We start from the raw sequence: 55,662 nt of genomic DNA, 5'->3' as shown, positions 1-55,662 counted from the left end.
GCCATAGTCTCAAATCTAGTGGGTCGGCGGGCAGATCTCACATTTGCCGGGGTCCTCCGGCTCGATCAGGACCCGACGAAGCACTTCCCGCTGGCGAGGACGGGCAGGACCGTGACGGTCACCGCTCCTTCACGGACCTGGCCGATGACGCAGTCCTTGCCTTGCAGCACTGCCGCCTCGATGGCGTCCGCTTCCAGCCCGGTGGGCGTGCGGCTTTGCGAGACCTGGAGCACTCCGGGGGCGATGCCTGCCCCCGTCAAAGCGTCGCTTACCTGGCCGGTGGCAGGTTTTGGTGCCGCTGCGGCCAACTTGGTCAGGGAGTCTGTGACCGTCCGTTTCACCTTCTCAGTGGCTGCGGCATCCGCGGCAGGCGACGAACTTCCGGAGGTGTCCGCCAGGGCACCGATGTTGCCCTCACCGGGGGTTGCAGAAGCCGAGGGCCGGGCAGACGGTGTCTGGGTGGCCGGGCCGGCAGTTGAGGGCGCGGGGCCGGCGGCCTGGTCCATGGTTGGTTCGTTGGATGCCGGACCGGCAACGCACCCTGTCAAGAGTGTTGCCAGGACGGCGCACGCCAAGGCTGCACCGGCCCGGGTGTTCTGCCGGTGGAAAGGAGTGTGCCGCATGGTGCCATTCTGCCATGGCCCTGTTGGCGGACGGGCGGTGGGCGGCCGGGGGTGCCGCCGTTCCGCCCGTCCGGGACTGGAAGGGAAGCGCTGAACAGTGATTCGTGGTTCCTAGACTTCTGCGAGTTCCCCTGTTTCGAGGTCGAGTGAGGCCAGGGCACCGTCGCTGTCCTGGATCAGGAGCGCGGCACGGTCCTCATCGTCCGGATGGTCGTCCTCCCGGTCCTCCGGTTCATCCTGGACTTGATCCATGCCGGATGGGAGCCCCTGATCGGATGCCGGCGGTTGCTCCACAAGCGAGAGCGCCGGCCGTGAGGATGTCCGGATGAAATTGGCCGAGCCCAGGGACAGGTCATGTCCCACAGTGTCCGCGTCGATGACGGTGGAGTGGTAGACGCGCCCGTCTTTCTCCCAGGTGCGGATCTTCAGCTTGCCAACCACGATGACCGGCTGGCCTTTCCTGATGCTGCATCCAAGGGTTCCTGCGAGTTGGCGGTACCCCTGGACGGTGAACCAGTTGGTGTGCCCGTCCTGCCAGGTTTTGGATTCCCGGTCAAAACGGCGGCTGGTGGAACCGACGCGGAAAGAGGCCGTGGCCACTCCCCCGGGCGTGGTGGAACTCGTTATCTCGGTGGCCACGAAGCCCCGGATGGTGATCGTTTCGCTCATCTCTTCGTCCTGTCTCAATGGTGGCGCCCTTTGCAGGCATGACCAGCATTGCGCCGGATAGCGGCCGGAAGGAGGGACGGGCCGGCGTATGTGGACAAAACGGGTCCAGGCGCCGCTGTGGAGGGGCAGTGGGTGCTCGATGACAGCGCCGGCACCTCCGGCAAGGTAAACTTTTTCAGGCGCCGGCGTACAGGCCGGAACCCGATGCCTCAGTAGCTCAGGGGATAGAGCAGCGGCCTTCTAATCCGCCGGTCGGGGGTTCGATTCCCTCCTGGGGCACCCTGTCAACGCCCCGGTCTTCGGACCGGGGCGTTTCTGCTTAACCCGGGCTAGGCCTGCAGCCGGTGCGGCGCTTCGACGAGCGACCGGATGACACTGCCGGCGGCGCCCAGCAGGGCCCCCGACTCCCCCACGGCCGAGACCGACACCTGGCCGGACCCGTACTTGCCCGGCGCGTACTTCTCCAGGCTGTCCAGCAGCGGACCGCGCAGCCACGGTTCCAGGACAGCGAAGTGGCCTCCGAGTACGACAGAGTAAATATTGACCACCCGTGCCGTCGAGGCGAGCGCTATGCCCAGGCAGCGCGCCGCGCGCTCGACGGCGGCCAGCGCCCCCGGCCGCCCGGCGTCAAGCGCCTGCAGGAGAGCGGACATGGAGGCCGAGCGTGAACTGCCGGATCCGATCCCGGCAGCATCGAAGATGGCATCCTGGCCTGCCACGGTTTCCAGGCACCCGGTCCCGCCGCACGAGCATCGGCCGCCGTCGGGCTCCACCACGATATGCCCCACTTCGCCGGCATGGCCACCAGGGCCCGTGAAGAGTTCGGACCCGATCACCAGGCCGCCACCTACCCCCACCTCGCCGGAGACAAAGAGGAAATCCGAGGCTCCTTCCGGCCGGTGCCGCAGCTCGGCCAGGGCGGCGGCGTTGGCTTCGTTGAAGAGTGCAACTCCGAGCGGCGCTTCGGGAAGCACGGCACCAAGGTCCAGCTCTACGTTGGCCCATCCCAGGTTGGGCGCCGTGACCACCCGCGCCGCGGCAGGATCCACCAGCCCGGGCACGGCCAGTCCGCCACCGAGGACTTCAACTCCCTGCTCCCCCGCCGCGCTCCGGACCCTGGCGGCCAGGACGGCGAGCGCAGCCATGACGGGCCCGTCCATGCTGTTGCGGTTGTCCCGCTCCTGCACCTCCCGGACCAGCACGGCGCCGGACAGGTCAACAACTGCCGCGGAAATGTAGTCCACATTGATCTCCATCCCCATGACCGCCCGGCCCGGGTTGAGTTCCAGCCCGACACCCGGCCGGCCCCGCCCCTGCGGGTTCAAGCCGATTTCGCGGACGATGCCGGCGTCCAGGAGATCCAGCACCAGGCTGGAGACAGATGCTTTCGTCAGGCCGGTCACGGCGGCCAGTTGGGCACGGCTGGGATGGACCCCAAAAGGGAACTCGGCGATGGCCCCAAGGACCAGGGCAAGGTTGCTGCGCCGGACATCCCCCACGCTTCCAGGAGTCGTCCCCCCAGGTCCCGCCACCACAGGCGCAGGCATCACCATTACAACGCTCCTCAGTCAGCCCACAGGTCCGGGCCCACCGCCATGAGGCTCGCCGGACCCTTGACCCCACCCTACGTCCCCTCATATAGTTCAAGCAATGAACTAAAGCTTCGCAAACCCGCGGAGCACACGATCGCAAGGACGCATCATGACTCTTTCCCCCACCCCCGCTGACAAATTCACTTTCGGCCTGTGGACCGTGGGCTGGACCGGCGCCGACCCGTTCGGCGTGGCCACCCGTGCCGCCCTCGATCCGGTGGAAGCAGTCCACCGGCTCAGCGAACTGGGCGCCTACGGCATCACCTTCCACGACAACGACCTCATTCCCTTCGATGCTACGGCTTCTGAGCGGGAGCTGATCCTGAAGAACTTCCGCGCAGCCCTGGCGGAAACCGGGCTGAAGGTTCCGATGGTCACCACCAACCTGTTCAGCCACCCGGTCTTCAAGGACGGCGGCTTCACCTCCAACGACCGTTCCATCCGCCGCTTCGCCCTGTCAAAGGTCCTGCGCAACATCGACCTCGCCGCCGAGTTCGGCGCCGAGACCTTCGTCATGTGGGGCGGCCGGGAAGGCAGCGAATACGACGGGTCCAAGGACCTCGCCGCCGCCCTGGACCGGATGAAGGAAGGCGTGGACACGGCAGCGGGCTACATCAAGGACAAGGGCTACAACCTGCGCATCGCCCTGGAGCCAAAGCCCAACGAACCCCGCGGCGACATCTTCCTGCCCACCGTAGGCCACGGCCTGGCCTTCATCGCCCAGCTGGAACACGGAGACATCGTGGGCCTGAACCCGGAGACCGGCCACGAGCAGATGGCCGGGCTGAACTTCACCCACGGCATCGCCCAGGCGCTCTGGGCCGGCAAGCTCTTCCACATCGACCTCAACGGACAGCGCGGCATCAAGTACGACCAGGACCTCGTCTTCGGCCACGGCGACCTCACCAGCGCCTTCTTCACCGTGGACCTGCTCGAAAACGGCTTCCCGGGCGGCGGCCCGAAGTACGACGGCCCGCGCCACTTCGACTACAAGCCCTCCCGCACCGACGGCTACGACGGCGTCTGGGAATCCGCGAAGGCCAACATGTCCATGTACCTCCTGCTCAAGGAACGCGCCCTGGCCTTCCGCGCCAACCCGGACGTCCAGGAAGCCCTCAAGGCCTCCGGCGTCTTCGAACTCGGCGAACCCACGCTCAAGGCCGGCGAAAGCACCGCGGACCTGCTCGCTGACGCCGCCTCCTTCGAGGACTTCGACGCCGACAAGGTCGCCGAGCGCTCCTTCGCGTTCGTCCGCCTCAACCAGCTCGCCATCGAACACCTCCTGGGCGCCCGGTAGGCCATGGCACTCGTCGCAGGGATCGACAGTTCCACCCAGTCCTGCAAAGTAGTGGTCCGCGACGCGGACACCGGCGCGCTGGTCCGCCAAGGCCGCGCCGGCCATCCCGACGGCACCGAGGTCCATCCGGACCACTGGTGGACGGCGCTGCAGAAGGCGATTGCCGAAGCGGGCGGCCTGGATGACGTGGCCGCCATCTCCGTCGGCGGCCAGCAGCACGGCATGGTGTGCCTCGACGCAGACGGCGCGGTTGTCCGCCCTGCATTGCTGTGGAACGACACCCGCAGCGCCGGGGCGGCTGCTGAGCTCATCAACGGCGCCGGCGGCGGGGACCCCGTGGCCGGCGCCCGGTACTGGGCCGGCGCCACGGGCACCGTCCCGGTGGCCTCGCTGACCATAACCAAGCTGCGCTGGCTGGCGGAGAACGAACCGGACAACGCCGCAAAGGTGGCTGCCGTGTGCCTCCCGCACGACTGGCTGACCTGGCGGCTCGCCGGCTTTGGCCCGGGCAGCGGCGGGGAAGGCCTGGCGGCGCTGGCAACGGACCGCTCGGATGCCTCCGGCACCGGGTACTACTCGACGGCGGAGGGCAGGTACCTGCCGGACGTCCTGGCAGCCGCGCTGGGACATGTCCCGGCCCTCCCCAAGGTCCTCGGCCCGCTGGAGCCGGCGGGCCGGACCCCCGCAGGCAGCATGCTCGCCGCAGGTGCCGGGGACAACGCGGCGGCTGCGCTCGGCGCCGGAGCGGAACTGGGCGACGTCGTCATGTCCTTGGGCACCTCCGGCACCGTCTTTGCCATTTCGGACACGCCTGCGGCAGATGCATCGGGGCTGGTGGCGGGCTTCGCCGACGCTGCCGGGCACTACCTTCCGCTGGTGTGCACATTGAACGCCGCGCGGGTTTTCGATGCCACGGCCGCCCTGCTGGGAGTGGACCTGGCAGAGTTCAACAGGCTGGCACTGTCCGCTGAACCGGGCGCCGGAGGGCTGACCCTGGTCCCGTACTTCGACGGGGAGCGGACGCCCAACCTGCCGGACGCCACCGGCTCCCTGCATGGCATCACGCGGGCCAACTACACCCCCGCCAACCTGGCACGTGCCGCCGTCGAAGGCGTGGTCTGTTCCCTGGCCGACGGCCTGGCAGCGCTCCAGGACCAGGGCGTGGCCGCCCGGCGGATCCTCCTGGTGGGCGGCGGCGCCCAGTCCGACGCCGTGCAGGACGTCGCAGCGCGCCTGCTGGGAACCCGCGTCACGGTTCCCCGGCCGGGCGAGTATGTCGCGGATGGAGCGGCCCGCCAGGCCGCCGCGGCACTCACCGGACATTTCCCCGCGTGGGCGTCGGACGCCGTCGACCTCCCCGGGGCAACGGACGACGCCGGTGTGCTGGCCCGGTACCGCCGGCTCGCCTCGGCTTACGCCTAGGACGGTCCGCAAAACCAGGAAGGACCCGGACCGCTGGCAGCGGTCCGGGTCCTTCCATGTGGGGCGCAGGCTCCTGCCTGCGGAAAACGTCGGCAGGAGCCCGCGGTCTGTATCAGGTCAGGCGAACGGGAGGACGAGCTCCGCGTACCGCTCCTTGACCGTGGCCAGGACGGTGTTGCCGTCCGTGTCCCAAATCTCCTGGTTGAAGATCTCCACCTCGATGTCTCCGGTATAGCCGGCGTCCCGGACCCAGGTGCCGATCGTTGCGAAGTCCACCACGCCGTCGCCCATGTACCCGCGGGACAGCAGCGGGTCCGCGGCGATGGGCATGTTGAAGTCGCACACCTGGTAGGAGGCGATCCGGTTTTCCCGGCCCGCTCGCCCGATCTGCGCCTTCAGTTCCGGGTCCCACCAGACATGGAAGGTGTCCACGGCGACGCCCACCGTTGAGGCGTCGAAAGGCGCTGCGAGGTCCAGCGCCTGCCCCAGGGTGGAGATCAGGGCACGATCGGCCGCATACATCGGGTGCAGCGGCTCCAGGACCAGGCGGACGCCGTGTTCCGCGGCGAACGGGACCAGGTCCGCGAGCCTGTCGGCAACACGCTGCCGCGCTCCCACGACGTCCTTCTCCCCCGGGGCAAGGCCTCCGACCACCAGGAACAGTTCCCGGGTATCCAGGGCCACGGCTTCAAGGATTGCTGCCCGGTTGTCCGCGAGCGCGGCCGCCTGGCCCTCGGCGTCAGCCGCGGTGAGGAACCCGCCGCGGCACAGTGAGGAGACGCGCAGGCCGGCGTCCTTGATCAGGCGGGCCGCCTTATCCAGGCCGGCTTCCGCCACGCGGTCCCGCCACGGGCCGATCGAGGGAATGCCGGCGTTGACGCACCCTTCCACGACCTGGGCGAGCGTCCACTTCTTGGTGGTGGCGCTGTTGATGGAAAGGCGCGCGAAGTTGCTCATACCCCCACCCCGTTGATGCGCAGGTAGTCGGACATCCGGAAGGCGGCCAGTGCGGGGTCCTTCAGCAGTCCGGCCTGGTCCGCCAGTTCGAAGGTCCTGGCCAGGTGGCAGACCGAGCGGCCGGAGTGCAGGCCGCCCACCATCTGGAAGCCCGGCTGCTTGCCGTTGAGCCAGGACATGAAGGCGATGCCCGTCTTGTAGTAGAAAGTGGGTGCGCTGAAGATGTGCTTGCCCAGTTCGCGGGTGGAGTCGAGGATTTCGCGGGCTTTGGCGGCGTTGCCGGCGTCGTAGTTCTGCAGGGCCACCGAGGCGGCCGGGTAGATTGCCGCGAAGATTCCCAGCAGGGCGTCGGAGTGGTGGCTGCCGTCGCCGTCGATGAGTTCCGGGTAGTTGAAGTCGTCGCCGGTGTAGAGCCGGACGCCTTCGGGCAGGGCTGCCCGCAAGGCCACCTCGTGGCTCGCATCGAGCAGCGAGACCTTGACGCCGTCAACCTTGGCCGCATTGTCCTTGATGAGGCCGAGGAACGTTTCGGTGGCCGTGGCAACGTCATCCGATCCCCAGTAGCCGGCGAGGGCGGGATCGAACATGGTGCCCAGCCAGTGCAGGATGACCGGCTGGTCCACTTCCTGCAGGAGGGTGGAGTACACCTTCAGGTAGTCTTCGGGGCCGCCGGCCACCTTCGCCAGGGCGCGGGATGCCATGAGGATGACCTTGGGTCCGGCCTCGGTGACGACGGCGATTTGCTCGCGGTAGGCCTCCAGGACGGCCTTGATGCCGGCCTCGCCGGAGGGCAGGGCGTCGATGTCGAGCTGGTCGGTGCCTGCGCCGCAGGAGACCAGGTCGCGAACGGACTTGCCCGCGGTTGCCGCATTGCCGGCCGAAACCACCGAGGCGGCTTCTACGCCTGTGCGCTTGATGAGCTGCTGGGTGGCGGCCCAGTCCAGGCCCATGCCGCGCTGGGCGGTGTCCATGGCGTCGGCCACGCCGAGGCCATAGGACCACAGCTCGTGGCGGTACGCCATGGTGGCGTCCCAGTCCAGCCGTGCCGGGGCACCCGGGGTATTGTCGGCGAGCACTTCAGGGATGACGTGGGCAGCCGCGTACGCCCGGCGCGCGGTCAGGGGTGCCGTGGGGCGGCCCCAGGCGGCGCCGCCCTGCAGCCGGTATTCCCTGGTGCCGCCGTCTTCGGAGGGAAGGATGAGGGAAGTCATTAGAGGGTGATCTCCGGGATGTCGATGGTGCGCCGTTCGTCGTTGGACTGCAGCCCCAGCTCGGCGAGCTGGACGCCGCGGGCGGCGGAGAGCAGGCCGAAGCGGTGTTCGCGGCCGGCGACGACGTCGCGGAGGAATTCCTCCCACTGCAGCTTGAAGCCGTTGTCCAACTCGGCGTTGGCGGGTACTTCCTGCCACTGGTCGCGGAATGACTCGGTGACCGGAAGGTCCGGGTTCCAGACCGGCTTGGGAGTGTGGGCGCGCTGCTGGGCGACGCACTTGTTCAGGCCGGCAACAGCCGAACCATGGGTGCCGTCCACCTGGAACTCCACCAGTTCGTCGCGGTATACCCGGACGGCCCAGGAGGAGTTGATCTGGCCGATGACGTCGTCCCCGGCCGGTGTCTCGAGCTCGAAGATGCCGTAGGAGGCGTCATCGGCAGTGGCCTTGTACTCCTTGCCGGCCTCGTCCCAGCGTGCCGGGATGTGGGTGGCGGTCTTGGCGTTGACGCTCTTGACCTTGCCGATGATGCCTTCCAGCACGTAGTTCCAGTGGCAGAACATGTCGGTGGTCATGCCGCCGCCGTCTTCCTTGCGGTAGTTCCAGGACGGGCGCTGGGCCGCCTGGATGTCGCCCTCGAAGACCCAGTAGCCAAATTCGCCGCGAATGGACAGGATGCGGCCGAAGAAGCCTTCGTCCACCAGCCGGCGGAGCTTGACCAGGCCGGGGAGGTACAACTTGTCGTGGACAACGCCGGCGGTGACGCCGGCTTCCTTGCCGATGCGGGCCAGTTCGATGGCCTCTTCCAGGGTTTCTGCCGTCGGCTTCTCCGTGAAGATGTGCTTGCCGGCCAGCATGGCCTTCTTGAGCGTGGCGGCGCGCAGGCTGGTCATGGAAGCGTCGAAGACGACGTCCACAGTGGGGTCGTTGATCACGGCGTCCAGGTCCGTGGTCCACTCGGACACCTTGTGCTTTTCCGCCAGCTCGCGGATTTTGGCCTCGTTGCGGCCCACCAGGATGGGCTCAACCTGGACGCGCGTGCCGTCTTCCAGGGTGAAGCCGCCGGCGTCGCGGATGGGCAGGATGGACCGCAGCAGGTGCTGGCGGTAGCCCATGCGGCCGGTGATGCCGTTCATGGCAATACGGATCGTTTTAGTTTCGAAGCCCATGTGTCCTCCACGGTGAGTGAGCAAAGTGTACTCAAGACGAATCGGGAAAGCGCATTCCCTCTGTTTCCATGATGCACCGCACCGTTCCGCTTGGCAAGCGCTTTCCGGAAGTAGTTTGAACTGTCATAATGTCCTTACCCTTTGAGCCCGCCCCGACCACCAGGAGATGCTGTGGCTGCTAGTACCCTTACCGAGGTTGCCCGCCTCGCCGGCGTCTCGCCTGCCACGGCCTCACGCGTGTTGAACGGCTCAGCCCGGACCCCCGGCAAGGACATTGCCGAGCGCGTCCGCCAAGCGGCCGACTCACTGGGCTACATCCCCAATGCGCAGGCCCAGGGCCTCGCGAAATCCAGCTCCGGACTCATCGGCCTGATTGTCCACGACATCGCCGACCCGTATTTCGCCGCCATTGCCCGCGGCGTGCAGGATGCCGCACGGGAACAGCGGAAAATGGTGCTCCTCGCCACCACCGGGGGCGGACCTGCGGAAGAAAAGGAAGCCGTGGCGGCTTTCGCTGCCCGCCGTGCAGATTCGATCGTGATCGCCGGCTCCCGGTCCTGCCGGACCGAGGACCAGGAAGGCAACGCGCAGCTGGCCGCAGAACTCGACCGGTACTGCCGCAACGGCGGCAGGGTGGCAGTGGTGGGGCATGCAGTGGTGGGTGCCACCGCATTGGAGGGCTACCACGTCGTCGAAGTCCCCAACCAGGAGCTTGCCGGCCGGTTGGCCACGGAACTGGCCGCCGGCTGGGACGGCGATTTTGTGATTATCGGCGGTCCCGAAGGCCTGTACACCTCCGATGACCGGATCCGCGGCTTCCAGGACGGCCTGGCCCGGGCCGGGCGCCGGCCGGCGGAGGTGCTCAGGAGCGCCTTCAACCGGGCCGGCGGCTACGAGGCCGGCCTGCAACTGGCTGCACGCATCAAGGCAGCCTCGGCCGCGGACTCCGCCGCTCCGAAGATGTGCATTTTCGCGGTCAACGACGTGATGGCGATCGGCGCCGCGGCAGCCCTTCGGTCCGAGGGGCTGCGGATCCCCCGCGACGCCTCAATCGCCGGCTTTGATGACATCGAAACGCTCCGGGACTTCAGGCCTGCCCTCTCTACCGTCCGCTTGCCGCTTGAAGACATTGGCCGGCTTGCCACCCGGGCCACCCGCCCCCGGCCTGCCGGTGAGGACCAGGAAGCCGGCCCCGACGAAGCCGTTACCGGGGAGGTCACGCTTCGGCGCAGCACCGAGGCCGCCGCCGTATGATTTCGCGCAGGATCACCGCGGTTCCGGCGCGCGCTGAAGCCGCCGGCCCCCGGCCCGCCATCCTGGTCCTGCCGGGCGGCGGTTACGCGCGCCAGGCGGACCACGAAGCCGAGCCGGTCGCGGAATGGCTCGCATCGCTGGGTATCCACGCTTTCGTCCTGCGCTACCGCGTGGCCCCGGACCGCCACCCCGCACCCCTTGAAGACGCCAAGGCGGCCATGCTCTTCATCCGGAGCGGACCGCACGGCCTCGCCGTGGACCAGAAGCGCGTGGGAGTCCTGGGATTCTCGGCCGGCGGCCACCTGGCGGCCACACTGTCCACGGCAGCAGGCACCGGCAACCGGGGCCTCGACGTCGAGGCCGCCGTCCCGGACCTCTCAGTGCTTTGCTACCCGGTGGTGTCCCTGGTCCACGACATGCATCAGGGGTCTGTGGACAACCTCCTCGGCGAGCTGCCGCCGTCGGACCTCCTTGCGGCCCTGTCCGCCGAGCTGAACGTGACGGCCAGGACCCCGCCGGCTTTCCTCTGGCACACCGCGGACGACGACGCGGTCCCGGTTGGCAACAGCCTGGACTACGCCAAGGCGCTGATCGCCGCCGGCGTACCCGCCGAACTGCATGTCTTCCCGGAGGGGCGGCACGGCCTGGGCCTCGCAGCAGGCGAGCCGGGACCCGGACAGTGGACGTCCCTGTGCGCGTCATGGCTGGAACGTGCCGGCTGGACCGATTCAACGGCCGAAGCAGCCCGCACCGCAGCCGGTGGCCGCGGCAGCTAGCGTTACCTAGTCCCGCCGGCCCACAGCGCGGATGGTCCAGCTCGCCGAGTGGGAGCCGCCCGGCTCGAGGTGTATCAGGTCTGTTCCGGAATTGAAGGCGTCCGGCGGGCAAGTCATGGGCTCAACCGCCAGGCCCAGCCGGTCCGGACCAACAGGCTTGTCCCCCGTATGCACCTGGACCCAGGGCCACTCCGGCCCCCATTCCAGCTCCACGCCCGTTCCCGACGGATCCAGTACCCGGACGCAAGCCAACCCGGCCCCGTCGCGGGAGATACCGGTAAAAGCGTGGTCGATCTTGACCGGCCCCAGCCTGCGCGGTAGGCGGAAGTCGAACGCGTCCTGCTCCACCTGCCGCATGGCCACCGGGAGCAAACGGTCCGGGGTGACCTCGAGGTAGGCGCCGGCCGGAAGTTCCAGCGTCCAGTCATCCAGCGGAGCAGTGCCGGCCACAAGGTAGGGATGGGGGCAAACGCCGTACGGCGCGGCCCGGGTACCGGCGTTGACAGCGGTGACCGTACCTCGGAGGCCCTCCCCGGACAGGGAATAGGCGACCGTGAGTTCCAGGTCGCCCGGGTATTCCGGTCCGGCCGGAACGCGGCAGCCGAGCACCGCCCGGTCCGCCGACGCCTCCAGGACGTTCCAGGCCTGATGGATGGCCAGCCCGTGCAGGGCCGACCCGCGCTCCGGCTCGTTGATGGTGGCTGCATAGGACTGGCCGGCGTAGGCGTAGGTGCCGTCAGCCAGCCGGTTGGGCCACGGCGCGCAGATCACGCCCCGGTAATCCGGAACCCCTCCCTCCGGCCCAAAGCCCACCACCAGATCCCGATCTCCGCAGCGCAGCTCCCGGAGGGAACCGCCGCGGGTGGTCACGACGGCGGTGTAGGGTCCGTGGGCGATGCGGACTTCTGTTCCGGGCATGGCGTCCTTCAACGAGAATTTGTTAGCGCTAAACAGCATACTTCATCCTGCCGGGGCCCGGCTCGTTAGAGTTGCTCCATGGAAGCGGCACCCGACCAGTACCTTATCGCCGCCGTCCGGAGCGCGCTGTGGGAGCTCTCCGATCCCGCGCGTGCCGCCGGCGCGCAGGCGTACATGAAGTCTTCCTTGCCCTCACTGGGCGTCAGGGTCCCGGATGTCCGGCGGATCGCGGCACAGGCCACGGCAGAGTTTCCGCCGGCATCGGCCGGCGGCGTGCGCGCCACGGTGCTGGAACTGTGGCGCACGTCCGCATTCCGGGAAGAACGCTATGCAGCCATTGACCTGACCGGCAACCCCCTGGTTGCCAAGGACCTGGAGATGCTGCCGGTATACGAGGAAATCATCCGCACCGGGGCGTGGTGGGATTTTGTGGACGGCGTGTCCGGCCGGATCTGTGCCCTGCTGCTGGCGCACCCGGTTGAGATGTCCGCGGTTTTGAGGACGTGGAGCCGCGATCCGGACTTCTGGATTCGACGCGCCAGCATCACGTCGCAGCTTCGGGCGAAGCGCGCCACCGACACGGTGCTGCTTGCCGATGTCATTGAGCCGAATCTGGCGGACCGGGAATTCTTTATCCGCAAAGCGATTGGCTGGGCGCTCCGTGAATTCGCCAAAACGGCACCTGAATGGGTGGAGGAGTTCGTCGCCCGGCATCGGCAGGAGCTGAGTCCGTTGTCACGCAGGGAGGCCTTGCGCAGGATCGGCGCCGGCGCCGGCCGGCCTTAGCTCACCGCCGCTAGATCACGGGACGTTCGACGACGGGCTCGTGCGTCTTGCGGAACAGCCGGCGGGTGCCGGGGTCCCAAAAGATCAGGTACAGCCCAAAGAGCAGGGCGGTCAGCGCCGCCGCAATCCGGGCCAGCAGCAGCGCGAAGCCCAGGTCCTGGGTTTGCAGGTAGGGAAAGACGTCCAGCTGGTCCGAAATTGCGTAAATCATGAAGAACGACACCACAAAGTACAGGGCCTTGACCTGCCAGTCGTTCCGGATGCCCGTCACGGCAAAAAGCGGGATCAGCCACACCACGTACCAGGACTGGATGATGGGGGCCAGCAGGACCACTGCGGCCAGGCCGAGCGTGAGGCGGCGCATCAGGCGGTCATGGTCGCCCTTGAAAATCTGCCAGGCGAGGATGCCCACAGCAAGCAGCTTGCCGGCGTCGAACACCCAGCCGGCCGGGACTGAGCCGTCCAGCCCGAACGCGTTGGCAAGGGACCCCACCACCATGCCAAGCAGGCCCACCGGGGCGTACCAGATGGAGAGGCTGCCGGGGGCGGAAAGCCCGTTGATCCAGCCGAAGCCGAAGCCGTTGACCAGGCTCATAAGGGCCAACACTGCCAGGCTCAGGCCGGCCGTGAGCGCCCAGAACGAAACCTTCCGCAGCCACCCCGCATTCCTGCCCGCCCAGAGGAGGCCGATGAACGGCAGGAAGACGATGGTGATGGGCTTGACGGCGATGGACAGCGCCACCAGCACAATGCCCCGGACTTGCCGCCGGGTCGCAGAGTAATAGAGACCGGCCAGCGCCAGCCCGATCATGAGGGAGTCGTTGTGCACGCTGGCGATGAAATTGGTCAGGAAAAGCGGGTTGGCCACGGTCAGCCACAGGGCCCTGTGTGGATTGACGCCGTGCAACTCTGCGAGGCGGGGCACGTAGACCACGCAGAGGCCCACTCCGGCCACGGCAACCAGCCGGAACAGCATGATGCAGGCTTCCGGCTGGACGCTGGTAACCCACACGACGAACTGCTCGATCCAGAGGAACAGCTGGCCATAAGGAACCGGAGCTTCGGTCCACTGTTTGTCTGCGCCCAGCTGAAAATAGTTGGACAGGGCGGAGATACCGTTTTCGTAGGGGTTGAACCCTTCCACCATCAACCGTCCCTGGCCGATGTAGGCATAGACGTCGCGGCTGAACAACGGAACGCTGAACATCATGGGCAACCCCCACGCCACCACAGCCGCCAGGGTGGCGCGCCGGGCTTGATCGCCCCACACCCTGACTTTTTGGCCGAGCCGCAGCCAGGCGCGCACCAGCAGCATTCCCCCTGCCGCGACCAGCACGATGGACAGGGCCACCCCCGGCGCTTCGGTGCGCATCCAGATGAACAGGGGCATGCGGCGGAGTTCGGAGACCGGCGCGAGCCAGCCCACGCCGGCGGAACCGAACATCATGAACACCGACCCCAGGAACCCGGCAAGCAGGGGTGAGCGGGGATTGTCCACCTCGACACCGCCCGCCGGGGCAGTACCGGCCGCCGCCATCTCCCCCGCTGCGGGCACAGGCGCCGTCATCTCAGGAATGTCCAATCTTCTTGCGTTTCCGCTGTTGCCCGGCGGACCACCAAGGCCGGCCGGGACGTGCTCGAAGGCGGCGGGGCGACCCGCCGCGTACCCGAAATCCTAGCATCGGCCGGGCGTCCGGGAGTGTAACGGTAGGCTGGTCCGGTGCCTATATCTAACGAACGAATCGTCTGGATCGACTGCGAAATGACCGGCCTGGACATCAAGAACGACGCCCTCATCGAGGTGGCAGCCCTGGTCACCGATTCGGAACTGAACATCCTTGGGGACGGTGTCGACGTGGTGATCAAGCCCGAGGACGCCGCCGTCGCGCAGATGTCCGACTTCGTCCGGGACATGCACACCAAGTCCGGTCTCCTGGCGGAACTCCCCCACGGCAAGACCATGGCCGAGGCTGAGGCCGCAGTCATGGAGTACATCTCAGCCTGGGTTCCGGATCCGCGGAAGGCACCGCTCGGCGGCAACTCTGTAGGCACGGACCGGGTATTCCTTTCCCGCGACATGCCCGCCGTCGTGGAGCACCTGCATTACCGGGTGATCGACGTCAGCACCATCAAGGAGCTGTCCCGGCGCTGGTTCGCCCGGGCGTACTTCCAGTCGCCGGCAAAAAAAGGCGGCCACCGCGCACTGGGTGACATCAAGGACTCCATTGACGAACTCCGCTACTACCGCGAGGCGGTGTTCGTGCCTGCCCCCGGCCCCGACAGCGCCACGGCCCAGAAGATCGCCCGGCGCATCACCAGCGACGATGCCGCCGGCGAGTAATCTGCGCCACGTTTGGATGAAATTTTGCCGAAATCGCAGAAAGTGGACAAAGCACCCCTTCCGAGCAGGTAAGCTATTTGAGTTGCGTTTCCAGGGAGCCGGTAACACGGAAAGCCCTTGAAGCTCATGGTGGGCGTAGCTCAGTTGGCAGAGCGCCTGGTTGTGGTCCAGGAGGTCGCGGGTTCAACCCCCGTCGCTCACCCTCACGGGGCGGCACTTGCAGCCGTCAACAAAGGAGGCCGCACCGGATATCCGGTGCGGCCTCCTTTGTTGTGTCCCACCAAGATACGTGCAGGGATGCCGGCGGCGCCGGCCCCGAAGCCGAAGGACTAACGAAATGACCGTTCTGCCGATCACCATCTGGGGCGAGCCAGTACTGCACCGCCGGGCGGCGGAAGTCGAAGTTTTCGACGACGAACTGCGCACCCTCATCGCCGACATGTTCGAAACCAACGCCGCCGCCAACGGCGTGGGCCTTGCTGCACCGCAAGTCGGCGTCGGCAAGCGGATCTTCGTCTACAAGTACGCCAACGACGACGGCGCTCCCCCCACCGGGGTACTGGTGAATCCTGTCCTGACCCTGTCCAAGGTCTCCGGCGCCGCCCCGGACCCGGACGAGGAAGAAGAGGGCTGCCTGTCCTTCCCGGGTGAGCAGTATCCGCTCAAGCGGGCCGAGTGGGCCCGCGTGGAAGGCTTCGACGGTTATGGCGAACCGGTGAAGTTCGAGGCTACGGGCTGGTTTGCCAGGGTCATCCAGCATGAGTTCGACCACCTGGACGGCAAGCTGTACGTCAACCGGTTGATGGACCGCTACTCCCGCAAGGCCCTCAAGCAGGCCAAGAAGAACGGGTGGGGTGTTCCGGGGCTGACCTGGATGCCCGGCGTCGATCCCGATCCGTTCGGACACTAACCGGTTCCCGTAGCGCCGTTTAGCTGGCGGTCATCGTCTGCTGCCCGGGGCAGGATGCCAGTACCTGTTTCATGGCATCCTTCTCAGCCGCAGTCACCCACAGACCGTAGGCCGCCTTGACAGAGATCTGCCGGGCCACGTAGTGGCAGCGGATGGCGGTATTTTTCGGCAGCCACGTTGCGGCGTCCCCCGCGCTCTTTTGCTGGTTCGCCTGCCCGTCAGCGGCTATGAGGTTCAGCGGATCGTTGGCCAGGCTCTGGCGTTCCTTGGGCGTCAGCCCCTGCGCACCCTTCTGCCAGGCGTCGCCCAATGCCACCACATGGTCAATTTGCACCGCACTGCTGGTCTCGGCGCCACGGCGGAATTCCACAACCTGTCCGGTGTACGGTTCCTGGAAATGGCCGCCCGTCACCTTGCACGTTGAGCCTTCGGTGAACACCACATCGGCAAGGTCGCGACGCAGGATGTCGTTCCTGGTATCGCAGCCGTTGCGGTCCACATCCAGCCATGCCTGGCCGAAAGCCTCGCGGCTGTAGCCGGTATTCGGTGCCCTGCCCTTCACGGCCAAACCGTCCAGGGCGGAGAGGGCAGCACCCGGGGGCACGGGGTTGGGCTCCGCCACCGGTTTCATCCAGGCGGCAACAAAGACCGGCGCCTCCGTTGGGCCGCTGGCCGCAGGTCCGGCTGCCGCGAACTGTCCGGCCGTGAAGAACCAGAACAGCGCCGCAATAACGGAGATGGCAACAGCAACCAGCAGCCCCCATGCCTGGCGGGAACGTCGGCGCGCACGGCGGTAGGCGGACCAGCTGACAGTCACGGCTCTGATGCCGGGTGGCTAAAGTGGGGCACCCCAAGAGCCTAGGACAGGGAGCGCGGCCGGCCGCCGATATCCACACTGTTGAGGACGAGTGATGGATCACACGGCCATGGCGCTACTGTTCGCGCGTGACCCGTCGGAGATCTTCCTCCGCGGTCGCCAGGAGTTCCTCGAGCTGGCGCACGCGCTTCTCGCTGGCGTCCCCTGCCTGGTGCGCGGCGCGGGCGCCTTCAAGGAGCCTGACAGCTTCCTTGTGGTTGGCCTTGGCCACGTCGAGTGCGTGTTCGAGGGTGGTTTCGTGCTGAAGCGTCGATTCGTTGTCCATGCCACCAGTCTGGTCCGGTTTCCCGGCTGATTCCAGTGAACCAGCCGGGAATTGGCAGGACGTGTCGGTTTTGGTCAGACGGCGATCGCGGCCAGGGCGGCCGCGCTTTCCTTGGCAGGGAACGACGGCGGGTTCACGCCGGCCATTTCCTCCATGACCCGGACCACCTGGCAGCTGTAGCCGAATTCGTTGTCGTACCAGACGTAGAGGACCAGGTTCTTGTCGGTGGACACCGTGGCCAGGCCATCAACAATCCCGGCGCGGCGGGAGCCCACGAAGTCGGTGGAGACAACTTCAGGCGAGTCGATGTAGTCGATCTGCTTGCGCAGGTCCGAGTGCAGCGACATCTCGCGCAGGTAATTGTTCACCTCATCCTTGGTGGTGCCGTTCTCCAGGCTGAGATTCAGGATGGCCAGCGAGACGTCCGGGGTGGGGACCCGGATGGAGCTGCCGGTCAGTTTGCCCAGGAGCTCGGGCAGGGCCTTGGCCACCGCCTTGGCGGCACCGGTTTCGGTGATGACCATGTTCAGCGCGGCGGAACGGCCACGGCGGTCGCCCTTGTGGAAGTTGTCGATCAGGTTCTGGTCGTTGGTGAAGGAGTGCACGGTTTCCACGTGCCCGTGGACCACGCCGAATTTGTCGTTGATGGCCTTCAGGACCGGGGTGATGGCGTTGGTGGTGCAGGAAGCCGCGGACACGATCCGGTCCGAATCGTTGATGTCCCGGTGGTTGATGCCGTGGACGATGTTCTTCAGTTCGCCCTTGCCCGGAGCCGTCAGCAGGACGCGTGCAACGCCCTTGCTCTGGAGGTGCTGGGACAGCCCCTCGGCATCGCGCCAGCGGCCCGTGTTGTCCACCACCAGCGCGTTGTTGATGCCGTAGGCCGTGTAGTCGATGGTGGCGGGGTCGTTCGAGTAGATCACCTGGATACGGACACCGTTTGCCGTGATGGTGTTGGCTTCTTCGTCGACCCGGATGGTGCCCTCGAAGGAACCGTGGACGGAGTCCCGGCGGAGCAGGCTGGCCCGCTTGGAAAGGTCATTGTCAGAACCGCGGCGAACCACGATGGCACGCAGGCGCAGGCCGTGGCCGCCGCCGGCCTTTTCGATCAGGAGGCGTGCCAGGAGCCGTCCGATGCGGCCGAATCCGTAGAGCACCACATCCGTGCTGGTGCGCTCGTCACCGCCACGCTTGCCAACGATCTCGGCGAGTTCGGCGCGGAGGAACTCTTCAAGGGTGGCTCCGTTGCCCTCTTCCTTGAACTTTTGATTAAGGCGGGCGATGTCAATCGCTGCAGCGCCCAGTTCCAGCCCGGCCAGGGTGTTCAGCAGCGGCGCCGTGTCCTCCAGGAGCAGTTCGTCCTTGCTCATCCGGCGCGCGAAGCGGTGTGCCTTGAGGATGTTCATCGTGGACTTATTGATCAGGCTCCGGCCGTGGATGCTGGTCACCACGTTGTTTTCGCGGTACAGCCTGCCGATCACCGGGATCATGGCCTCGGCGAGGGCCTCCCGGCCCATCCACGTATCAAGACAAGAATCAGACGTCTGGCTCACAGAAATACCTTCCTCGGTTCAGCCGTGTACGTCCTCGTACACAGATGTAGGCCACCTGATGATGTCCAGGGGCACCGGCACCTGCAGGGGTCGGCCCCCAGGCACCTGGATCGCGTGCAAAGAAAAACCGCCGATTGCGAACGCAACTTTCGGCGGTAGAACTCCTGCGTCCGGTATCCATTCTAATTTGGCGCAGCTCCCCGATCACGCCTGCGCTGCGTGAAATCACTCACACGGGGCGGCACAGCTCTCAGTTATGGACGGCGGAGTACAGGTTCAGGCTGGCGGAAAAGACCACCCAGGCGAAGTACGGCAACATCAGGAGCCCGGCGGTGGCGTCGATCGGACCGAACCGGACGATCAGGAAGGCCAGGGTCGCGGCCAGGGAACAGATGACCAGAAGCGCCGCCCACAGGGCAGCGGTACCGGCCATGGGGTACATCGCGAAGAACGTCACCGGCCACGCGGCGTTAAGCAGAAGCTGGACGGCGTAACCGGCCAGGGCCGGCCCTTTCAATCGGCCCTTGCACCAAACCAGCCAGGCCGCGGCCGCAACTCCGATGTACAGCACCATCCAGGTGATCCGGAACATCAGCGGCGGCGGCATCCACGGCGCTTTCAGTGAGCCGGCATACCAGCCGCTGGAATTGAGGATGATGGGGATCGACGCCAGCACCCAGGCCGCAGCCGACAGTCCAAGGAACCCGGCAAGGGCGAGAATCCGGGAACGCAGGCCGGGCCGGCGTCCGGCCGTTCCGGCGGCCGGCCGGACATCAGTAATAACGGGCACGGTCCAGCATCCCCAACACAGCGCCCGAGGTCAAACCCGGTTTTGCGGATGGGACAGCCGGTACGCCGGGTTCTGTTCTCCCCTGCCGTTGCCGGCAAGGGAGCGACGGCCATCCATCTACGAGTACCGTTGCCGGCACCCTCCAGCGGCTTACCCGGACACTCGGGCGGGCAGCCCTCGAACGCTGTCCTGTCTAGCCTTGCTCCGGGTGGGGTTTACCTAGCCTTCCCGGTCACCCGGGAAGCTGGTGGTCTCTTACACCACCGTTTCACCCTTACCTGCGCTTTCCGGCGAAGGCCGGAAATGCGGGCGGTCTGTTTTCTGTGGCACTGGCCTGCGGGTTACCCCGAGTGGGCGTTACCCACCACCCTGCCCTGCGGAGCCCGGACGTTCCTCGAGCCACTTGCGTGGCGCGCGGCCGTCTGGCTGTCCCATCCGGGTCCAGTCTACCGGCGCCCCCGACCGCTTTTGTCGCCGGTAGGATCGGACGGTGCTGATTCTGCTCCCCCCTTCCGAAGGAAAGACACCCGCGCGCCGCGGGTCCGCCGTCGACTGGCCCTCGCTGAGTTTCCCGGAGCTCAATCCGTCCCGCGCCAAGGTCCTGGAGGCGCTGGGAACGGTCAGCGCGCATCAGGACGCCCTCGCGTTGCTGGGCGTGGGTGCCTCGCTGCGGGGCGACGTCGAACGCAACACGCGGCTCCACGTCGAGCCTGCTGCCCCGGCCCACAGCATCTATTCAGGCGTCCTGTACGACGCCTTGGGATACCGGAGCCTGACGCCCGCGCAGCGGCGCAAGGCGGACGCGTCCGTGCTGGTGGTTTCCGCGCTGTGGGGGGCCCTTCGCTTTGGCGACAGCGTCCCCGCCTACCGGCTTTCGATGGGGACGGCATTGCCCGACGTCGGCCGGCTGGCTCCGTTCTGGAAGGCACAGTTGGATGACACGCTGGGCCGTGCCGCCGAGGACCACCTGGTGGTTGACTGCCGTTCCAGCACCTACGCGGCCGCGTGGGCGGCGCCGCCGGAGCAGACCGTCACGGTGAATGTGTTCACGGAGGCTGCCGGCGTGCGGAAAGTGGTGAGCCATTTCGCCAAGCACACCCGGGGCGAACTGGCGCGGCACCTGCTGGTACGCCGCGGAAAGGCCCCGGCCGCGGCGTCGGACCTGCTGAAGGTTGCGCGCGAAAAATGGGACGCAGAGCTGGTGCCGGGCACGGCACGCAAGCCCCATGCCCTGAACATCATCCTGCCCGGCTGACCCGCGGGCGGTTCAGGACCATTCGTCCGAACGGACCAGGATGGCGCCGGAGTCCGGGCAGAACACGATCTCATCCGCCGCGGCCGCCTTGATCGCTGCGAGGTCGCCGGGGCTGAGCTTCATGCCCGAAGCCTCCGACGTCCCGTGGAACAACCGCGCGGCGCCCACGCCCCGCTTGGCGAGGGTCTTTTCGTAGACGGCCAGCATGCCCGTATCCAGGCCTGCGGCGAATTCGGCACGCCGGGCCACGAGCCCTGAAGCCTCAGCCGCAACCTCGGCGAGGGCAGCATCCAGCTCGGCCCGGATAGTGCCAAACGAGCCCTGGATGTCATCGACGATCTGCTGCTGGGCTGCCTGCCGTTCCCGCAGCGTATCCAGCCGCTCCAGGATTTCCAGTTCCACGTCCTCGAGGTCGGAGCGCCGCTTGTTGAGCGAGACAATGTCCTTCTGCAGGGCCACCAGGTCCTTCGAAAGTCCGGTGCCGCTGTTGAGCCGGGCTTCGTCGCGTTCGATGCGCGACGCGACCTGTTCGACGTCGGCTTCCGCCCGCTTGAGCGCGGCTTCGGCGTCGTGCACCGCCACCTTGGCAGCACCCAGTTCTCCGTTGGCCACGGAGAGTGCCGCTTCGAGGTCCTTGATGCGGGGATCATTTTCAAGCGTGCGCCGGCGGTTGGTGAGGCCGGTCAGCCTGGCGTCCAGTCCTTGCAGTTCGAGCAACTTCAACTGTTCCGCCGGTGCTGCCTTCGCCACTGTTACCTCCGCTTGATCCCTTCCGGCCCGGGGCCGGGCACCTTACCGGCGCTTCCTAGACTCTATCGCCTGGGCTGCTTCGCCGCCTCGCTGCCAGGCTCAGCCCGGAGTGAGGATGAAGTCCCACGGATCGCTGTTGGTGGTGCTGACCTGGATCTCCAGCTCGTGCCCCTGGTCGGCCAGGACGTTGCCCAGGGCTGCCGCGGCGGCCGGCAACCACAGCCATTCACTGGCAAAGTGCGAGACGTCCACCAGGTACGGCCGGCCGTTGAGGGCAGCCTCGCGGGCCTCGGACGCGGGGTGGTGGCGAAGGTCGGCGGTCACGTACACGTCCGCATTGCTGGCCCGGACCTCATTGAACAGGGAGTCCCCGGCGCCGCCGCACACGGCAATCCGCCGCACCAGCCCGTCCTTGTCACCGGAAACGCGCACACCCCCCGCAACTGACGGAAGAATCCCGAACACCCGTGCCGCGAAATCCCCCAGGCTCATGGCGTCAGCCAGGTCGCCAACACGCCCAATGCCTTCCTCCGGCAGCCCGTTGGCCGCCATGGTGAGCGGCGCGACGTCCTGGAGTCCCAGCGCATCCGCCAGCACGTCGGAAACCCCTCCGACGGCGGAGTCCCCGTTGGTGTGCACGGTCAACAGTGCCGTCCCCGACTCGATGAGCCGGTGGACCGCCCGGCCCTTGGCCGTGGTGGCAGCCACCGACGTGACACCCTTCAGGAGCAGCGGGTGGTGGGTAATGAGGAGCCCGGCACCCCATTCAATGGCTTCTTCAATGACTTCCAGGGTGGGGTCCACCGCGAACATCACCTTGGTGACCGGGGCGGAAGGGTGGCCTGCCACAAGCCCTACCTCGTCCCAGTTCTCCGCCAGCGATTCCGGCCACAGCTCCTCCACGGCAAGAAGCAGTTCGGCCAGGGTGGGAGCCTCGGAGGCACCGCCCCGGGCCGGCGTGTCGGAGGAGGTTTCGGCGTCGTGATCCGCCTGGCCGGTAGCGTCGGTGTCCACAGGTTCCATAGTCTTAGTTTTACCCCATAGTGTTCCGGCCGCCGCATGTTGCGGCGCAGGGTGAAGCCGGCGGGAATCATCCGGCGCCGTCAACCATTGAAGAGGTCATGAAAACTTTTGTTCTTGGCGGGGGCTGCTTCTGGTGCCTCGACGCCGTTTACCAGAAGACCAAGGGCGTCAGCTCGGTGGTGTCAGGCTATACCGGCGGGCACGACCCCCAGCCCGACTACTACTCGGTGTGCAGCGGGACCACTGGCCACGCGGAGGTGGTGGCCGTGACGTTCGATGAGGAGGTCATTCCGGCCGAGGTCATCCTGGACATGTTCTTCGCCCTGCATGATCCCACCACCCTGAACCGCCAGGGATACGACGTCGGCACCCAGTACCGTTCCTCCATGTTCTACGAGACCACGGAAGAGAAGATCCTGTTCGAGGAAGCGATCGAACGCAACCAGTCGCTGTGGAAGCATCCCATCGTCACCGAGGTCAGCCGCCTGCCCCGGTTCCACGTGGCGGAGGAATTCCACCAGGACTACTACGCCAAGCACCCCGAACAGGGGTACTGCCAGGTGATCATCAACCCCAAGCTCGCCAAGGCCAGGAAATATTACTCTGCATGGCTTAACGCTTAGCCACCGTTACGCGGCCTCGTTAGGCTGACCTCAGTATTCACCCCTTAGAGATAGGCGTATGTACATGGCACGGATCTATGACGATGTAACGCAACTGGTCGGCGGGACCCCGCTGGTCCGGTTGAACCGGCTCAGCGAGGGACTGGACGCCACCGTTGCGGTCAAGCTGGAGTTCTACAACCCGGCCAACAGCGTCAAGGACCGTATCGGCGTGGCCATCATCGACGCCGCGGAAAAGTCGGGCGCCCTCAAGCCCGGCGGCACCATCGTCGAGGGTACCTCCGGCAACACGGGGATCGCCCTTGCCATGGTGGGCGCCGCACGCGGCTACAAGGTCATCCTGACCATGCCGGAGACCATGTCCACGGAACGCCGCGTCATGCTCCGTGCCTTTGGCGCCGAGATCGTGCTCACCCCGGGGTCCGAGGGCATGCGCGGCGCCGTGGAAAAGGCCCAGGAAATCGTGGCCAATACCGAGAACTCCATTTGGGCGCAGCAGTTCGCCAACGAAGCCAACCCGGAGATCCACCGCAAGACCACCGCCGAGGAAATCTGGGAAGACACTGATGGCGCCGTTGACATCTTCGTGGCAGGCATCGGCACCGGCGGAACCATCACCGGCGTCGGGCAGGTTCTGAAGGAACGCAAGCCCGGTGTGCAGATCGTGGCCGTGGAGCCCAAGGATTCCGCCATTCTGAACGGCGGCGCCCCCGGCCCGCACAAGATCCAGGGACTGGGCGCCAACTTCATCCCGGAACTGCTGGACACCACCGTCTACGACGAGGTCATCGACGCCACCCTTGAGGACTCGGTCCGCGTCGCCCGCGAGCTCGGCATCAAGGAAGGTATCCTGGGCGGCATCTCCTCGGGAGCGATCGTCTGGGCCGCACTGGAACTGGCCAAGCGCCCGGAAAATGCCGGCAAGCTGATCGTGGCGGTCGTGTGCGACTTCGGTGAGCGTTACATCTCCACCGTGCTCTATGACGACATCCGCGGCTGATCAGTCCGCCGTCCGCCCGTTTCCTGTAGAAAGAACTTTGTGGGCTTTTTCGCAAGACTGAAGGAAGACCTCGAGGCCGCCCGGTCCCACGACCCGGCGGCTCGAGGTTCTTTTGAGAACTTTTTCGCCTATTCCGGCCTGCACGCCATCTGGATCCACCGGTTGACGCACCGGCTGTGGCAGAACCCTGCCCTGCGTTTCCCGGCTCGGTTGTTGTCGCAGCTGGGAAGGTCCTGGACCGGTATCGAGATCCACCCCGGCGCCACCATCGGCCGGCGGTTCTTCATCGACCACGGCATGGGGGTGGTGATCGGTGAGACCGCCGAAATCGGCGAGGACGTGATGATCTACCACGGTGTCACGCTGGGCGGGCGGTCCCTGGCGCGGATTAAGCGCCACCCCACCATCGGTGACCGCGTGACGATCGGGGCGGGCGCCAAGATCCTGGGGCCCATCACCATTGGCCGGGACAGCGCCGTGGGCGCCAACGCCGTGGTGGTCAAGGACGCGCCGCCGGAATCGATCGTTACCGGCGTCCCTGCGAAGTGGCGCCACCGGGATGCGCAGCGGGAAACCAAGCCCGCAGTGGATCCGGCCGAGTACGACATCGAATACCATCTCTAACCGTGCTGATCAGGCCTAAGGCCGTCCAGCAAGCGCATGACAACACAAGGCGGGCAGTTTCCGGATCACCGGAAACTGCCCGCCTTGTGCATACCTGCAGCGGAACCTAGTGGGTATCTACTGCTTCGATTTCGGACTTGTCTTCGCCCCAGAGCGTGTGGAACGTGCCCTCGGTGTCCACGCGGCCATAGGTGTGGGCGCCGAAGAGGTCGCGCTGGCCCTGGATCAGGGCGGCGGCAACGCGCTTGCGGCGCAGGCCGTCGTAGTACGCCAGCGAGGAGGAGAACACCGGCACCGGGATGCCGAGCTGCACCGCGGTGGCAACTACACGCCGCCATGCCGGGAGGGCGTCGCCAATGGCCTTGGTGAACGCCGGAGCGAACAGCAGGTTTGCCGGCTTCTCATCGGCAGCGTATGCCTTGGTGATGTCCTTGAGGAGTTCCGCACGGATGATGCAGCCCGCGCGCCACAGTGAGGCGATTTCGTCCAGCTTCAGGTCCCAGCCGTATTCCTTGGCTGCAGAGGTGAGCATGTCCAGGCCCTGGGCGTAGGAGACCAGCTTGGAGGCATAGAGCGCCTGGCGGACATCCTCAACGAACGTCTCCGGGATCTCAACCGTTGCCTCGTTGCCGGCCAGCAGCTCCTGGCCAAGCTTGCGCTGCGCGGCCTGGGAGGAGAGTGCACGGGCGAACACGGACTCGGCGATGCCGGACACGGGGGAACCGAGTTCCAGTGCGGAGATGACGGTCCAGCGTCCGGTGCCCTTCTGGCCCGCGGCGTCGACGACGACGTCCACGAACGGCTTGCCGGTCTTGGCGTCGACGTGGCCCAGGACCTCGGCGGAGATCTCGATCAGGAAGGACGAGAGTTCGCCCTGGTTCCACTCGGAGAAGATCTTTGCCTGCTCGGCCGGTTCGATGCCGGCGCCCGAGCGCAGCAGGTCAAAGGCCTCACCGATGACCTGCATGTCGGCGTATTCGATGCCGTTGTGGACCATCTTGACGAAGTGGCCGGCGCCGTCGGTGCCAATCCATGCGCAGCAGGGCTCGCCGTCGACCTTTGCCGAAATCTTTTCCAGCAGCGGGCCGAGGGCCTTGTATGACTCCTTGGACCCGCCGGGCATGATGGACGGCCCGTTCAGCGCACCCTCTTCGCCGCCGGACACCCCGACGCCCACGAAGTGCAGGTCCTTCTTGGCCAGCGCGGCTTCCCGGCGGCGGGTGTCCTCGTAGTGCGAGTTGCCGGCGTCGATAATGATGTCGCCCGGTTCCAGCAGCGGCTCCAGCTGCTCGATCACCGAATCCACCGGCTTTCCGGCCTTGACCATGATCAACACCCGGCGCGGCTTCTCCAGGGAATCGACCAGTTCCTGCAGGGATTCGGTCCGGATGAAATCGCCTTCCGAGCCGTGCTTCTCCAGCAGCGCGTCGGTCTTCTCCACCGACCGGTTGTGCAGGGCAACCGTGAACCCGTTGCGGGCGAGGTTGCGGGCCAGGTTGGCGCCCATCACTGCGAGGCCGGTGACACCGATGTGTGCAGACATCAATAACTCCAATTCATTGTTTGCCCCGGATCCAGGGTTCCGCTGCGGGTTGGGACCCCGGGGCATATCAGGGGGTCGGAATAAAGCATATATATTCTGGCGGTGACGCGAAAGTAACGTCCGCGTCATGAAACCGATTGTGTCGGTGCCAGTCTAGGACTGCCGCCCTCCCCTGTCCCGGCCGCACCGGATTGCCGGCAAACCCGCATCCGCCAGCAACTAGGCTTAGCAGCATGACCAGCAGCCTCCACCACCGTGCCATCGAGAACCTGGGCACCCGGATCATCTCAGGGGATCTCCCCGCGGGACACGTCATGCTCGCCGAGCAATTGGAGGATGAACTGAAGGTTTCCCGCTCCGTAATCCGCGAAGCGGTACGCGTACTGCAGTCCCTGGGCCTGGTGGAAACCACCAAGCGGGTTGGCATCCGGGTGCTGCCCTCAAGCCGCTGGAATCCCTTTGATCCGCAGGTGATCCGGTGGCGGCTGGCCAGTGACGCGCGCGGCGCCCAGCTGCGCTCCCTCGCCGAACTCCGCGCCGCCGTGGAACCTGCAGCTGCCGAACTGGCAGCAGAGAACGCGCCGGCGCCGCTGCGCCTGGAACTCGTTGACGTTGCCCGCGCCATGCGGGAAGCCGGCAACAAGGGCGAAGTTGCCCGGTTCCTGGAACTGGACATCCGCTTCCATTCGCTGCTGCTCTCCGGCTCCGGCAACGAAATGTTCGCCAACCTCATGGGGCAGGTGGCCGAAACACTGACGGGCCGGACCGTGCACGGCCTGATGCCGGACCATCCCCACCAGGCCGCCCTGCAGTGGCACGAAGATGTCGCGGAAGCAATCGCCAAGGGTGACGCTCCCGCTGCCCGCGAGGCATCGGACCGGATCATGCGGCGGACCATGTCCCAGATGGCCGACACATGGACGGAGCAACCACGGGTGTTCATCCCCGTCCGGCAGTGACGCTCAGCGGACTTCCCCGCCGAAGCTGAGGAGGACTTTGCCCGAGCTGGTGGAGTCTTTGGCCACCTCGAATGCGTGCAGGGCATCGGCCAGCGGGAACTCGTGGGTGATGACGGGCTCGATGTGCAGGGTGCCGTCCGCGAGGGCGGTGATGACCTGGTCGATCTCGTCGTTGAAGCGGAAGGAGCCTTTGAGGTCGAGTTCGCGGGTGATGGCTAGGGAGATGGGCACCGGCTGCATGCCGGTGGGCAGCAGCCCGACCATGACTACGGTCCCGCCGCGGACCGCGCCGGTGATGGCGGATGCGAGGCCGTGGTGGTTGCCGGAGGATTCGATCACGACGTCGGCCTCCACGGCGGCGATCGCTGCGGTGTCCGCGGCGTTGATCACCTCATCGGCCCCCACCGCGCGGGCGATCTCCAGCGGCCTGGGGTGCAGGTCGACGGCGGTGATCCGGGCCGCGCCGGCCCTTTTCAGGACTGCGACGGCGAGGGCGCCGATGGGGCCGGAGCCGATGACCAGCGCGGTTTTTCCGCGGACGTCTCCGGCCCGGGACACGGCATGCCAGGCCACGGACGCCGGTTCAATCAGCGCCGCGGTCCGGAGGTCCAGTCCCGCCGGCAGGGCCCGGAGCATCCGCACCGGGAGGTTCACGTACCGGCTGAACGCGCCATCCGTGTGCGGGTAGCGGGCGGCGCTGCCCAGGTACGTACACCCCGGGGACAGGTTGGGCCGGTCCACCGGATATCGCGCGGCGCCCGGACCGGGCGTGGCCGGATGCACCGCGACGGCTGTTCCGGCCACCGGGCCTTCCCCGTTGGCCGCCTGGCGCACCACCGTCCCGGAAATTTCGTGGCCCAGGACCAGCGGCGCCTTGAGAATGGACTCCCCGGCCGCACCGTGCAGCCAGTAATGCAGGTCCGAACCACAAATCCCGCCGAACGCCACCTCCACCACTGCTTCGTCTGCTGCCGGCTGGGGCAGCGGGACCTCATCGATCCGCAGGTCACCGGCGGCATGGGCCACCAGCGCCGGACCCGTGGCCGGCAATTCAAGGTCAACGGGCGTTGCCATCAGACCACCACCGTCATTCCGCCATCGATGAAGATGGTCTGCCCGTTCACGAAGTTCGACCCGTCCGAGGCCAGCCACACCACGGGACCGGCCAGGTCCTCAACGGTGCCCCAGCGGTGGGCGGGTGTCCGGCCGAGGATCCAGGCATTGAACTGCTCATCGTCCACCAGGTTCTGCGTCATCTCCGTATGGATATACCCCGGGGCGATCCCATTGATCTGCAACCCCGAACCGGCCCACTCCGCCGTCATCGCCCGCGTCAGGTTCCGCAACCCGCCCTTCGCGGCGATGTATGGGGCGATCGTGGGCCGGGCAAGGTCGGTCTGCACCGAGCAGATGTTGATGATCTTGCCCCGGCCCCGCGGAATCATCCGCCGCGCCGCTTCCCTGCCCACCAGGAACGCGCTGGTCAGGTCCGTGGAAATCACCCGGTCCCAGTCCTTCACGTCCAAATCCAGCATCGGCACCCGGTGCTGGATCCCGGCGTTGTTCACCAGGATCTCCAACGGACCCACAGTCTCCTCCACCCACGCAATCCCGCGCGCCGCCTCCGCGTCACTCGTGACGTCGAAGGCGACGCTATGGATACGGCCGGGCGCATAGTCAGAAGCCATCGCAGCCGCGGCATCCTTGAGCCGCTCCCCGTTCACACCGTTCAACACAACTGTTGCGCCGGCGTCGGCCAGCGCCCGGGCCAACGCGTTGCCAATCCCCCGACTCGAACCCGTCACCAACGCCACCCGGCCGGTGAGATCAAAAAGTGAACTCATTGTGCAACTGTTCCTTCCGCCGCGGCCGCGGCACTGTGGCTGAGGTGGGAGATGGTTTGGCGCACCACTGCGAGGTCCTGGTCGCCGAGGCCCTGGCGCTTCAGTTCAGCGTAAAGTTCGACGGCGGCCGTGGCGATGGGTGCTGCCGTCCCCGCCGCACGGGCTGCGTCCAGCACGAAGGAAAGGTCCTTATGCATGAATTTTGCCGGGCCCGTGGGGGTGTAGTCCTTGCTGACCAGGCGCGGGCCGACGACATCCAGGACCCTGCTGCCGGCCAAACCGCCGGACAGGACGTCGAACAGCGCCGCCGGGTCGAGCCCGGAACGCTCGGCCAGTTCGGCAGCTTCGGCGAGTGCCGCCACCGTTGTCCCCACCACCAGCTGGTTGCACGCCTTGGCGAGTGACCCTGCGCCAAGGGGACCCAGGTGGCGGACGGTGGTGCCCATAGTGTGCAGGAGTGGCTCTACCCTGCCGAATGCGGCGTCCTCTCCGCCGGCCATGATGGCGAGGGTGCCGTCAGCGGCGCCCTTGGTGCCGCCGCTGACCGGGGCATCGACAACCTGGGCGCGGCCGCCGCTGAGTTCGGTGACACGGTGTCCAAAAGCCTGGACGGCAGTGGGTGAGACACTGCTCATGACCAGCAGGACGGTGCCGGGCGCGGGCGGCTGGTTTTTCCAGCCGGCCAGCAGCCGGGCAGCGGCCTCCTCTATGTGGGGCAGGTCCGGCAGCATGAAAACTATGACGGGAAGGTGGCCCAAGTCCTCCACCCGCTGTGCAACTGTTCCGCCGAGGTCCTGCAGACGGTCCGCCGCAGCGGGTGAGCGGTTCCAGCCCGTGACCTGCCAGCCTTTGCGGGCGGCGTTCGCCGCCATCAGTCCGCCCATCAATCCCAGGCCTGCAAAGCCTGCGCGTTTGTCGTCCATGACCCAGCCTCACGTCGTCGTGCAAAAGAATTGTTCAATATCCTAGCCATAATTCAGTATGATGAACACTATGACTTCTACAACTACCGTGGCCATTGCCGTGCCGCTCGAAGCTGAGCTGGTGGACCGCATCAGGGCCGTGGACCCGTCCGTCACCGTCCTGTACGAGCCCGAACTCCTGCCGCCGGAGCGGTTTCCGGCAGACCACACCGGAGATCCGGAATTCCGGCGGACCCCGGCACAGGAGGAACGCTATTGGTCAATGCTGAACAGCGCGCAGGTCCTCTACGGGTTCCCCAACGAAAGCCCGACAGGGCTGGCCAGGATCGCCACCGACAACGAACACCTGCAATGGGTGCACGCCATGGCAGCCGGCGCGGGCGGCGCGGTAAAAGCCTCAGGCCTGGACCAGCAGGTCCTGCAAAAGTTCAAGGTAACAACATCCGCCGGTGTGCACGCCCTTCCCCTGGCGGAGTTCGCGGCAATGGGCATCCTGAACGGGTTCAAGCGCACCGCCGAACTGGGGCTCGACCAGCAGGCCAGAAACTGGCCTGCACTCCGGACCCCCACGCGGCTGGTCAGCGGTTCCCGGCTGGTCGTTGCCGGACTTGGCGAAATCGGCCTTGAGACGGCCCGGCTGGCACGCGCCCTTGGCATGGCCGTCAGCGGAACCAAGAGGACCCTGGAGCCCCTGGACGGCATCGACCAGGTGACGGGAAACGACGGCCTCGCCGGCCTCCTCGCCACCGCTGATGCCGTGGTGAACACCCTCCCTGGCACTCCGTACACGGAGAAGCTCTTCAACCGGGAAGTATTCGCTGCCATGAAGCCCGGCGCCGTCTTCGTCAACGTCGGACGGGGCACCGTGGTGGATGAGGAAGCGCTGCTTGAGGCCTTGGACAACGGCCAGGTCTCCTACGCCTGCCTCGATGTCTTCGCAGTGGAGCCGCTCCCCCTCGAAAGCCCGCTCTGGAGCCACCCGAAGGTCCTGGTTTCGCCGCACACGTCCGCCTTGAGCGCCGCCGAGAACAGGCTGATCGTGGACCGTTTCTGCAGCAACCTGCGCACCTTCCTCGACGGCGGCGAACTCCCCCACCTTGTGGACACGGTCCACTTTTACTAACCCGGCACCCGGCCAGGGCACCACGTACGGCCGCTGCAACCCCCGCCCAAGGGGTTGCAGCGGCCGTACTTTTTTGTGCGGGGCGCCGCCCTGCCCGGCCCGTGAAGCTCAAGGCAGCATTGACCGCAGGCGTCGGGACTTCCCGGTCTCTGCGATAGCGGCAGGCCCCTTCTCCCGCACATGCCAAACGCCCGGCCCGGATGATCCGGGCCGGGCGTCCAGGCCGGCGTCAGCTGGCGTCTTCGACGAGAACCAGGTCGCGCCCGCCGGTTTCCGGCGTGAAGAAGGTGGTGATAAACGAGATCAAAGCCAGCACGAGGGAGTACAGCGCCGGAACCAGCCAGGAGTGGTTGGTGGCTGCCAGCAGCGCAACGCCGATCATCGGCGCGAAGCCGCCGGCAAGGACGGCTGACAGTTCACGGCTCAGCGCAACCCCGGTAAAGCGGTGCTGGGAGCCAAACAGTTCCGGCAGAAGGGCACATTGCGGCCCGAGCATGGCCTGGACACCCAGGGCGATGCCCACCACCATGACCACCCAGACAAGCGTGACGCTGCCGAGGGTCACCAAGTAGAACGCCGGCAGCGCGATGACCGCCTGGAACAGGGCCCCGTAGCGGTACACAGGTACGCGGCCATAGCGGTCGGAGAGGGCTCCGAAGGCGACCACCATGACCGCCGCAAAGCCGGCCGCGATCAGCAGCCCGGTTGGGCCGATGAACTTGTCGCCGGGGAAGACACCCGCAGGCATGCTGATGAACGAAACCAGAAGGGCTGAGTAGATGGAGGAGTTACCGTTTTCACCCATGCGCAGACCGATGCCCACCAGGACATTCTTTTTGGAATGCCGCCAGATCTGGGAGACCGGGTTCTTGACCACGGCCTTGTGTTTCTCGAGTTCCTGGAAGACCGGCGTCTCCTTGAGGCGGAGGCGGATGAAGATCGCAATGGCCACCAGGATGATGCCGGCAAGGAACGGCACGCGCCACAGCCAGCCCTGCAGGACGGATTTGTCCGCCAGGGCCATGAGGGCGAACGTCCCGGCGCCCAGGAGGGTACCCAGCTGGATGCCAACGAAGGGCAAGGAGGCAAAGAAACCACGACGGCGGGGCGGCGCCACCTCTGAGATGAGCGTGGTGGCGCCCGCCTGTTCAGCGCCGGCCCCGAGGCCCTGGATGATGCGGAGGGTTACCAGGAGGACCGCGCCGAGCATTCCGGCCTGGTCGAAGGTGGGCAGAAGTCCAATGGCGAAGCTGGCCATTCCCATGAGGCCGATGGTGAGGATCAGGACCATCTTGCGCCCGAACCTGTCCCCGATGTGGCCAAAGACGACGCCGCCGAACGGCCGGGCCGCAAATCCCACACCGTAGGTGGCAAAAGAGGCAATGACAGCGCCGCTCTCACCAAGTGGCGCGAAAAAGAGCGGGCCGAAGATCAGCGCGGACGCCAGGCCGTAGATATAGAAGTCGTAGTACTCCAGTGCGGAGCCCACGGAACTTGCAAGAGTTGCCCTTCGCAGCTGGTCCGCGTCGACGACGGTGCCGTCCGCGGCCTGCGGTGCATTAGTACGAGTTGTCACAAGAACTCCCTCATCACGCGCCAGGCCCCCGTTGGCCTGGCGGGTCAGCGACAGCACCCAACGTGCCGATCACTATGTTGAACAGCGTACAGCAAGTTGGACGCGTGGCAAGGGGTTGAGGCGAAGGAAGTGCTCCGGCGTGCCGGGGTGCGGCGCTTCCCTGTTGACCCCTAGCTCATGGGATTGCCCAGCGACCGCGCGAGTTCCTGCAATTCCTTGACCATCTGCGCGCCCTGTTCTGCCGTATACGTGGCCTTCAGCGCCGTCACGGACAGTCCCAGGCTGGGTCCGTGGGACCCCCTGGTGGGAACGGCCACTCCGAGGCAGACCACACCCGTGGTGGATTCCTCGTCCTCAAATGCATAGCCCTGTTCCCGGATGGACCGCAGCTGGGCTTTGAGGTCGCGCCCTGTCCGCAGGGACTTTGGGGTGAGGACCGGCAACTCTGCGTCATCGGCGAACAAGGCCTCGATGTCGTGGTCGTGAAGCCTGGCGATCAAAACCTTGCCCACGGCACAGAGCGAGACCGGCATTTTGTCGCCGATGTTGGAGGTGAGCCTGACGGCCGGATGCCCCTCATAGCGTGCCAAATAGATGACGTTGGTCCCGTCCAGCATGGCGATCCGGACCGTCTCGCCGGAGAGGGTGGGTGCCTGCTCGCAGTACCGGTAGAACTCCTGGACCTCGTCCATGCGGCTGAGATAGGCCGCGCCAAGTTCAACCAGCTTGCGGCCCAGGGTGAATTCGGAGCCCTGCCTGTTGATGAGGCGGGCGTCCTCCAGCGCCAACAGCAGGTTGGAGGTGGATGATTTCGGGATCCCCAGCTCACGGGCGAGGTCACTGAGGGTCAGCCTTCCACCCGCGGACGCCGCCAGTGCCTCCAGGACGGCAGCGGCGCGGGTAACGGCCGGCGCCGGCGAAGCGCTGGCGGGCCCGTCGGAGGAACGTGGGGTGCGGGAATCGGCCATGATTCTCCTTCAGTAGGCGCGTGCGCTCTTCAGTGCTGTCCATTCAGCTGAACACAAACCATCATAGTGGCTGACCGGACCGGGATTGGGTGCTGGCCTCCGCCGCGCAAGGCAGGAAGGCCCCGCAGGACTTTTTGTTTCCGGGAGTTCACGGTATATTCATCCCAGGCCCTCCACCGCGGCATCCCCCAATAGTCGCGGTGGAGGGTTTTCCAATGCCCTGAAGCCGGCGGACGGAACGGGGCCGGTCAGGCCGCACCCGCTTCCGACTCCCTGAGGCGCCATCCGCCGCCCAGGCCGTCGCGCTGGAGATACATGGTAGTCAGGGCGGACCGGCTGTTGTTTCCCAGCCTCACCTGCAGCTGGAGGACCTCCACATCCACGCCGCTGTTGCCCTTCGGCATCCGGCGGCTCGTCTCCCACCAATTGATGCGTTCGAACCACCTCACCGGCTCGGCACCCACCGCCCATTCCCTGCCCCGGCTCAGCACCGTCGTCGGCATTCCCTCGCTGTCTGTGTGCACTATGACGTGTTCCATTCCTGCAAGGTATGGCAGGGCACTGACAATGGGAGTGGCAAGGCCTAAATACAGAAAAACCCCGCCGCCCCGCCGGAGAGGCGGGACAACGGGGTTTGTGACGGGTGGGTCCTACCGGGATCGAACCGATGACATCCACGGTGTAAACGTGGCGCTCTACCAGCTGAGCTAAAGACCCAAATAACGCGGTTTCCGGCGGTAACGCCGCAACCAACGAACATAAACTGTACCCGACGATGGACCGCAAACGCGAATCGGCCCCAGGGCGGAAAGCTCCCCGCTAGAGCGGAGGAAGCTCAGACGCCAGGTAGCCCAACGCCTGGCTGACCCCCGCTTCCAGCTTGATGGTTGCCTTGTCATCACCGCGGGTCGCACCGCGGTTGATGATGACCACGGGCTTTGACTGCTTGGCGGCGTGCCGCACGAACCGCAAGCCGCTCATGACCGTCAGGGATGAACCGGCCACTACCAGGGCGGCTGCTTCGTCCACCATCGCATAGGACCGCTCCACCCGGTCCTTGGGCACGTTTTCACCAAAGTAGACAAAATCGGGTTTCAGGGTCCCGCCGCAGGCAGGGCAAACGGCCACCACGAAGCCGTGGATGAGCGCCTGGTCCTCAACCGTGGCGTCAGCGTCGGGCGCCATTTCCACGAGTCCGGAAGCTGCCGCCCGCTCCAGGAAGCCGGGGTTGAGTTCCTCGAAGACACCGGCCAGGAGGCGCCGGGTGTAGGTCCGCCCGCAGTCCAGGCAGATCACTTGGTCGTACCGGCCGTGGAGATCGACGACGTTCGAACTGCCGGCGTCCTGGTGCAACCGGTCGACGTTCTGGGTAATCAGGCCGGTGAGGTAACCGCGCCGTTCAAGTTCAGCCGCTGAATAGTGGCCTTGGTTCGGATCAGCATGCCGCATATGGGACCACCCGATGTGGTTCCTGGCCCAGTAACGCCGCCGGTTGGCGGCGTCGCGGACAAACTCCTGGTACGTCATGGGCGAACGTGGCGGCGAGTCCGGGCCACGGTAATCGGGGATCCCGGAATCCGTGCTGAGCCCGGCGCCGGTCAGCAGGGCAAAACGTACGCCCGCCAGCAGGTCACGGATCCGGACCAACACCTCAAGGTCCTCGCCGGAGGGCGGGGCCGGGGCCACCGGAGGCCTGCTGGCAAAGCCCGTCAGGCCTGTCCCCCGCCGCTGATCTGCCATGCTGCCTCAGGCCCGCTTCAAATCCACCAAAGCTGCGCGGTACTCGCCGAAGTCGCGGGCTTGGCCCCTCGGGTTCACCACGCTGTACCGGACCTTGCCGTCAGCATCGATGATGAAGGTGGCCCGCTTGGCCATGCCGCTGCCGGCATCGAACACGCCGTAGGCGTTGGCCACGCCCCCATGCGGCCAGAAATCGGCCAGCAGGTCGAAGCCGTACCCTTCCTGGGCCGCGTAGGCCCGGAGGCTGAACTTGCTGTCAACGGACACTCCCAGGACCACGGCATTCGAATCCTCGAACGTGGCCAGGTTGTCCCGTATCTCGCACAGCTCGCCGGTGCAGATCCCCGAGAACGCAAACGGGTAGAACACCAGCACCACGTTCTGTCCGCGGAATGACGAGAGGCGAACCGGCTCACCGTACTGGTTGGCCAGCTCAAAGTCGGGCGCGGTTGTGCCCACTGCGGGAACCACTGCGGAAGCGGCCTCAACCGCTGCCGTCATTTGTTCTTCCTGCTGACCAGGCGCGCCGCGCTCCAGTCCTTGGAGACACCGGCAGAGGTGGTGACATGCAGGCCGGCAGTGGGCGCCGCTTCCTGGATGTCCGCCGGCGAAACGTAACCGTCCCTGCCCGACTTGGGGGTCAGGACCCACACGACCCCGTTTTCGCTCAGGGTAGTGAGCGAATCCATCAGGCTGTCCACCAGGTCTCCGTCGCCGTCGCGCCACCAGAGGATGACAGCGTCCGCCACGTCGTGGTCGTCCTCATCCAGCAGCTCTGAACCGGTGAGGTCTTCAATATCGTCACGCAAGTCGAAATCGACGTCGTCGTCGTAACCGAACTCCTGAATCAGATCCCCATTTTTGAAACCCAATTTTTCCGCCACATTTACCGAAGTGGCGGCGTCGGCCTCACTCACGTGTTCCTCCAATACGTCATATATGCGTTGTGCATAGTGATTTCCATTACTCCCAAGCCAACACCCTTTGTGCCTGCGCTTCAAGCTGCCGCCCCCGGGATCGCGCATATTCTGCGTCACATCCCGTTGCGGCGGCGCCCTGGCAAGGGCTTTTGGCCACACAACCAGTATGACGAACGAAATACAACAGCAGCACCCGGACCGCAGCTACGCATCGTGTTGCCGTCAGGGCTAGAGTGACTGATGACAACTATGCCCGCGGGACGACACCCTGTGACTCCGGGCAGGCATAGGAGCGCTAGGAAGCTGCCCGGCACACATGACCGGGCTGTTGTAACCGATACGTCGCACACGGCGTATATACGCCGGGCAGTCACCCTGCCTGGCCTGAGTGCGCCGATTCATGCGCGCAAAGAGAGGTTGGACGTGGCTGCAGGAGAAGATACCTCCCATATCCTCAGCGGGTTGACTAACCAGCTGCCTGATCGTGATCCGGAAGAGACTGCCGAGTGGGTTGAGTCCCTGGATGCGTTGATCAGGGAACAGGGCACCGAGCGTGCCCAATACATCATGCGGAGCCTGCTGCAGCGTGCCGGCGCGCAGAGTGTCGGGGTGCCGATGGTGACCACCACCGATTACGTGAACACCATCCCGGTGGACCAGGAAGCCGAATTCCCGGGCAACGAGGAGTTCGAGCGCCGGTACCGGGCGTACATGCGCTGGAACGCCGCGGTGATGGTGCACCGGGCGCAGCGTCCCGAGATCGGTGTGGGCGGGCACATCTCCACCTATGCCGGGGCCGCGACCCTGTACGAGGTCGGGTTCAACCACTTCTTCCGCGGCAAGGACCACCCCGGCGGCGGGGACCAGGTCTTCTTCCAGGGCCACGCCTCCCCCGGCATGTACGCCAGGGCATTCATGGAAGGCCGGCTCTCCGAGGAAGACCTCGACGGGTTCCGGCAGGAAAAGTCCCGCGCCGGGCACGCCCTGTCCTCCTACCCGCACCCGCGGCTGATGCCGGGCTTCTGGGAATTCCCCACCGTGTCCATGGGCATCGGGCCGATGAACGCGATCTACCAGGCCCAAAACAACCGGTACCTGCACAACCGGGGCCTGAAAGACACCTCGGACCAGCAGGTCTGGGCGTTCCTGGGCGACGGGGAAATGGACGAACCAGAATCCCGCGGCCTGCTCCAGCTCGCCGCGAACGAGAACCTGGACAACCTGAACTTCGTGATCAACTGCAACCTCCAGCGCCTCGACGGCCCGGTCCGGGGCAACGGGAAAATCATGCAGGAACTCGAAGCGTTCTTCCGCGGCGCGGGCTGGAACGTCATCAAGGTCGTCTGGGGCCGGGAATGGGATGACCTGCTCACCCGCGACACCGACGGCTCGCTCGTGAAAATCATGAACGAAACCGTCGACGGAGACTACCAGACCTACAAAGCCGAATCCGGCGGCTTCGTCCGCGAACACTTCTTCGGCAAAACCCCGCAAACCAAAGACCTCGTCGCGGACCTCACCGATGACCAGATCTGGAACCTCAAACGCGGCGGCCACGACTACCGCAAGGTCTACGCCGCCTACAAAGCCGCCACCGAATTCAAGGGCAAACCCACCGTCATCCTCGCCCACACCGTCAAAGGCTACGGACTCGGACCACACTTCGAGGGCCGCAACGCGACCCACCAGATGAAGAAACTGACCCTGGATGACCTGAAGAAGTTCCGCGACCACCTCCGGATCCCCATCACCGACGAACAGCTCGAGAAGGATTCGTACCGGCCGCCGTACTTCCACCCGGGCACCGACGCGCCGGAAATCAAGTACATGATGGAACGCCGCGCAGCCCTGGGCGGCTCTGTTCCGGAGCGGCGCAGCACCCACTCTGAGATCACCTTGCCGGACGCGAAGTCCTACGAGGTGGCCAAGCGCGGGTCCGGCAAGCAGCAGGCCGCCACCACCATGGCATTCGTCAGGCTCCTGAAGGACCTGATGCGGGACAAGAACTTCGGCAAGCACATCGCCCCGATCATCCCCGACGAAGCCCGGACGTTCGGGATGGACGCGTTCTTCCCGACCGCGAAGATCTACAACCCCAAGGGCCAGAACTACCTCTCCGTGGACCGGGACCTCGTCCTGGCCTACAAAGAGTCCCCCGCAGGCCAACTGATCCACCCCGGCATCAACGAAGCCGGCGCCGTCGCAGCCTTCACCGCCGCCGGAACCTCCTACGCCACCCACGGCGTCCCCCTGGTCCCGGTCTACGTGTTCTACTCCATGTTCGGCTTCCAACGCACCGGCGACGCCTTCTGGGCAGCAGCAGACCAGATGACCCGCGGCTTCATCATCGGCGCCACCGCAGGCCGGACCACCCTCACCGGCGAAGGCCTCCAACACGCCGACGGCCACTCCCCCCTCCTGGCCTCCACCAACCCCGCCGTCCTCACCTACGACCCCGCCTACGGCTACGAAATCGGACACATCATCCGCTCCGGCCTGGAACGCATGTACGGGCCGGACTCAACGGACAAGAACCTCATGTACTACCTCACCGTGTACAACGAACCCATCATCCAACCCGCCGAACCCGAAAACCTCGACGTCGAAGGCCTCATCAAGGGCATCTACCTCCTCGCCCCCGCCAAGATCGACGGCCCCCGCACCCAGATCCTCGCCTCCGGCGTCTCCGTGCCCTGGGCCCTCGAAGCCCAACGCGTCCTCGCCGACGACTGGAACGTCTCCGCCGACGTCTGGTCCGTGACTTCCTGGAACGAACTGCGCCGCGACGGCCTCGCCGCCGAAGAGGAAGCCTTCCTCAACCCCGGCCAACCCGCCCGCACCCCGTTCGTCACCCAGCAACTCGAAGGCGCCACCGGCCCCATCGTCGCCGTCACCGACTACATGAAAGCCATCCCCGACCAAATCCGCCAATTCATCCCCAACGAATTCGCCACCCTCGGCGCCGACGGCTTCGGCTTCTCCGACACCCGCGCAGCAGCCCGCCGCTACTTCAAAAACGACACCCACTCCATCGTGGTCCGCGCCCTTGAAATGCTGGCGCGCCGCGGCGAGGTGGACGTCGACGCCCCGGTCAAGGCGATTGAGAAGTACAAGCTGCTTAACGTCAATGCCGGCACCACCGGCAACGCCGGCGGGGAAGCCTGACAAACCCTCCGGCAGCAGCAACGACGGCGGCCCCCTCCACAACGGAGGGGGCCGCCGTCGTCCGTTGCAAAGGGGCCTGTGCGCTGTGACGCAGCGCAATGCGGATTGTAGCCTTCGCACAAATGGAGCTTGCGCGGCAGGGGCCGTATGCTCAAAGAATGCCAGCACCAGCCAGCCCGTCCGCAAAGCGGAAACCAACCCCGCCGAAGGTCACGCCGGAGAAGTCCGAAACCCTCAAGAAGCTGCGGGCCAACGTCGGCCAGCTTTCCACCACCACCATGCGCAAGCTCGAGCAATCGCTGCCTTGGTACAGCCGGCTCAGTGCCGACGAGCGGTCGGCGCTGGGCATGGTGGCGCAGAACGGGATCGCGGCTTTCGTGACATGGTACGAGCGTCCGAGCTCGCCTTCGTGGATCCTGACGGACGTCTTTGGGACGGCGCCCACGGAACTGACCCGCTCCATCAGCCTGCAGAAAGCGTTGCAGCTGATCAGGATCGTGGTGGAGGTGGTGGAAGACCAGGTTCCCGTCATAGCGCCCGAGGCCGACCAACCGTCCCTGCGCGAAGCAGTCCTGCGGTACTCGCGGGAAGTCGCTTTCGCTGCCGCTGACGTTTACGCGCGGGCCGCGGAGTCCCGCGGCTCGTGGGACACCCGGCTGGAAGCCCTGATCGTCGATGCGATCCTTCGGGGCGAAAACACTGATGCACTGCGCTCCCGCATCGCGGCCCTTGGCTGGAAGGCACAGGAGCGTTTCACGGTCATGGTGGGCAATTCGCCGTCCGAACCCAGCGCCAGCTATGTGAGCGAATTGCGGCGGACGGCCGGGCGTTTTGCAGAGGACGCACTGGTGGGAATCCAGGGCGACCGGTTGATCCTCATCCTCGGCGGGGTCCAGGACCGCGAATCGGCGTATGTGAAGCTGAGCGAGATGTTCGCGCCCGGCCCCGTGGTCTACGGTCCGGAGGCAAGTTCCCTGCTGGAGGCCAGCGGTTCGGCGCAATCGGCGTTCGCCGGCCTCACCGCCGCCCGGGCGTGGCCCTCAGCGCCGCGGCCGGTTGCCGCCGATGACCTCCTGCCGGAAAGGGTGATTTCCGGCGATGACGCCGCACGACGCTCCCTGGTCAAAAATATCTACCGGCCGCTTGTGGCAGCGTCCAACGGCCTGGTGGAAACCCTGGGAACCTACCTGGAGTTGGGCCATTCGCTGGAGGCCACGGCTCGGGAACTCTTCGTCCACGCCAACACCGTCCGGTACCGGTTGAAGCGTGTTTGCGACGTCACCGGCTGGGACCCGCTGCTGCCGCGGGAAGCGTTTGTGTTGCAGGCGGCACTCGTCGTGGGCCGGCTTTCGGCCCCGCCAAAGGCCGCCACGGAGCGGCAGGTGTCCCGGAACCAGACGTGAGTCATTGTAGACTTCCTACAACCTGACCCCGTGAGCTTGGTGCGGAGAAACACCGCTGGATCACACAGTAATTTGGAAAGCTGGTTAAGTGCTTGCAATAGTCTGCCCTGGACAGGGCTCGCAGACCCCGGGTTTTCTGGCCCCTTGGCTCGAACTACCCTCGGTGGCAGGCCAACTGGCCGCCCTGAGCGACATCGCGGGGATCGACCTGATCGCCCACGGGACCACCTCCGACGAGGAAACCATCAAGGACACTGCCGTGGCGCAGCCCCTGATTGTCGCCGCAGGCCTGGTCACCGCGGCCTCCCTCTTCGACGTGGAGCTCAATTCCCTCCCGGTCATCCTGGCCGGCCATTCGGTGGGTGAAATCACCGCTGCCGCCCTCGCCGGTGTGCTGACGGAGCAGGAAGCCATGACGTTTGTCCGCGAGCGGGCCAACAGCATGGCCGCGGCGGCAGCCGTCACCCCCACCGGCATGAGCGCCGTGGTGGGCGGAGACCCCGCCGAGGTCCTGGCAGCCATCGAGGCAGCCGGAGCGGCCCCCGCGAACGTCAACGGCGCCGGCCAGACCGTAGCGGCCGGAACCTTTGAACAGCTGAAGGCCCTGGCCGAGAATCCGCCGGCCAAGGCCCGCGTCATCCCGCTCAAGGTGGCCGGCGCTTTCCACACCAGCCACATGTCACCCGCCGTCAGCGCGCTTGAGAAACTGAAGCCGCAGCTGAAGCCGGTGGCCCCCAAGGTGCCCCTGCTGTCCAACTACGACGGCGGCGAGGTCACCGACGGTGATGCCGCCGTCGAAAGCCTGATCGCCCAGGTGTCCCGCCCCGTCCGCTGGGACCTCTGCATGGAAACCCTGGTCAACCGCGGTGTCACCGGCGTGATCGAACTCGCCCCCGCCGGCACCCTGGCCGGGCTCGCCAAGCGCGGCATGCCCGGCGTCAAGACCGTCGCCGTCAAGACCCCCGACGACCTCTCCGCCGCCCTGGCACTCTTCGCAGAACTGGAGGGCAACGCATGAGCGTCCCCACGCTGAAGCAGGCTCCCATCCAGGAGCACACCCGCATCCTCGGGCTGGGAGCGTACCGCCCGGACGTCATCGTGACGAACGAGGACGTGTGCCAGTGGATCGACTCCTCTGATGAGTGGATCCGCCAGCGCACCGGCATCGTGACCCGCCACCGCGCGTCCGCCGACGTCAGCGTGATCGACATGGCCGAGGGCGCTGCCCGGGAGGCCATGGAGAAGGCCGGCATCGAAGCCTCGCAGCTCGGCGCCGTCATCGTCTCCACCGTGACGCACCCCTACGCAACCCCCTCCGCCGCTGCCAGCCTTGCCGACCGCCTCGGCGCAACGCCGGCACCGGCCTTCGATATTTCCGCCGCCTGTGCCGGTTACTGCTACGGCATTGCCCAGGCCGACGCCCTGGTCCGTTCCGGTGCTGCGAAGTACGTCCTGGTGGTTGGTGCGGAAAAACTCTCGGATGTCATCGACAACCGGGAACGCACCATCTCCTTCCTGCTCGGTGACGGCGCGGGCGCCGTCGTGGTGGGCCCCTCCGACACCCCCGGCATCGCCCCGTCGGTGTGGGGCTCGGACGGCAGCAAATGGGATGCGATTGGGATGACCCGCTCCCTGCTGGACGTCCGCGACCTCGGAATGGCGGCCCGCCAGTCCGATTCCACCGGCGACCTTGCCCTCCTTGAAGAGGCGCAGGAGCTCTACCCCACGCTCCGGCAGGACGGCCAGACCGTGTTCCGCTGGGCCGTGTGGGAAATGGCAAAAGTTGCCCAGCAGGCGCTCGACGCTGCCGGCGTCGAGGCTGAAGACCTGGTTGCCTTCATCCCGCATCAGGCGAACATGCGCATCATCGACGAGATGGTGAAGAAGCTGAAGCTGCCCGAGACGGTTACAGTGGCACGGGACATTGCCGAGGCCGGCAACACGTCTGCGGCCTCCATCCCGTTGGCAACGCACCGGCTCCTGCAGGAAAATCCCGGGCTGAGCGGCGGGCTGGCCCTGCAGATCGGCTTCGGCGCCGGACTGGTCTTCGGCGCGCAGGTAGTTGTCCTTCCCTAGATACGCCCAAGGGTCCGCAACCGCGGCCCGACCGTTTCCGGCAGCCCCTGCCGGCAATACAAGAAAAGGAGCCATCAATGGCTAGCAACGAAGAGATCCTGGCCGGCTTGGCTGAAATCGTCAACGAGGAAACCGGCCTGGCCCCGGAGGCCGTGGAGCTGGACAAGTCCTTCACCGAGGACCTGGACATTGACTCCATCTCCATGATGACCATTGTGGTCAACGCCGAGGAGAAGTTCGGCGTCCGCATTCCGGACGAAGAGGTCAAGAACCTCAAGACCGTCGGCGACGCCGTCGGCTTCATCGCCGGAGCACAGGCCTGATCCAGGCTTCCGCCGTCTCACGGCTTGGCTGGGCTGCCGGTCCGGATTGACCGGATCGGCAGCCCGCCGCATCTAACCGGCACAGTGCCCCGACCGGGACTGGCCGATCATCAAATGTGCGGGACCCTGCGGTTGGCGCAGGCGGACTCCCCACCGACGAAAGAGCGATCCCATGACACGCAAAGTAGTCATTACCGGTCTGGGTGCCACCACGCCCATCGGCGGCGATGTACCCACCATGTGGAACAACGCCCTCAAGGGGGTCTCCGGTGCCCGCACCCTGGAGGACGACTGGGTAGCCAAGTACGAACTCCCTGTCCATTTCGCTGCCCGCTGCAGCACGCCGGCGTTGGACGTCCTCAGCCGCGTGGAAGCAAGGCGGATGGACCCCTCCACCCAGTTCGGCGTCATTGCCGCCCGCGAGGCCTGGGCCGACTCCGGCATCACCGAATTCGACCAGGACCGTTTGGCCGTTGCGTTCGCCACCGGCATTGGCGGGGTCTGGACCCTGCTGGATGCATGGGACACCCTCAAGGAGAAGGGCCCGCGCCGGGTCCTGCCCATGACTGTTCCCATGCTGATGCCCAACGGCGTGGCTGCTGCCGTCAGCCTGGACCTCGGCGCCCGCGCCGGTGCCCACACGCCGGTTTCCGCCTGCGCCTCAGGTACGGAGGCCATGCACCTTGGCCTCGAATTGATCCGCTCCGGCAAGGCGGATGTGGTGATGTGCGGCGGCGCAGAAGCAGCAATCCACCCCATGCCCTTGGCGGCATTTGCTTCCATGCAGGCGCTGTCCCGCAGGAATGACGACCCCGAGCGCGCGTCCCGTCCCTACGACATCGACCGTGACGGCTTCGTCATGGGTGAAGGTGCCGGAGCCCTGGTCCTGGAGGCCGAGGAGCACGCCCTGGCCCGTGGAGCACGCATTTACGCCGAGTTGGCGGGTACATCCGTCACTGCCGACGCCTACCACATCACCGCCCCGGACCCCCAAGGACTCGGAGCGACCCGCGCGCTCAAGGCAGCCATGTTCGACGGCCGCATCCAGGCCGAGGACGTGGTGCACGTCAACGCCCACGCCACGTCCACGCCGGTAGGCGACAAGCCGGAATACACGGCCCTGCGTGCCGCCCTGGGCAGCCACGTGGACAGCGTGGCGGTCTCCGCCACCAAGTCGCAGATGGGACACCTCCTGGGTGCGTCCGGCGCTGTTGAGGCGGTACTGACCGTCCTGGCCATACACGAGCGCAAGGCGCCGGTCACCATCAACCTTGAGAACCAGGATCCCGAGATCCCGCTCGACGTTGTCACCTCGGCCCGTGACCTGCCGCAAGGAAGCATCGTGGCACTGAGCAACTCTTTCGGTTTCGGCGGCCACAACGCCGTCGTGGCCATCCGCAGCATCTAGTCGCTGCCAGGAGAACACCTGGAGGACAAGAGGAGACCCCGCCATCTGGCGGGGTCTCCTCTTTTGTGCTATGGATGCGTTTTTGTTTGGCCGCCTGGAGCGGGCGACGGCGGTCAGCCCACCTGGTGCAGCCAGCGCACGGGGGCGCCTTCGGCAGCGTGGCGGAACGGTTCCAGTTCTTCGTCCCAGGCCTCACCCAACGCGAGGGAGAGTTCGTGGTAGACGGCGGCGGGATCGCCGGCACCCGATTCGTAGGCGTAGCGGATGCGGTCCTCCGACACCATGATGTTGCCGTGCACGTCGGTGACGGCATGGAAAATCCCCAACTCGGGCGTGTGCGACCACCGGCCGCCGTCCACACCCTGCGTGGGCTCCTCGGTCACCTCATACCGCAGGTGGGCCCAGCCACGGAGGCAGGACGCCAGCTTGGATCCCGTCCCGGGGGTGCCGGTCCAGGAAAGCTCGGCGCGGAACATTCCGGGCGCGGCAGGCTGCGGGGTCCACTCAAGGTCCGTCCGCTTATCCACTACGGCTCCGATCGCCCACTCAACGTGGGGGCACAGCGCCGTAGGGGCTGAGTGAACGAACAGCACACCGCGGGTCATTGCAACAGACATTCCATCCTCCATAGCTCTAGGTACGTCTTCCCCAACGACCTCTGCCCGGATGGAACTGCCGTGCCCTGCACTGCGGCGGTGGTTCCAGATATTCAGATGTATCAGATTAAGCTGTGTCCGGACTTGCCGAGCCACATGAAGCTCAGGGAGCTTCAAGCGACACTTGAAAGTTGCCGGACGTGACTCTCATTGTGCCGTACCCCGTGGAATTACGCCAGTGCGATTAGCCACACTCTTCACGCCCGGGGGTGGGCCTGCTGGTAGCTCTTGCGCAGGCGGTCAACCGAGACGTGCGTGTAGATCTGGGTGGTGGCCAGGCTGCTATGGCCCAGGATCTCCTGCACCGCACGGAGATCCGCGCCGCCGTCAAGCAAGTGCGTTGCAGCGGAGTGCCTGAGTGCGTGGGGACCAGACGCGGAGGTATCACCCAACGCGCCGAAAAGAGCGTTGACCAGGGTACGGACCTGGCGCTGGTCAACGCGGCCACCGCGGGCCCCGAGGAAGAGTGCGGGCCCGCTGGTGTCCTTCACCAAGGCAGGACGGCCCCGCCGCAACCAGTCGTCAACTGCGAGGGCGGCCGGCACCCCGTACGGCACGGTGCGCTCCTTGTTGCCTTTACCGATGACCCGCAGCGTCCGGTGGTCCGGGTCCAGGTCGTCGACGTCCAGCCCGGCAAGTTCACCGACCCGAACGCCTGTGGCGTACAGAAGTTCCACGATGGCACGGTTCCGAACGGCAAGCGGTTCACCGTCCACCGCTGATTTTTCGAGGCCTTCCAGCAGCCGCGCGAGCTGGGAGGCCTGCAGGACTCCCGGCAGCGATCCTTCGCGTTTGGGTGCTTTCAGGCGCAGGGCGGGGTCCGTCACCAGAAGTTCCTCCCGGAGCGCCCAGGCGGTGAATGCCCTGGCCGTAGCGGAGCGGCGCGCGAGCGTGGAGCGTGAGGCGCCCGCCGAACTCTGGCCGCCAAGCCAACGGCGGAAGGTGCCCAGTTCGAGGTCTTTCAACCCGGCCGCGCCCTCGGATGCCGCGTGCGCCAAGAGGCTCCGCAGGTCGCCAAGGTAGGCGCGCCGGGTGTGCGCCGACACGGCCCGCTCCCCCGACAGGTAGCCGGCAAAGGCATCAAGTGCCGTGCCGAGGTCCTTGGGCAGTTCTTCATTGTCCACTCCTACACTTTCCCAGTTTCCCCGCGTTCGCCGGAGCCGGACACGGTCATACCTTGCCTCGTTTCCAGCCGCCCCGTTCAGAGACTGCAAGTCCGAGCAGCCCCAGCCGGCCCAGGCCTGCCCGAACCGAGTCCTGTCCCAGGCCGGCGACCGTTGAGAGCTTTTCCACTGACGTGGTCGAGCGCAGCGGCAGTGCGTCCAGCAGGATCAGGTCCTCCAGCGTCAGCCCGTCCTGCACGGCCGCTTCGCCTGCCCGCTGTTCGGGCATCCCCGCTCCGCTGGGAGCGGCAAGTTCGGCCACTTCCGCGGCATCGGTGACGCAGACCGCGCCGCCGTCCCGGAGCAGCCGGTGGCAGCCCGCTGAGTTGGCGCTGTGGACTGATCCGGGGACCGCTCCCACTGCGCGGCCCAGGGTCTCGGCGTGGTGGGCTGTGTTCAGCGCACCGGAGCGCCACCGCGCTTCCACCACCACTGTCACTGATGAAAGGGCCGCAATCAGGCGGTTCCGCTGCAGGAATCGGTATCGCGTGGGAGCTGATCCTGGCGGCACTTCCGCCAGGACCGCACCTTGGTTGGCCACGGCCCGCAGCAGGTCCTCGTTGCCTGAGGGATAGAACCGGTCCACTCCCCCCGCCATCACGGCAATGGTCGGGACAGCGGAGGAACCGCCCGCGAGGGCGGCACGGTGCGCGTGGGCATCGATCCCATAGGCTCCGCCCGAGACTACCGTGAAGCCCCGCTGCGCCAGCGAGTACGCCAAGTCCCCTGTTACCGCCGCCCCGTAGCTGGTGCTGTCCCGGGAACCTACCAGGGCGATGGACATTGCTGCGCCCGGCAGCGGCTGTTCCTGGCCGCGCCACCACAGGCAAATGGGCTCCTGGATTCCGAGGTCGGCCAACTGGGGCGGCCATAGTTCGTCCGCGGGAATGATCAGGCGGCCGCCCAGCCGTGCCATCGTGGCCAGGTCGCGTTCCGGCGCCAGGTCCGGGATTCGCGGCTGCCAACGTTTCAATGCGGCGGCCATTCCAGCCCAGCTGTTTGCCGCGCCGCTGTCAGCCAGCAGCCCGGTGATCTCACGCTCCAGGTCCGGCCCGGCGGTGACCACTCCCGTGGCAATGCGAAGCGCATCCGGTGCCCCTGCAATTTGCACGAGGGCCAGGCCTGCGGCGTCCTGCGGCTCCATGAGCCGGGACAGCGCCGCCCGGGCCAACCGTTCCTCATCCCTTGCTGATTCCTTTGCCACGCGTGGTTCCTTCAGTTCGTTCACCTCAGCCATCCTCTTCATGCCGCCGCCGCAGCCTGCCGCAAGCCAAGGGCCTGTCCGATGTCGTTCGCGTCCGGCAACTCCCGCTCCCCCAGGTCAGCCAGGGTCCAGGCCAGCCGAAGGACGCGGTCGTAGCCGCGGGCGGTCAGGACCCCGCGTTCCAGGGCCTGGTCCAGGATCCGGGTGGCCGCCGGAGCGAGCCGCAACTCACCGCGCAGGATACGCCCCGGCACCTGCGAGTTCGTTTCCAGGCCAAAGCAACGCAGCCGCTCCCGCTGCCGGTCACGCGCATCCCTGACCCGGCTGGCAACCGTTGCGGTGTCCTCCTCCCCGCCTGCCTGTCCGAACTCGGTCAGGGACACCCGCTCCACCTGCAGCTGGATGTCCACCCTGTCAAGGAGGGGCCCGGACATCCGGGCAAGATACCGGCGGCGCATGATGGGCGTGCACGTACAGTCGAGCCCTTTGCCGGAGGCCTTGCCACACGGGCAGGGATTGGCGGCCAGCACCAGTTGGAAGCGGGCCGGGTAGGCGGCAGTGCCGGCAGCCCGGTGGATCACCAGCTCACCGCTCTCCAGGGGCTGACGCAAGGCATCCAGAACCCGGCGTTCGTATTCCGGAGCTTCGTCCAGGAAAAGCACGCCACGGTGCGCGCGGGATGCGGCACCCGGCCGCGGAAGCCCTGAACCACCCCCAATAATTGCCGCCGCGGTGGCCGAGTGGTGCGGGTTTTCGAACGGTGGCCGCCGCAGAAGCTGCACCGCGGACGACGGCAGTCCGCACAGCGAGTGGATGGCCGTGACCTCCATGGACTCATGGTCGCCAAGATCCGGCAACAGCCCCGGCAGCCGCTCCGCAAGCATGGTCTTCCCGGCACCCGGCGGCCCCGTGAGAAGGAGATGGTGTGCCCCTGCGGCAGCCACCTCCAACGCCTGACGCGCATCGCCTTGGCCGGCAACATCGGCCATGTCGGGGCACTGCCCGGTCAGCAGCTGGCCCTCGTCAACATCTTCGGCGTCGTCCGGTTCGAAGTCCAGGGCGAGCTCCTGCGGATCCGCTCCAAAGTCGAGGGCGAGGCGGGCAAGAGTGCGGTAGCCGCGGACCCTGGCACCGGGCACGAGGGAGGCCTCGGCAAGGTTTGCCTGCGCCACCACGACGTCCGGGTAGCCGGCCTGTACTGAGGCCATCACGGCCGGCAGGATCCCCCGGACGGGCCGCAGCCGTCCGTCGAGGCCCAGCTCCGCAATGAAGACGGTGCGTCCGGTGGCTTTGACGTCGTTCGATGCCCGGAGCACGGCCATGGTGACCGCAAGGTCAAAGCCCGACCCGCGTTTAGGCAGCGACGCCGGGATAAGGTTGGCGGTGATCTTCCTGCGGCTGAGCGGAATGCCGGAATTCTTCGCGGCAGAACGGATGCGTTCCTTCGCTTCGTTCAGGGCCGCATCCGGGAGCCCGAGGATGACGAAGGCCGGGAGCGTCTGGCCGATGTCGGCCTCGACTTCAACCACGTAGCCGTTCAGGCCTACCAGCGCGATCGAATATGTCCGCCCCAGGGCCATCACCCTACCCCCTTGAGATGCTCCACCACTGGATGGCCGCCGCCGTCGTCTACCACGGCGATGACATCCACGCGGCGCAAAGGCATCCGCAATTCCCGGTCGCGGCACCAGGCGGCACCGAGCCGGTGCAGGCGTGCCAGCTTCTCAGGGCCAACGGCCTCAAAGGGGTGGCCGAAGTCCAGGGAGCGGCGTGTTTTGACTTCAGCGATGACCAGCGCGTCACCGTCAAGGGCCACGATATCGATCTCACCCTCGGCGCACCGCCAATTGCGCTCCACCACCAGCATGCCCAGCGTTTCAAGATAGCCGGTGGCGAGGTCTTCGCCGTGCCGGCCCAGCAGGTCCTTCGATTTCATTTCTACCTCCGCAACCAGCTTGGCGGCGGGCGGCCGCGGAGCACAGAAAGGCCCTGCCGTATGTGGACAGGGCCTTTCTGTGGAGGGAAAGTCGGGGAGCTGCTAGTTACCCAGGTCCACGTCCTTGGGCAGGGCCAGTTCCTCGTTGCGCGGCAGTTCCTCGACGTTGACGTCCTTGTAGGTCAGGACCCTGACGCTCTTGACGAAGCGGGCCGAGCGGTAGACGTCCCAGACCCAGGCGTCCTGGAGGGTCAGGTCGAAGTAGACCTCGCCGTCGGCGCTGCGGGCCTGCAGATCCACGTGGTTGGCGAGATAGAAACGCCGCTCGGTCTCGACAACGTAGGTGAACAGGCCGACGACGTCGCGGTATTCACGGTAGAGCTGAAGCTCCATGTCGGTTTCATAGTTCTCAAGATCCTCGGCACTCATGCTTCCATCTTGCACCATGTCCGGCGGGGCTGGCGCCGGGGGCGGGACTCAGTCCTGGTCCTGTGCTTCTTCGTCCGGGGATTCGGCGCCCTGCAGCTCTCCGCCGAGCAGCCGCCAGCTGATCCGGTGGTAGGGGGTGGGTCCTGCTGAACGAAGGACGTCCCGGTGCCCTGCGGTGGCATAACCCTTGTTGACGTCCCAGCCGTAATCCGGGTACTCGAGGTGCAGTTCGCGCATCATCCGGTCACGCTCCACCTTGGCAATGACGCTCGCGGCAGCAACACTCAGGCACTGCATGTCGGCCTTGACCTTGGTGTGGACGGGCGCTTCACAGGCGGCATCCAGCACGGGCTGGTCGAACAGGGAGAGCTGCCCGGCCGGGGAGAGCCAGTTGTGGCTTCCGTCCAGCAGCACCGCCTCCGGAATGACTCCGGCGCCCAGGATGGCCCCCCAGGCCCGGGTTCCTGCCAGCCGCAGGGCTGCGATGATCCCGAGCGAATCGATCTCCGCGGCGGTGGCATGACCCACCGCCGAGGCGACGCTCCAGCGGCGCACCAAGGGTTCCAGCCGCTCCCGCTCGGCCGGGCTGAGCAGCTTGCTGTCACGCACCCCGGCCAGTGACTTCTGGCGCTCCAGGTCCACGACGGCGATTCCCACGCTGACCGGCCCCGCAAGCGCACCGCGGCCTACCTCATCCACGCCGGCCAGGAGCCGCACGCCCTGGGCTTTGAAGGTTCGCTCATGCCGCAGTGTGGGCGCCTTGGCCCCGCGCGCCGGATTTGCACCGGCGCGTGTGCGCGGTGTTCCGGGCGGTACGGTGCGGGTGGCAGGTGGCATAGTCAGCGGGCCGCCGGTACGTTGCGAAACACGTCCGGGTAGTTGTCCAGGGTCTTGATCCTGTTCAGCGGCCACGCGATGACCGCGGCCTTGCCCTCCAGGTCCCTAAGGTCGATGAATCCGCCATCATTTTCCATGTGCGACCGGGAATCTGCGGAATGGTTCCGGTTATCGCCCATCACCCACACTTTGCCCTCCGGGACGGTGACGTCGAAGTTGCGGACCTGCGGGACTTCGGCAGGGTTGATATATTTCTCGTCCACGGCGGTTCCGTTGATGGTCAGTTTACCGCCGGCGTCGCAACACACCACGTGGTCGCCCGGCAGCCCGATGACCCGCTTCACCAGGTGCTGGTCCGTGTTGTCGGGCAGCAGCCCCACAAACGTCAGGCCATCCTGGACCCACGTGAACGGCCCCTGGGTCTTGGCTGCCGTGGGCGGCAGCCAGCCCTTGGTGTCACGAAAAACCACAACGTCCCCGCGGCTGAGCGCAAACGGCTCCGGGACCAGGAGATTGACGAAGATCCGGTCGTCCACATCAAGGGTGTTCACCATGGACTCGGAGGGGATGAAGAACGCCCGGAAGAGGAAGGTCTTGATGAGAAAGGACAGCACAACGGCGATGACCACGACGGTGGCGATCTCCTTGAGCCACCCGAGCAGGGGGTTGCCCGTGGACTTGCCGGCCGGCTTGGATCCCGACCGCCCTTTCCGGTGGGAGGGCGCGCCCGCTTCAGGACCGTCGCCGGGCTCTTCGGGGGTTGGAACGGCCTGGTTTTCTGCGGTGCCTTCATGGCGCGGTTCAGGATTCCGCGCTGGGTTCTCGGGCATTTACCGTCCGTTCTGTGTTGTCGGCCCCATCACTGGCGGCCGTGCTACTGGAGCAAATCTATCAAGGGGCCACAGGATCTGGACCGGCCGGCCGATCACGCGCTCCAGCGGGACCATTCCGCCCCCGGGAGCGCCCAGCAGGCTGCGCGAATCCGCGGAGACCGACCGGTGGTCCCCCATCAGCCACAGCCTGCCCTCCGGGACCACCGAGTTGAATTTTTGCGTGCTGGGGACATCGCCGGGGAATATGTACGGCTCGTCCAGCGGCACCCCGTTCACGGTGACTGTGCCGGCTGCGTCACAGCAGACCACGGTATCGCCCGGAAGCCCTATGACCCGTTTGACGTAGGTGGTATCGCTCCCGGTGAGGCCCAGCCACTGGGTGAGGCCGGTGGCGGCATCCATCAGCGGACCCCTGCCGCTGTTCAGGGGCGCGAATGTTCCGCGTCCGTCGAAGACGACGATATCCCCGCGCCTGATGGGGTCGGCCTGGAAATCCGTGCGCGAGACCAGGATCCGGTCACCACCTTGGAGGAGCGGCTCCATGGACTCCGAGGGAATGTAGTAGACATCGAGCCACAAGGACCGCACCACGCCGCTGATGGTGACGGCAAGGACCAGGGCCAGGAACGCAAAACGCCAGCCCATGGTGCGGGGCTGGCGTTTTGTCTGGTGCATGGTCCGTATCCTGGCGCTGGTGGATTGCTCCGGCGCTTGCCGGCTACGGCCGCGTCCCAGCCTGGTGATAAGTCCGAAGGGAACTTACTTGCCGGTGGCGAAGTCGCGCTTTTCCTTGATCTTCGCAGCCTTACCGCGCAGTGCACGCATGTAGTAAAGCTTGGCGCGACGGACGTCACCCTTGGTAACGACCTCGATCTTGTCGATGATCGGGGAGTGTACCGGGAAGGTACGCTCCACGCCGACGCCGAAGGAAACCTTGCGGACGGTGAAGGTTTCGCGGACGCCATCGCCCTGGCGGCCCAGGACGAAGCCCTGGAAGACCTGGACACGGGAGTTCTTGCCTTCGATGATGTTCACGTGAACCTTGAGGGTGTCGCCCGCGCGGAATTCGGGAACATCGTTGCGCAGCGAAGCTGCATCGAGGGAATCGAGAATATGCATGGTTGCACTCCTGGTGAACGCCACAGGTCATTCACTTTGGGTCACGGCAGGCAAGTCAGGCCGCCGGAAAGCGGGCCGGATTATTGCCGCCGAAGTAAAGTGGTCCGGCCGCTTCAATGATTGACGGGGCCGGTTGTCCGGCTGTTGGCCGCGCTACCCCCTGTGGCAGGTGCGGACCCAGCAGACACAAAGGTCAATTTTGCCACAGTGGAAGGGCTACGCCAATTCCGCGCCGGCGCGGGAGCTAGTCCTGCTCCCCTGGCGCCGGATCCGGACGGCGCGCCAGCCTGCCGGCGACGACGTCGTACCCCAGGTTGTGCAGTTCGGTGCGGTCGGCACGCGGAAGGTTGCCGGCGTCGAACGCCGCCAGCAGGTCCGGGCGGCGTTCGGCTGTCCGGCGGTACTGCTCGTGCCGGCGCCACTGCGCGATCCTGCCATGGTTTCCGCTGAGCAGGACCGGGGGGACCTCGCGGTCCCGCCACACGGACGGCTTGGTGTAGACCGGATATTCCAGCAGACCGTCGGAGTGGGACTCCTCCACCAGGGACTCGGGGTTGCCCACCACGCCGGGCAGGAGGCGGCCAATGGCTTCCACCATGGCCAGGACGGCGACCTCCCCACCATTGAGCACGTAGTCGCCAAGGCTTACGGGGCGAACGGTGAAGTGGTCCTGGGCCCACTCGATGACGCGCTCGTCGATGCCTTCATAGCGACCGCAGGCGAAGGCGAGGTGTTGTTCTTCGGCCAGCTCATAGGCAAGGGCCTGCGTGAACCGCTCGCCGGCGGGAGACGGAACGATCAGGACGGGTTTGCGCTGGGGGTCGGGACGGCCCTCTGCCACCGCTGACAGCGCCTGTGCCCACGGTTCGGGCTTCATGACCATCCCTGCACCGCCGCCGTAAGGGGTGTCGTCCACGGAACGGTGCTTGTCGGTGGTGAAGCTGCGGAGGTCATGGACGTGCAGGTCCAGGATGCCATCCTGGCGGGCCTTGCCTATCAGCGAGAGCTCAAGCGGGGCCAGGTATTCCGGGAAGATGCTGACGACGTCGATCCGCATCTATTCCCTGCCTTCGGGTTCCGGGGACGCGGCTTCGTCGGCGTTCAGTTCAAAGAGGCCGTCCGGCGGGGTGAGCAGCACAAAACCTTCCTCGAGGTTGACCTCGGGCACAATCTGCTCCACGAAGGGGATGAGGATCTCCTTGCCCTCCGGGGTGGTCACAGTCAACAGGTCCTGGACGGGCATGGTGGCCAGGGCTGTTACCTTGCCCACCACCTGTGAGCCGATCCGGGCGTGAAGGCCGACAAGTTCGTGCTCGTACCAGCCCTCGTCGTCGTCCTCTTCGAGTTCTTCGGTTTCGATGAACAGCTTGGCGCCGCGGAGGGTTTCGGCCTGGTTGCGGTCAGTCACTTCCGCAAAGCCCAGCAGCAGGATGTCCTTGTTCCAGCGCGCACTGTCCACCGTCAAGGGTCCGGAGGCGGCAGGTTCAACGACGAACTCCGTGCCCGGGACAAACCTGTCTTCGGGGGCATCGGTCAGCACCTGGACCGTGACTTCCCCGCGAATGCCGTGCGGCTTGCCGATCCGCGCCACCTGAAGCTGCATCTGTTCCTCTGTTCCGGGTTGTGGTTGGGGTGGGGTGAAAGCACTCCGGCCCCTCCACCTGAGGGTGGAGGGGCCGGAGCAAAACTGAAAGTTGCCGAGCGCTCAGCGGCGGCGGTCGGTATCGACGACGTCGACCCTGACCGGTTCGCCGCCGGCCAGTGCTGCCACAACGGTGCGCAGTGCGCGTGCCGTGCGGCCCTGGCGGCCAATCACCCGTCCGAGGTCATCCTGGTGAACCCGTACCTCGAGGGTGTCCCCGCGGCGATTGTTCTTCGAACTGACCTTGACGTCATCCGGGGAATCGACGATTCCCCGGACCAGGTGCTCCAGCGCTTCTGCCAGCAATCTACTCAGCCTCGGTGGTCTCAGCTTCGGCGTCGGCCGGGGCCTCGGCAGCGTCAGACTTGGAGGCCTTCTTGGTGATGGCTTCCGGGATGATGACCGAGCCCTTCTCCGGAGCAACGAAAGCTTCCTTCGCGACCTTGGTCTTGAGGGTGCCTTCCTGGCCCGGGAGGCCCTTGAACTTCTGCCAGTCACCGGTGATCTTCAGGATGGCGGCAACCTGCTCGGACGGCTGGGCGCCGACGGACAGCCAGTACTGGGCACGCTCGGAGTTGACCTCGATGAACGAGGGCTCTTCGGTGGGGTGGTACTTGCCGATCTCTTCGATGGCGCGGCCGTCACGCTTGGTGCGTGAGTCCGCGACGACGATGCGGTAGTACGGGGCGCGCATCTTGCCGAAGCGCTTAAGGCGAATCTTTACGGCCACTTTTGTGGTCACTCCTGTTTCAGAAAAGGGGTGAACCCGGCGTTCTGCACCCGTGGGGCGGGCCGTACTTGCGGGTTCGAAGGACAGGATCCGGACGCGGAGAGAGGGGCCACGCAGATCGAGTACCTGTTTATTGTGCCAGATCAGCGAGCTTATTTCGACTTGGCGTTGCGCTGCATTTCGCCGCGGCCGCCCGGAGGATGGACCCTGCGGCTCCTGTCAGGCGGACCAGACGTACAGTCCGGTCCGCTCGGCGTCGTCCAGCCCGGCCGCAAGCGCGGCGAGCTGCTCCACATAGGTTCGGGCCTGGGCTGCGCCAAATGGCATGTCGTCCTGGGCGGCCCACTGTTCGGCGACGTCCTCGAGGATATTGCCCTCGCCTTCGGTCTCATAGGACAGCAGGTCAGCCAGCGCGCGGACCATGGCAGGAGGAACGGCGAGGAGGGAGTCGCTGGCC

At 66.2% G+C, this 55,662-nt stretch carries 59 protein-coding genes, 3 tRNA genes and 1 other RNA gene (2 of these 63 only partly in view); 21 read left to right on the top strand and 42 right to left on the bottom strand.

What is annotated here, in order from left to right; translation table 11 throughout:
- The 3 genes from ettA to QF050_RS12595 form a co-directional block, all read right to left on the bottom strand.
- Nucleotides 1–5, bottom strand: the beginning of a protein-coding gene (gene ettA, locus QF050_RS12605; RefSeq protein WP_018761593.1) for an energy-dependent translational throttle protein EttA. It extends 1,678 nt beyond the left edge of the window; 5 of the gene's 1,683 nt are visible here — the first part of the coding sequence; it begins with the start codon at nt 3–5; the stop codon falls past the left edge of the window.
- Nucleotides 6–65: 60 nt separating this feature from the next.
- Nucleotides 66–623 carry a hypothetical protein gene (locus QF050_RS12600; RefSeq protein WP_308930718.1) on the bottom strand — a complete coding sequence of 186 codons (558 nt, stop codon included), beginning with the start codon at nt 621–623 and terminating at the stop codon, nt 66–68.
- Between the two features lie 111 nt (nt 624–734).
- The gene (locus QF050_RS12595; protein WP_308930717.1) at nt 735–1,292 is read right to left on the bottom strand and encodes a single-stranded DNA-binding protein; all 558 of its coding nucleotides are present in this window, start codon (nt 1,290–1,292) and stop codon (nt 735–737) included.
- A gap of 206 nt (nt 1,293–1,498) precedes the next feature.
- Between QF050_RS12595 and QF050_RS12590 the strand changes: the two genes are divergently transcribed.
- Nucleotides 1,499–1,571 (top strand) — tRNA-Arg (locus QF050_RS12590).
- Between the two features lie 50 nt (nt 1,572–1,621).
- On the opposite strand, the gene QF050_RS12585 is transcribed toward QF050_RS12590, so the two are convergent.
- Nucleotides 1,622–2,845, bottom strand: coding sequence for an ROK family protein (locus QF050_RS12585; RefSeq protein WP_308930716.1), 1,224 nt, complete (start codon nt 2,843–2,845; stop codon nt 1,622–1,624).
- A gap of 148 nt (nt 2,846–2,993) precedes the next feature.
- On the opposite strand from QF050_RS12585, the gene xylA reads away from it, so the two are divergent.
- Together xylA and xylB are read left to right on the top strand one after the other, a co-directional pair.
- The gene (gene xylA / locus QF050_RS12580) at nt 2,994–4,181 is read left to right on the top strand and encodes a xylose isomerase (protein ID WP_308930715.1); all 1,188 of its coding nucleotides are present in this window, start codon (nt 2,994–2,996) and stop codon (nt 4,179–4,181) included.
- A 3-nt stretch (nt 4,182–4,184) separates the two neighbouring features.
- Nucleotides 4,185–5,603, top strand: coding sequence for a xylulokinase (gene xylB, locus QF050_RS12575; protein WP_308930714.1), 1,419 nt, complete (start codon nt 4,185–4,187; stop codon nt 5,601–5,603).
- 117 nt (nt 5,604–5,720) lie between these two features.
- Here xylB and QF050_RS12570 read toward each other — a convergent pair whose 3' ends face one another.
- From QF050_RS12570 to QF050_RS12560, 3 genes are read right to left on the bottom strand one after another with little or no spacing between them, the layout of a single operon-like run.
- On the bottom strand, nt 5,721–6,560 hold the full coding sequence (locus QF050_RS12570) for a sugar phosphate isomerase/epimerase family protein (protein WP_308930713.1): 840 nt from the start codon (nt 6,558–6,560) through the stop codon (nt 5,721–5,723).
- A complete protein-coding gene (locus QF050_RS12565; RefSeq protein ID WP_308930712.1) occupies nt 6,557–7,771 on the bottom strand; it encodes a dihydrodipicolinate synthase family protein in 1,215 nt (404 codons plus the stop codon). The genes QF050_RS12570 and QF050_RS12565 overlap by 4 nt, the downstream gene beginning before the upstream one ends.
- Complete coding sequence (locus QF050_RS12560) at nt 7,771–8,940, bottom strand: Gfo/Idh/MocA family oxidoreductase (RefSeq protein ID WP_308930711.1); 1,170 nt, start codon at nt 8,938–8,940, stop codon at nt 7,771–7,773. Before QF050_RS12560 ends, QF050_RS12565 begins: the two co-directional genes overlap by 1 nt.
- Before the next feature lie 171 nt (nt 8,941–9,111).
- On the opposite strand from QF050_RS12560, the gene QF050_RS12555 reads away from it, so the two are divergent.
- Nucleotides 9,112–10,194, top strand: coding sequence for a LacI family DNA-binding transcriptional regulator (locus QF050_RS12555; protein ID WP_308930710.1), 1,083 nt, complete (start codon nt 9,112–9,114; stop codon nt 10,192–10,194).
- Nucleotides 10,191–10,970 (top strand): alpha/beta hydrolase, encoded by a 780-nt coding sequence (locus QF050_RS12550; RefSeq protein WP_308930709.1) that lies wholly within the window; start codon nt 10,191–10,193, stop codon nt 10,968–10,970. Before QF050_RS12555 ends, QF050_RS12550 begins: the two co-directional genes overlap by 4 nt.
- A 6-nt stretch (nt 10,971–10,976) precedes the next feature.
- Here the strand turns inward: QF050_RS12550 and QF050_RS12545 are convergent, their stop codons facing one another.
- The gene (locus QF050_RS12545; RefSeq protein WP_308932163.1) at nt 10,977–11,888 is read right to left on the bottom strand and encodes an aldose 1-epimerase family protein; all 912 of its coding nucleotides are present in this window, start codon (nt 11,886–11,888) and stop codon (nt 10,977–10,979) included.
- A gap of 78 nt (nt 11,889–11,966) precedes the next feature.
- On the opposite strand from QF050_RS12545, the gene QF050_RS12540 reads away from it, so the two are divergent.
- A complete protein-coding gene (locus QF050_RS12540) occupies nt 11,967–12,674 on the top strand; it encodes a DNA alkylation repair protein (protein WP_308930708.1) in 708 nt (235 codons plus the stop codon).
- 10 nt (nt 12,675–12,684) lie between these two features.
- On the opposite strand, the gene mptB is transcribed toward QF050_RS12540, so the two are convergent.
- The gene (gene mptB / locus QF050_RS12535) at nt 12,685–14,241 is read right to left on the bottom strand and encodes a polyprenol phosphomannose-dependent alpha 1,6 mannosyltransferase MptB (RefSeq protein WP_308930707.1); all 1,557 of its coding nucleotides are present in this window, start codon (nt 14,239–14,241) and stop codon (nt 12,685–12,687) included.
- A 153-nt stretch (nt 14,242–14,394) separates the two neighbouring features.
- On the opposite strand from mptB, the gene orn reads away from it, so the two are divergent.
- The 3 genes from orn to def all read left to right on the top strand — a co-directional run bounded on the left by orn (nt 14,395) and on the right by def (nt 15,925).
- Nucleotides 14,395–15,015: an oligoribonuclease gene (gene orn, locus QF050_RS12530; RefSeq protein ID WP_308930706.1), complete on the top strand. Its 621-nt coding sequence runs from the start codon at nt 14,395–14,397 to the stop codon at nt 15,013–15,015.
- A 129-nt stretch (nt 15,016–15,144) separates the two neighbouring features.
- Nucleotides 15,145–15,217 (top strand) — tRNA-His (locus QF050_RS12525).
- 135 nt (nt 15,218–15,352) lie between these two features.
- Entirely contained in the window at nt 15,353–15,925 is a 573-nt protein-coding gene (gene def, locus QF050_RS12520; protein WP_308930705.1) for a peptide deformylase, read from the top strand.
- A 19-nt stretch (nt 15,926–15,944) separates the two neighbouring features.
- On the opposite strand, the gene QF050_RS12515 is transcribed toward def, so the two are convergent.
- The 5 genes from QF050_RS12515 to rnpB form a co-directional block, all read right to left on the bottom strand.
- A complete protein-coding gene (locus tag QF050_RS12515; RefSeq protein WP_308930704.1) occupies nt 15,945–16,742 on the bottom strand; it encodes an HNH endonuclease family protein in 798 nt (265 codons plus the stop codon).
- Between the two features lie 115 nt (nt 16,743–16,857).
- On the bottom strand, nt 16,858–17,067 hold the full coding sequence (locus tag QF050_RS12510) for a hypothetical protein (protein ID WP_308930703.1): 210 nt from the start codon (nt 17,065–17,067) through the stop codon (nt 16,858–16,860).
- A gap of 74 nt (nt 17,068–17,141) precedes the next feature.
- Nucleotides 17,142–18,620 carry a glyceraldehyde-3-phosphate dehydrogenase gene (locus QF050_RS12505; RefSeq protein ID WP_308930702.1) on the bottom strand — a complete coding sequence of 493 codons (1,479 nt, stop codon included), beginning with the start codon at nt 18,618–18,620 and terminating at the stop codon, nt 17,142–17,144.
- Between the two features lie 250 nt (nt 18,621–18,870).
- Nucleotides 18,871–19,410, bottom strand: a complete 540-nt coding sequence (locus QF050_RS12500) for a TspO/MBR family protein (protein WP_308930701.1) — start codon at nt 19,408–19,410, stop codon at nt 18,871–18,873.
- A gap of 45 nt (nt 19,411–19,455) precedes the next feature.
- Nucleotides 19,456–19,844: RNase P RNA component class A (rnpB, locus tag QF050_RS12495), an RNA gene on the bottom strand.
- A gap of 56 nt (nt 19,845–19,900) precedes the next feature.
- Between rnpB and QF050_RS12490 the strand changes: the two genes are divergently transcribed.
- On the top strand, nt 19,901–20,665 hold the full coding sequence (locus tag QF050_RS12490) for a peroxide stress protein YaaA (protein WP_308930700.1): 765 nt from the start codon (nt 19,901–19,903) through the stop codon (nt 20,663–20,665).
- Between the two features lie 12 nt (nt 20,666–20,677).
- On the opposite strand, the gene QF050_RS12485 is transcribed toward QF050_RS12490, so the two are convergent.
- Together QF050_RS12485 and QF050_RS12480 are read right to left on the bottom strand one after the other, a co-directional pair.
- The gene (locus QF050_RS12485; RefSeq protein ID WP_308930699.1) at nt 20,678–21,415 is read right to left on the bottom strand and encodes a C4-type zinc ribbon domain-containing protein; all 738 of its coding nucleotides are present in this window, start codon (nt 21,413–21,415) and stop codon (nt 20,678–20,680) included.
- Nucleotides 21,416–21,514: 99 nt separating this feature from the next.
- Nucleotides 21,515–22,438 carry a Nif3-like dinuclear metal center hexameric protein gene (locus QF050_RS12480; protein WP_308930698.1) on the bottom strand — a complete coding sequence of 308 codons (924 nt, stop codon included), beginning with the start codon at nt 22,436–22,438 and terminating at the stop codon, nt 21,515–21,517.
- A gap of 98 nt (nt 22,439–22,536) precedes the next feature.
- Here QF050_RS12480 and msrA point away from each other — a divergent pair, with 98 nt between their 5' ends.
- The 3 genes from msrA to epsC all read left to right on the top strand — a co-directional run bounded on the left by msrA (nt 22,537) and on the right by epsC (nt 24,685).
- On the top strand, nt 22,537–23,061 hold the full coding sequence (msrA, locus tag QF050_RS12475; protein WP_308930697.1) for a peptide-methionine (S)-S-oxide reductase MsrA: 525 nt from the start codon (nt 22,537–22,539) through the stop codon (nt 23,059–23,061).
- A 64-nt stretch (nt 23,062–23,125) separates the two neighbouring features.
- Nucleotides 23,126–24,061 (top strand): cysteine synthase A, encoded by a 936-nt coding sequence (cysK, locus tag QF050_RS12470; RefSeq protein ID WP_308930696.1) that lies wholly within the window; start codon nt 23,126–23,128, stop codon nt 24,059–24,061.
- Nucleotides 24,062–24,100: 39 nt separating this feature from the next.
- Nucleotides 24,101–24,685 (top strand): serine O-acetyltransferase EpsC, encoded by a 585-nt coding sequence (epsC, locus tag QF050_RS12465; RefSeq protein WP_308930695.1) that lies wholly within the window; start codon nt 24,101–24,103, stop codon nt 24,683–24,685.
- 106 nt (nt 24,686–24,791) lie between these two features.
- On the opposite strand, the gene gndA is transcribed toward epsC, so the two are convergent.
- On the bottom strand, nt 24,792–26,228 hold the full coding sequence (gene gndA, locus QF050_RS12460; RefSeq protein ID WP_308930694.1) for an NADP-dependent phosphogluconate dehydrogenase: 1,437 nt from the start codon (nt 26,226–26,228) through the stop codon (nt 24,792–24,794).
- Nucleotides 26,229–26,461: 233 nt separating this feature from the next.
- Between gndA and QF050_RS12455 the strand changes: the two genes are divergently transcribed.
- Entirely contained in the window at nt 26,462–27,187 is a 726-nt protein-coding gene (locus QF050_RS12455) for a FadR/GntR family transcriptional regulator (RefSeq protein ID WP_109044432.1), read from the top strand.
- A 3-nt stretch (nt 27,188–27,190) separates the two neighbouring features.
- Here the strand turns inward: QF050_RS12455 and QF050_RS12450 are convergent, their stop codons facing one another.
- From QF050_RS12450 to QF050_RS12440, 3 genes are read right to left on the bottom strand one after another with little or no spacing between them, the layout of a single operon-like run.
- A complete protein-coding gene (locus QF050_RS12450; protein WP_308930693.1) occupies nt 27,191–28,261 on the bottom strand; it encodes an L-idonate 5-dehydrogenase in 1,071 nt (356 codons plus the stop codon).
- Nucleotides 28,261–29,031, bottom strand: a complete 771-nt coding sequence (locus tag QF050_RS12445) for an SDR family oxidoreductase (protein ID WP_308930692.1) — start codon at nt 29,029–29,031, stop codon at nt 28,261–28,263. Before QF050_RS12445 ends, QF050_RS12450 begins: the two co-directional genes overlap by 1 nt.
- Entirely contained in the window at nt 29,028–29,954 is a 927-nt protein-coding gene (locus QF050_RS12440) for an NAD(P)-dependent oxidoreductase (protein ID WP_308930691.1), read from the bottom strand. The genes QF050_RS12445 and QF050_RS12440 overlap by 4 nt, the downstream gene beginning before the upstream one ends.
- A gap of 58 nt (nt 29,955–30,012) precedes the next feature.
- Here QF050_RS12440 and QF050_RS12435 point away from each other — a divergent pair, with 58 nt between their 5' ends.
- The gene (locus tag QF050_RS12435; protein WP_308930690.1) at nt 30,013–31,077 is read left to right on the top strand and encodes a D-2-hydroxyacid dehydrogenase; all 1,065 of its coding nucleotides are present in this window, start codon (nt 30,013–30,015) and stop codon (nt 31,075–31,077) included.
- Nucleotides 31,078–31,306: 229 nt separating this feature from the next.
- Here QF050_RS12435 and QF050_RS12430 read toward each other — a convergent pair whose 3' ends face one another.
- The 7 genes from QF050_RS12430 to QF050_RS12400 form a co-directional block, all read right to left on the bottom strand.
- Complete coding sequence (locus QF050_RS12430; protein ID WP_308930689.1) at nt 31,307–32,653, bottom strand: MFS transporter; 1,347 nt, start codon at nt 32,651–32,653, stop codon at nt 31,307–31,309.
- 170 nt (nt 32,654–32,823) lie between these two features.
- A complete protein-coding gene (locus tag QF050_RS12425) occupies nt 32,824–33,621 on the bottom strand; it encodes an IclR family transcriptional regulator (RefSeq protein WP_308930688.1) in 798 nt (265 codons plus the stop codon).
- Between the two features lie 248 nt (nt 33,622–33,869).
- On the bottom strand, nt 33,870–34,160 hold the full coding sequence (locus QF050_RS12420; RefSeq protein ID WP_308930687.1) for a hypothetical protein: 291 nt from the start codon (nt 34,158–34,160) through the stop codon (nt 33,870–33,872).
- A 105-nt stretch (nt 34,161–34,265) separates the two neighbouring features.
- Nucleotides 34,266–34,338 (bottom strand) — tRNA-Val (locus tag QF050_RS12415).
- Between the two features lie 102 nt (nt 34,339–34,440).
- Complete coding sequence (locus QF050_RS12410) at nt 34,441–35,361, bottom strand: NAD-dependent protein deacetylase (protein WP_308930686.1); 921 nt, start codon at nt 35,359–35,361, stop codon at nt 34,441–34,443.
- A gap of 6 nt (nt 35,362–35,367) precedes the next feature.
- A complete protein-coding gene (locus QF050_RS12405) occupies nt 35,368–35,862 on the bottom strand; it encodes a peroxiredoxin (RefSeq protein ID WP_308930685.1) in 495 nt (164 codons plus the stop codon).
- A complete protein-coding gene (locus QF050_RS12400) occupies nt 35,859–36,278 on the bottom strand; it encodes a DUF3052 domain-containing protein (RefSeq protein WP_308930684.1) in 420 nt (139 codons plus the stop codon). The genes QF050_RS12405 and QF050_RS12400 overlap by 4 nt, the downstream gene beginning before the upstream one ends.
- Before the next feature lie 426 nt (nt 36,279–36,704).
- Here QF050_RS12400 and aceE point away from each other — a divergent pair, with 426 nt between their 5' ends.
- From aceE to fabF, 6 genes are all read left to right on the top strand, one after another.
- On the top strand, nt 36,705–39,446 hold the full coding sequence (gene aceE / locus QF050_RS12395) for a pyruvate dehydrogenase (acetyl-transferring), homodimeric type (RefSeq protein WP_308930683.1): 2,742 nt from the start codon (nt 36,705–36,707) through the stop codon (nt 39,444–39,446).
- Nucleotides 39,447–39,604: 158 nt separating this feature from the next.
- Nucleotides 39,605–40,849 (top strand): helix-turn-helix domain-containing protein, encoded by a 1,245-nt coding sequence (locus QF050_RS12390; protein ID WP_308930682.1) that lies wholly within the window; start codon nt 39,605–39,607, stop codon nt 40,847–40,849.
- Nucleotides 40,850–40,937: 88 nt separating this feature from the next.
- Nucleotides 40,938–41,867 (top strand): ACP S-malonyltransferase, encoded by a 930-nt coding sequence (locus QF050_RS12385; RefSeq protein ID WP_308930681.1) that lies wholly within the window; start codon nt 40,938–40,940, stop codon nt 41,865–41,867.
- Nucleotides 41,864–42,925, top strand: coding sequence for a beta-ketoacyl-ACP synthase III (locus QF050_RS12380; protein WP_308930680.1), 1,062 nt, complete (start codon nt 41,864–41,866; stop codon nt 42,923–42,925). Before QF050_RS12385 ends, QF050_RS12380 begins: the two co-directional genes overlap by 4 nt.
- Nucleotides 42,926–43,002: 77 nt before the next feature.
- Entirely contained in the window at nt 43,003–43,248 is a 246-nt protein-coding gene (locus QF050_RS12375) for an acyl carrier protein (protein WP_308930679.1), read from the top strand.
- 172 nt (nt 43,249–43,420) lie between these two features.
- Complete coding sequence (gene fabF / locus QF050_RS12370; RefSeq protein ID WP_308930678.1) at nt 43,421–44,656, top strand: beta-ketoacyl-ACP synthase II; 1,236 nt, start codon at nt 43,421–43,423, stop codon at nt 44,654–44,656.
- Nucleotides 44,657–44,769: 113 nt separating this feature from the next.
- On the opposite strand, the gene QF050_RS12365 is transcribed toward fabF, so the two are convergent.
- The 15 genes from QF050_RS12365 to QF050_RS12295 all read right to left on the bottom strand — a co-directional run.
- A complete protein-coding gene (locus QF050_RS12365; RefSeq protein ID WP_026264214.1) occupies nt 44,770–45,273 on the bottom strand; it encodes a DUF3145 domain-containing protein in 504 nt (167 codons plus the stop codon).
- 236 nt (nt 45,274–45,509) lie between these two features.
- Entirely contained in the window at nt 45,510–46,436 is a 927-nt protein-coding gene (locus QF050_RS12360) for a tyrosine recombinase XerC (protein WP_308930677.1), read from the bottom strand.
- Nucleotides 46,437–46,482: 46 nt separating this feature from the next.
- Nucleotides 46,483–47,619 (bottom strand): DNA-processing protein DprA, encoded by a 1,137-nt coding sequence (gene dprA, locus QF050_RS12355; RefSeq protein WP_308932162.1) that lies wholly within the window; start codon nt 47,617–47,619, stop codon nt 46,483–46,485.
- A 98-nt stretch (nt 47,620–47,717) separates the two neighbouring features.
- Nucleotides 47,718–49,259, bottom strand: a complete 1,542-nt coding sequence (locus tag QF050_RS12350; RefSeq protein ID WP_308930676.1) for a YifB family Mg chelatase-like AAA ATPase — start codon at nt 49,257–49,259, stop codon at nt 47,718–47,720.
- A complete protein-coding gene (locus QF050_RS12345; protein WP_308930675.1) occupies nt 49,259–49,615 on the bottom strand; it encodes a YraN family protein in 357 nt (118 codons plus the stop codon). Before QF050_RS12345 ends, QF050_RS12350 begins: the two co-directional genes overlap by 1 nt.
- Nucleotides 49,616–49,717: 102 nt before the next feature.
- Complete coding sequence (locus tag QF050_RS12340; RefSeq protein ID WP_308930674.1) at nt 49,718–50,044, bottom strand: DUF2469 domain-containing protein; 327 nt, start codon at nt 50,042–50,044, stop codon at nt 49,718–49,720.
- 48 nt (nt 50,045–50,092) lie between these two features.
- Entirely contained in the window at nt 50,093–50,881 is a 789-nt protein-coding gene (locus QF050_RS12335) for a ribonuclease HII (protein WP_308930673.1), read from the bottom strand.
- A 2-nt stretch (nt 50,882–50,883) separates the two neighbouring features.
- Nucleotides 50,884–51,711, bottom strand: a complete 828-nt coding sequence (gene lepB, locus QF050_RS12330; protein WP_308930672.1) for a signal peptidase I — start codon at nt 51,709–51,711, stop codon at nt 50,884–50,886.
- Nucleotides 51,712–52,389, bottom strand: coding sequence for a signal peptidase I (lepB, locus tag QF050_RS12325; protein WP_308930671.1), 678 nt, complete (start codon nt 52,387–52,389; stop codon nt 51,712–51,714).
- 84 nt (nt 52,390–52,473) lie between these two features.
- A complete protein-coding gene (gene rplS / locus QF050_RS12320) occupies nt 52,474–52,833 on the bottom strand; it encodes a 50S ribosomal protein L19 (protein ID WP_308930670.1) in 360 nt (119 codons plus the stop codon).
- Nucleotides 52,834–53,077: 244 nt separating this feature from the next.
- Nucleotides 53,078–53,890 carry a tRNA (guanosine(37)-N1)-methyltransferase TrmD gene (gene trmD / locus QF050_RS12315; RefSeq protein WP_308930669.1) on the bottom strand — a complete coding sequence of 271 codons (813 nt, stop codon included), beginning with the start codon at nt 53,888–53,890 and terminating at the stop codon, nt 53,078–53,080.
- Nucleotides 53,891–54,436, bottom strand: coding sequence for a ribosome maturation factor RimM (rimM, locus tag QF050_RS12310; protein WP_308930668.1), 546 nt, complete (start codon nt 54,434–54,436; stop codon nt 53,891–53,893). It lies immediately after the preceding gene.
- A 102-nt stretch (nt 54,437–54,538) separates the two neighbouring features.
- Nucleotides 54,539–54,781 (bottom strand): RNA-binding protein, encoded by a 243-nt coding sequence (locus tag QF050_RS12305; RefSeq protein ID WP_018759999.1) that lies wholly within the window; start codon nt 54,779–54,781, stop codon nt 54,539–54,541.
- A gap of 1 nt (nt 54,782) precedes the next feature.
- Entirely contained in the window at nt 54,783–55,205 is a 423-nt protein-coding gene (gene rpsP, locus QF050_RS12300) for a 30S ribosomal protein S16 (protein ID WP_018768286.1), read from the bottom strand.
- Between the two features lie 219 nt (nt 55,206–55,424).
- On the bottom strand, nt 55,425–55,662 hold the 3' portion of the coding sequence (locus QF050_RS12295; protein WP_308930667.1) for a hypothetical protein. Its footprint extends 218 nt past the window's final position; 238 of the gene's 456 nt are visible here — the last part of the coding sequence; the start codon falls outside the window, past its right edge; it ends in the stop codon at nt 55,425–55,427.

Origin of the sequence: Arthrobacter sp. SLBN-112, from assembly GCF_030944625.1 — a bacterium.
GTDB lineage: Bacteria > Actinomycetota > Actinomycetes > Actinomycetales > Micrococcaceae > Arthrobacter.
This window is presented reverse-complemented; position numbering and strand designations above follow the sequence as displayed.

Coding starts and splice junctions, on each gene's coding strand:
- QF050_RS12420 (WP_308930687.1), bottom strand. CDS start 34,160: ATGGAACACGTCATAGTGCACACAGACAGCGAGGGAATGCCGACGACG.
- QF050_RS12585 (WP_308930716.1), bottom strand. CDS start 2,845: ATGGTGATGCCTGCGCCTGTGGTGGCGGGACCTGGGGGGACGACTCCT.
- QF050_RS12365 (WP_026264214.1), bottom strand. CDS start 45,273: ATGTCTGTTGCAATGACCCGCGGTGTGCTGTTCGTTCACTCAGCCCCT.
- QF050_RS12565 (WP_308930712.1), bottom strand. CDS start 7,771: ATGACTTCCCTCATCCTTCCCTCCGAAGACGGCGGCACCAGGGAATAC.
- QF050_RS12380 (WP_308930680.1), top strand. CDS start 41,864: ATGAGCGTCCCCACGCTGAAGCAGGCTCCCATCCAGGAGCACACCCGC.
- QF050_RS12545 (WP_308932163.1), bottom strand. CDS start 11,888: ATGCCCGGAACAGAAGTCCGCATCGCCCACGGACCCTACACCGCCGTC.
- QF050_RS12595 (WP_308930717.1), bottom strand. CDS start 1,292: ATGAGCGAAACGATCACCATCCGGGGCTTCGTGGCCACCGAGATAACG.
- rplS (WP_308930670.1), bottom strand. CDS start 52,833: ATGCATATTCTCGATTCCCTCGATGCAGCTTCGCTGCGCAACGATGTT.
- QF050_RS12375 (WP_308930679.1), top strand. CDS start 43,003: ATGGCTAGCAACGAAGAGATCCTGGCCGGCTTGGCTGAAATCGTCAAC.
- QF050_RS12340 (WP_308930674.1), bottom strand. CDS start 50,044: ATGAGTGCCGAGGATCTTGAGAACTATGAAACCGACATGGAGCTTCAG.
- QF050_RS12440 (WP_308930691.1), bottom strand. CDS start 29,954: ATGGACGACAAACGCGCAGGCTTTGCAGGCCTGGGATTGATGGGCGGA.
- gndA (WP_308930694.1), bottom strand. CDS start 26,228: ATGTCTGCACACATCGGTGTCACCGGCCTCGCAGTGATGGGCGCCAAC.
- QF050_RS12435 (WP_308930690.1), top strand. CDS start 30,013: ATGATGAACACTATGACTTCTACAACTACCGTGGCCATTGCCGTGCCG.
- QF050_RS12350 (WP_308930676.1), bottom strand. CDS start 49,259: ATGGCCCTGGGGCGGACATATTCGATCGCGCTGGTAGGCCTGAACGGC.
- def (WP_308930705.1), top strand. CDS start 15,353: ATGACCGTTCTGCCGATCACCATCTGGGGCGAGCCAGTACTGCACCGC.
- mptB (WP_308930707.1), bottom strand. CDS start 14,241: ATGACGGCGCCTGTGCCCGCAGCGGGGGAGATGGCGGCGGCCGGTACT.
- QF050_RS12390 (WP_308930682.1), top strand. CDS start 39,605: ATGCCAGCACCAGCCAGCCCGTCCGCAAAGCGGAAACCAACCCCGCCG.
- msrA (WP_308930697.1), top strand. CDS start 22,537: ATGAAAACTTTTGTTCTTGGCGGGGGCTGCTTCTGGTGCCTCGACGCC.
- QF050_RS12600 (WP_308930718.1), bottom strand. CDS start 623: ATGCGGCACACTCCTTTCCACCGGCAGAACACCCGGGCCGGTGCAGCC.
- rimM (WP_308930668.1), bottom strand. CDS start 54,436: ATGCAGCTTCAGGTGGCGCGGATCGGCAAGCCGCACGGCATTCGCGGG.
- QF050_RS12450 (WP_308930693.1), bottom strand. CDS start 28,261: ATGGCAACGCCCGTTGACCTTGAATTGCCGGCCACGGGTCCGGCGCTG.
- QF050_RS12445 (WP_308930692.1), bottom strand. CDS start 29,031: ATGAGTTCACTTTTTGATCTCACCGGCCGGGTGGCGTTGGTGACGGGT.
- QF050_RS12345 (WP_308930675.1), bottom strand. CDS start 49,615: ATGAAATCGAAGGACCTGCTGGGCCGGCACGGCGAAGACCTCGCCACC.
- cysK (WP_308930696.1), top strand. CDS start 23,126: ATGGCACGGATCTATGACGATGTAACGCAACTGGTCGGCGGGACCCCG.
- QF050_RS12540 (WP_308930708.1), top strand. CDS start 11,967: ATGGAAGCGGCACCCGACCAGTACCTTATCGCCGCCGTCCGGAGCGCG.
- QF050_RS12410 (WP_308930686.1), bottom strand. CDS start 35,361: ATGGCAGATCAGCGGCGGGGGACAGGCCTGACGGGCTTTGCCAGCAGG.
- QF050_RS12425 (WP_308930688.1), bottom strand. CDS start 33,621: ATGGCCGATTCCCGCACCCCACGTTCCTCCGACGGGCCCGCCAGCGCT.
- QF050_RS12405 (WP_308930685.1), bottom strand. CDS start 35,862: ATGACGGCAGCGGTTGAGGCCGCTTCCGCAGTGGTTCCCGCAGTGGGC.
- xylB (WP_308930714.1), top strand. CDS start 4,185: ATGGCACTCGTCGCAGGGATCGACAGTTCCACCCAGTCCTGCAAAGTA.
- QF050_RS12480 (WP_308930698.1), bottom strand. CDS start 22,438: ATGGAACCTGTGGACACCGACGCTACCGGCCAGGCGGATCACGACGCC.
- xylA (WP_308930715.1), top strand. CDS start 2,994: ATGACTCTTTCCCCCACCCCCGCTGACAAATTCACTTTCGGCCTGTGG.
- QF050_RS12560 (WP_308930711.1), bottom strand. CDS start 8,940: ATGGGCTTCGAAACTAAAACGATCCGTATTGCCATGAACGGCATCACC.
- QF050_RS12455 (WP_109044432.1), top strand. CDS start 26,462: ATGACCAGCAGCCTCCACCACCGTGCCATCGAGAACCTGGGCACCCGG.
- dprA (WP_308932162.1), bottom strand. CDS start 47,619: ATGGAGCCGCAGGACGCCGCAGGCCTGGCCCTCGTGCAAATTGCAGGG.
- fabF (WP_308930678.1), top strand. CDS start 43,421: ATGACACGCAAAGTAGTCATTACCGGTCTGGGTGCCACCACGCCCATC.
- QF050_RS12550 (WP_308930709.1), top strand. CDS start 10,191: ATGATTTCGCGCAGGATCACCGCGGTTCCGGCGCGCGCTGAAGCCGCC.
- QF050_RS12510 (WP_308930703.1), bottom strand. CDS start 17,067: ATGGACAACGAATCGACGCTTCAGCACGAAACCACCCTCGAACACGCA.
- QF050_RS12335 (WP_308930673.1), bottom strand. CDS start 50,881: ATGCCACCTGCCACCCGCACCGTACCGCCCGGAACACCGCGCACACGC.
- QF050_RS12570 (WP_308930713.1), bottom strand. CDS start 6,560: ATGAGCAACTTCGCGCGCCTTTCCATCAACAGCGCCACCACCAAGAAG.
- lepB (WP_308930671.1), bottom strand. CDS start 52,389: ATGCACCAGACAAAACGCCAGCCCCGCACCATGGGCTGGCGTTTTGCG.
- lepB (WP_308930672.1), bottom strand. CDS start 51,711: ATGCCCGAGAACCCAGCGCGGAATCCTGAACCGCGCCATGAAGGCACC.
- trmD (WP_308930669.1), bottom strand. CDS start 53,890: ATGCGGATCGACGTCGTCAGCATCTTCCCGGAATACCTGGCCCCGCTT.